51 protein-coding genes, 1 tRNA gene and 2 riboswitches (2 of these 54 cut by a window edge) are annotated in these 56,819 nt (G+C 64.4%); of the genes, 22 read left to right on the plus strand and 30 right to left on the minus strand.

What is annotated here, in order from left to right:
• Positions 1-592 carry the 3' portion of a DUF6602 domain-containing protein gene (locus tag RP6297_RS14505; RefSeq protein ID WP_009239623.1) on the plus strand. It extends 764 nt beyond the left edge of the window, so only the last 592 of its 1,356 coding nucleotides appear in the window; its start codon lies beyond the left edge, outside the window; it ends in the stop codon at positions 590-592.
• 180 nt (positions 593-772) lie between these two features.
• Here the strand turns inward: RP6297_RS14505 and RP6297_RS14510 are convergent, their stop codons facing one another.
• The 17 genes from RP6297_RS14510 to RP6297_RS14590 form a co-directional block, all read right to left on the minus strand.
• Positions 773-1,441, minus strand: coding sequence for a DUF4276 family protein (locus RP6297_RS14510; RefSeq protein WP_009239622.1), 669 nt, complete (start codon positions 1,439-1,441; stop codon positions 773-775).
• Positions 1,438-2,538, minus strand: coding sequence for an AAA family ATPase (locus RP6297_RS14515; RefSeq protein WP_009239621.1), 1,101 nt, complete (start codon positions 2,536-2,538; stop codon positions 1,438-1,440). Before RP6297_RS14515 ends, RP6297_RS14510 begins: the two co-directional genes overlap by 4 nt.
• 253 nt (positions 2,539-2,791) lie before the next feature.
• Complete coding sequence (locus RP6297_RS14520) at positions 2,792-2,959, minus strand: Arm DNA-binding domain-containing protein (protein ID WP_317624088.1); 168 nt, start codon at positions 2,957-2,959, stop codon at positions 2,792-2,794.
• Between the two features lie 181 nt (positions 2,960-3,140).
• Positions 3,141-3,216: transfer RNA gene (locus RP6297_RS14525), tRNA-Ala, on the minus strand.
• A 48-nt stretch (positions 3,217-3,264) separates the two neighbouring features.
• On the minus strand, positions 3,265-4,986 hold the full coding sequence (gene soxB / locus RP6297_RS14530; protein WP_009239619.1) for a thiosulfohydrolase SoxB: 1,722 nt from the start codon (positions 4,984-4,986) through the stop codon (positions 3,265-3,267).
• Positions 4,983-5,483 carry a TlpA family protein disulfide reductase gene (locus RP6297_RS14535; RefSeq protein ID WP_009239618.1) on the minus strand — a complete coding sequence of 167 codons (501 nt, stop codon included), beginning with the start codon at positions 5,481-5,483 and terminating at the stop codon, positions 4,983-4,985. The genes soxB and RP6297_RS14535 overlap by 4 nt, the downstream gene beginning before the upstream one ends.
• A 12-nt stretch (positions 5,484-5,495) precedes the next feature.
• On the minus strand, positions 5,496-6,155 hold the full coding sequence (soxX, locus tag RP6297_RS14540) for a sulfur oxidation c-type cytochrome SoxX (RefSeq protein WP_009239617.1): 660 nt from the start codon (positions 6,153-6,155) through the stop codon (positions 5,496-5,498).
• 16 nt (positions 6,156-6,171) lie between these two features.
• On the minus strand, positions 6,172-6,972 hold the full coding sequence (soxA, locus tag RP6297_RS14545) for a sulfur oxidation c-type cytochrome SoxA (RefSeq protein WP_009277238.1): 801 nt from the start codon (positions 6,970-6,972) through the stop codon (positions 6,172-6,174).
• 40 nt (positions 6,973-7,012) lie between these two features.
• Positions 7,013-7,468, minus strand: a complete 456-nt coding sequence (locus RP6297_RS14550; protein WP_004628735.1) for a DsrE family protein — start codon at positions 7,466-7,468, stop codon at positions 7,013-7,015.
• A 16-nt stretch (positions 7,469-7,484) separates the two neighbouring features.
• Positions 7,485-7,796 (minus strand): thiosulfate oxidation carrier complex protein SoxZ, encoded by a 312-nt coding sequence (gene soxZ / locus RP6297_RS14555; protein WP_009239615.1) that lies wholly within the window; start codon positions 7,794-7,796, stop codon positions 7,485-7,487.
• Between the two features lie 19 nt (positions 7,797-7,815).
• The gene (gene soxY, locus RP6297_RS14560) at positions 7,816-8,286 is read right to left on the minus strand and encodes a thiosulfate oxidation carrier protein SoxY (protein WP_009239614.1); all 471 of its coding nucleotides are present in this window, start codon (positions 8,284-8,286) and stop codon (positions 7,816-7,818) included.
• A gap of 10 nt (positions 8,287-8,296) precedes the next feature.
• Entirely contained in the window at positions 8,297-8,644 is a 348-nt protein-coding gene (locus RP6297_RS14565; protein ID WP_009239613.1) for a c-type cytochrome, read from the minus strand.
• A 176-nt stretch (positions 8,645-8,820) separates the two neighbouring features.
• Positions 8,821-9,708 carry an O-acetylserine/cysteine exporter gene (locus tag RP6297_RS14570; protein WP_009239612.1) on the minus strand — a complete coding sequence of 296 codons (888 nt, stop codon included), beginning with the start codon at positions 9,706-9,708 and terminating at the stop codon, positions 8,821-8,823.
• Positions 9,709-9,833: 125 nt separating this feature from the next.
• Positions 9,834-11,126, minus strand: a complete 1,293-nt coding sequence (locus RP6297_RS14575; RefSeq protein WP_009239611.1) for an NAD(P)/FAD-dependent oxidoreductase — start codon at positions 11,124-11,126, stop codon at positions 9,834-9,836.
• Complete coding sequence (locus tag RP6297_RS14580; RefSeq protein ID WP_009239610.1) at positions 11,123-11,479, minus strand: c-type cytochrome; 357 nt, start codon at positions 11,477-11,479, stop codon at positions 11,123-11,125. Before RP6297_RS14580 ends, RP6297_RS14575 begins: the two co-directional genes overlap by 4 nt.
• Before the next feature lie 133 nt (positions 11,480-11,612).
• Positions 11,613-12,431, minus strand: coding sequence for a BON domain-containing protein (locus RP6297_RS14585; RefSeq protein WP_009239609.1), 819 nt, complete (start codon positions 12,429-12,431; stop codon positions 11,613-11,615).
• 51 nt (positions 12,432-12,482) lie between these two features.
• Positions 12,483-12,860, minus strand: a complete 378-nt coding sequence (locus RP6297_RS14590; protein WP_009239608.1) for a YraN family protein — start codon at positions 12,858-12,860, stop codon at positions 12,483-12,485.
• A 35-nt stretch (positions 12,861-12,895) separates the two neighbouring features.
• On the opposite strand from RP6297_RS14590, the gene rsmI reads away from it, so the two are divergent.
• The gene (rsmI, locus tag RP6297_RS14595) at positions 12,896-13,798 is read left to right on the plus strand and encodes a 16S rRNA (cytidine(1402)-2'-O)-methyltransferase (protein ID WP_009239607.1); all 903 of its coding nucleotides are present in this window, start codon (positions 12,896-12,898) and stop codon (positions 13,796-13,798) included.
• A 26-nt stretch (positions 13,799-13,824) separates the two neighbouring features.
• Here rsmI and RP6297_RS14600 read toward each other — a convergent pair whose 3' ends face one another.
• Positions 13,825-14,556 (minus strand): septal ring lytic transglycosylase RlpA family protein, encoded by a 732-nt coding sequence (locus RP6297_RS14600; RefSeq protein ID WP_009277237.1) that lies wholly within the window; start codon positions 14,554-14,556, stop codon positions 13,825-13,827.
• 201 nt (positions 14,557-14,757) lie between these two features.
• Between RP6297_RS14600 and RP6297_RS14605 the strand changes: the two genes are divergently transcribed.
• The 3 genes from RP6297_RS14605 (at position 14,758) to RP6297_RS22775 (ending at position 16,679) form a co-directional block, all read left to right on the plus strand.
• The gene (locus RP6297_RS14605; protein WP_009239605.1) at positions 14,758-15,414 is read left to right on the plus strand and encodes an MBL fold metallo-hydrolase; all 657 of its coding nucleotides are present in this window, start codon (positions 14,758-14,760) and stop codon (positions 15,412-15,414) included.
• Positions 15,411-16,130 carry a 3'-5' exonuclease family protein gene (locus RP6297_RS14610; RefSeq protein ID WP_009239604.1) on the plus strand — a complete coding sequence of 240 codons (720 nt, stop codon included), beginning with the start codon at positions 15,411-15,413 and terminating at the stop codon, positions 16,128-16,130. Before RP6297_RS14605 ends, RP6297_RS14610 begins: the two co-directional genes overlap by 4 nt.
• 273 nt (positions 16,131-16,403) lie before the next feature.
• The gene (locus RP6297_RS22775) at positions 16,404-16,679 is read left to right on the plus strand and encodes a hypothetical protein (RefSeq protein ID WP_009239603.1); all 276 of its coding nucleotides are present in this window, start codon (positions 16,404-16,406) and stop codon (positions 16,677-16,679) included.
• 125 nt (positions 16,680-16,804) lie between these two features.
• Here the strand turns inward: RP6297_RS22775 and RP6297_RS14620 are convergent, their stop codons facing one another.
• From RP6297_RS14620 to alc, 4 genes are all read right to left on the minus strand, one after another.
• Complete coding sequence (locus tag RP6297_RS14620; RefSeq protein ID WP_009239602.1) at positions 16,805-17,155, minus strand: arsenate reductase family protein; 351 nt, start codon at positions 17,153-17,155, stop codon at positions 16,805-16,807.
• Positions 17,156-17,338: 183 nt separating this feature from the next.
• A complete protein-coding gene (locus RP6297_RS14625; protein WP_009239601.1) occupies positions 17,339-18,613 on the minus strand; it encodes a M20/M25/M40 family metallo-hydrolase in 1,275 nt (424 codons plus the stop codon).
• 93 nt (positions 18,614-18,706) lie between these two features.
• The gene (locus RP6297_RS14630; protein WP_009239600.1) at positions 18,707-19,234 is read right to left on the minus strand and encodes an ureidoglycolate lyase; all 528 of its coding nucleotides are present in this window, start codon (positions 19,232-19,234) and stop codon (positions 18,707-18,709) included.
• On the minus strand, positions 19,231-20,241 hold the full coding sequence (alc, locus tag RP6297_RS14635) for an allantoicase (protein ID WP_009239599.1): 1,011 nt from the start codon (positions 20,239-20,241) through the stop codon (positions 19,231-19,233). The genes RP6297_RS14630 and alc overlap by 4 nt, the downstream gene beginning before the upstream one ends.
• Before the next feature lie 344 nt (positions 20,242-20,585).
• Between alc and RP6297_RS14640 the strand changes: the two genes are divergently transcribed.
• The 3 genes from RP6297_RS14640 to RP6297_RS14650 are packed head-to-tail and all read left to right on the plus strand — an operon-like array spanning position 20,586 to position 23,250.
• On the plus strand, positions 20,586-21,926 hold the full coding sequence (locus RP6297_RS14640; protein ID WP_009239598.1) for a C4-dicarboxylate transporter DctA: 1,341 nt from the start codon (positions 20,586-20,588) through the stop codon (positions 21,924-21,926).
• Positions 21,927-21,963: 37 nt separating this feature from the next.
• Entirely contained in the window at positions 21,964-22,659 is a 696-nt protein-coding gene (locus RP6297_RS14645; protein ID WP_037028788.1) for a GntR family transcriptional regulator, read from the plus strand.
• 6 nt (positions 22,660-22,665) lie between these two features.
• Positions 22,666-23,250 carry an IMPACT family protein gene (locus RP6297_RS14650; RefSeq protein WP_009239596.1) on the plus strand — a complete coding sequence of 195 codons (585 nt, stop codon included), beginning with the start codon at positions 22,666-22,668 and terminating at the stop codon, positions 23,248-23,250.
• A 3-nt stretch (positions 23,251-23,253) separates the two neighbouring features.
• Here the strand turns inward: RP6297_RS14650 and RP6297_RS14655 are convergent, their stop codons facing one another.
• On the minus strand, positions 23,254-23,679 hold the full coding sequence (locus RP6297_RS14655) for a hypothetical protein (RefSeq protein ID WP_223293242.1): 426 nt from the start codon (positions 23,677-23,679) through the stop codon (positions 23,254-23,256).
• A 111-nt stretch (positions 23,680-23,790) separates the two neighbouring features.
• On the minus strand, positions 23,791-24,702 hold the full coding sequence (locus RP6297_RS14660) for a LysR family transcriptional regulator (protein ID WP_009239594.1): 912 nt from the start codon (positions 24,700-24,702) through the stop codon (positions 23,791-23,793).
• A 347-nt stretch (positions 24,703-25,049) separates the two neighbouring features.
• Here RP6297_RS14660 and gcl point away from each other — a divergent pair, with 347 nt between their 5' ends.
• From gcl to pyk, 5 genes are all read left to right on the plus strand, one after another.
• Entirely contained in the window at positions 25,050-26,837 is a 1,788-nt protein-coding gene (gene gcl, locus RP6297_RS14665) for a glyoxylate carboligase (RefSeq protein ID WP_009239593.1), read from the plus strand.
• Positions 26,838-26,880: 43 nt separating this feature from the next.
• A complete protein-coding gene (gene hyi, locus RP6297_RS14670) occupies positions 26,881-27,663 on the plus strand; it encodes a hydroxypyruvate isomerase (protein WP_009239592.1) in 783 nt (260 codons plus the stop codon).
• A 634-nt stretch (positions 27,664-28,297) separates the two neighbouring features.
• Positions 28,298-29,212, plus strand: coding sequence for a 2-hydroxy-3-oxopropionate reductase (glxR, locus tag RP6297_RS14675; protein ID WP_009239591.1), 915 nt, complete (start codon positions 28,298-28,300; stop codon positions 29,210-29,212).
• Positions 29,213-29,288: 76 nt separating this feature from the next.
• Positions 29,289-30,608 (plus strand): glycerate kinase type-2 family protein, encoded by a 1,320-nt coding sequence (locus tag RP6297_RS14680; protein ID WP_009239590.1) that lies wholly within the window; start codon positions 29,289-29,291, stop codon positions 30,606-30,608.
• A 633-nt stretch (positions 30,609-31,241) separates the two neighbouring features.
• The gene (pyk, locus tag RP6297_RS14685) at positions 31,242-32,720 is read left to right on the plus strand and encodes a pyruvate kinase (RefSeq protein ID WP_009239589.1); all 1,479 of its coding nucleotides are present in this window, start codon (positions 31,242-31,244) and stop codon (positions 32,718-32,720) included.
• 24 nt (positions 32,721-32,744) lie between these two features.
• Here the strand turns inward: pyk and hemN are convergent, their stop codons facing one another.
• The gene (hemN, locus tag RP6297_RS14690; RefSeq protein ID WP_009239588.1) at positions 32,745-34,229 is read right to left on the minus strand and encodes an oxygen-independent coproporphyrinogen III oxidase; all 1,485 of its coding nucleotides are present in this window, start codon (positions 34,227-34,229) and stop codon (positions 32,745-32,747) included.
• A gap of 254 nt (positions 34,230-34,483) precedes the next feature.
• Here hemN and RP6297_RS14695 point away from each other — a divergent pair, with 254 nt between their 5' ends.
• A complete protein-coding gene (locus RP6297_RS14695) occupies positions 34,484-35,572 on the plus strand; it encodes an ABC transporter substrate-binding protein (protein ID WP_009239587.1) in 1,089 nt (362 codons plus the stop codon).
• 564 nt (positions 35,573-36,136) lie between these two features.
• On the opposite strand, the gene RP6297_RS14700 is transcribed toward RP6297_RS14695, so the two are convergent.
• Positions 36,137-38,257 carry a UvrD-helicase domain-containing protein gene (locus RP6297_RS14700; RefSeq protein WP_009239586.1) on the minus strand — a complete coding sequence of 707 codons (2,121 nt, stop codon included), beginning with the start codon at positions 38,255-38,257 and terminating at the stop codon, positions 36,137-36,139.
• A 273-nt stretch (positions 38,258-38,530) separates the two neighbouring features.
• Between RP6297_RS14700 and RP6297_RS14705 the strand changes: the two genes are divergently transcribed.
• The 7 genes from RP6297_RS14705 (at position 38,531) to RP6297_RS14735 (ending at position 48,408) form a co-directional block, all read left to right on the plus strand.
• Complete coding sequence (locus RP6297_RS14705; protein ID WP_009239585.1) at positions 38,531-38,857, plus strand: hypothetical protein; 327 nt, start codon at positions 38,531-38,533, stop codon at positions 38,855-38,857.
• Between the two features lie 401 nt (positions 38,858-39,258).
• Positions 39,259-39,356: riboswitch (glycine riboswitch) on the plus strand.
• Between the two features lie 12 nt (positions 39,357-39,368).
• Positions 39,369-39,496: riboswitch (glycine riboswitch) on the plus strand.
• A 129-nt stretch (positions 39,497-39,625) separates the two neighbouring features.
• Positions 39,626-40,753, plus strand: a complete 1,128-nt coding sequence (gene gcvT / locus RP6297_RS14710; RefSeq protein ID WP_009239584.1) for a glycine cleavage system aminomethyltransferase GcvT — start codon at positions 39,626-39,628, stop codon at positions 40,751-40,753.
• 47 nt (positions 40,754-40,800) lie between these two features.
• Positions 40,801-41,181: a glycine cleavage system protein GcvH gene (gcvH, locus tag RP6297_RS14715; protein ID WP_009239583.1), complete on the plus strand. Its 381-nt coding sequence runs from the start codon at positions 40,801-40,803 to the stop codon at positions 41,179-41,181.
• An 84-nt stretch (positions 41,182-41,265) separates the two neighbouring features.
• Complete coding sequence (gcvP, locus tag RP6297_RS14720; protein WP_009239582.1) at positions 41,266-44,205, plus strand: aminomethyl-transferring glycine dehydrogenase; 2,940 nt, start codon at positions 41,266-41,268, stop codon at positions 44,203-44,205.
• Between the two features lie 148 nt (positions 44,206-44,353).
• Positions 44,354-45,730 carry an L-serine ammonia-lyase gene (locus tag RP6297_RS14725; protein ID WP_009239581.1) on the plus strand — a complete coding sequence of 459 codons (1,377 nt, stop codon included), beginning with the start codon at positions 44,354-44,356 and terminating at the stop codon, positions 45,728-45,730.
• 93 nt (positions 45,731-45,823) lie between these two features.
• On the plus strand, positions 45,824-47,878 hold the full coding sequence (locus tag RP6297_RS14730) for an OPT family oligopeptide transporter (protein WP_009239580.1): 2,055 nt from the start codon (positions 45,824-45,826) through the stop codon (positions 47,876-47,878).
• A 14-nt stretch (positions 47,879-47,892) separates the two neighbouring features.
• Positions 47,893-48,408 carry a GNAT family N-acetyltransferase gene (locus RP6297_RS14735; RefSeq protein WP_009239579.1) on the plus strand — a complete coding sequence of 172 codons (516 nt, stop codon included), beginning with the start codon at positions 47,893-47,895 and terminating at the stop codon, positions 48,406-48,408.
• A gap of 18 nt (positions 48,409-48,426) precedes the next feature.
• On the opposite strand, the gene RP6297_RS14740 is transcribed toward RP6297_RS14735, so the two are convergent.
• The 4 genes from RP6297_RS14740 to putA form a co-directional block, all read right to left on the minus strand.
• Positions 48,427-49,563 carry a YbdK family carboxylate-amine ligase gene (locus RP6297_RS14740; protein ID WP_009239578.1) on the minus strand — a complete coding sequence of 379 codons (1,137 nt, stop codon included), beginning with the start codon at positions 49,561-49,563 and terminating at the stop codon, positions 48,427-48,429.
• Between the two features lie 5 nt (positions 49,564-49,568).
• Positions 49,569-50,792: a cation:proton antiporter gene (locus RP6297_RS14745; RefSeq protein ID WP_009239577.1), complete on the minus strand. Its 1,224-nt coding sequence runs from the start codon at positions 50,790-50,792 to the stop codon at positions 49,569-49,571.
• A 198-nt stretch (positions 50,793-50,990) separates the two neighbouring features.
• Positions 50,991-52,136 carry a branched-chain amino acid ABC transporter substrate-binding protein gene (locus RP6297_RS14750; protein ID WP_009239576.1) on the minus strand — a complete coding sequence of 382 codons (1,146 nt, stop codon included), beginning with the start codon at positions 52,134-52,136 and terminating at the stop codon, positions 50,991-50,993.
• Positions 52,137-52,266: 130 nt separating this feature from the next.
• Entirely contained in the window at positions 52,267-56,247 is a 3,981-nt protein-coding gene (putA, locus tag RP6297_RS14755) for a trifunctional transcriptional regulator/proline dehydrogenase/L-glutamate gamma-semialdehyde dehydrogenase (protein WP_009239575.1), read from the minus strand.
• Between the two features lie 331 nt (positions 56,248-56,578).
• Here putA and RP6297_RS14760 point away from each other — a divergent pair, with 331 nt between their 5' ends.
• On the plus strand, positions 56,579-56,819 hold the beginning of the coding sequence (locus RP6297_RS14760) for an IS481 family transposase (RefSeq protein WP_009239574.1). 905 nt of this gene lie beyond the right edge of the window; the window shows 241 of its 1,146 coding nt (coding positions 1-241); the start codon lies at positions 56,579-56,581; its stop codon lies off the right edge, out of view.

The following is a 56,819-nucleotide window of genomic DNA, read 5'->3' on the forward strand; positions in this document are numbered from 1 at the left end:
GTCGCTGACAGCCCTAACTGAGCCCTTGGTCCATGAAAGGCCTGATCGTGATGATACGTGCCTATATGGCTTTTACAGCATTCTGATGGAGCTTTTGGCCGGAACGGCTGTTGAACCCGCCCCCATCCAACAATATTTCCGACTTCCTTTGACCGCAGGTCCGTACTCCTACGAGTATGAATTCGGCAGTCTTGTTGAATATGACGTATGTGAGAAGCATGGAGATTTTCAGAGAAAATTCACTGAGCAAAAATTAGAGTCCGTCATTAACTGGTGCAAAGAAAAATCAAAGCCGACAAATTGGATTCGCGCGATAGATATAGCCTATGGTCGACCCGGAGACAATGAGGAGGCATATAAGCGTCAGCCAGGGGAGGTTCTAATCTACAACCCTAACGATTTGCCACTCAGCGACGTTTTGGTCATGGATCAGAAAATGAACAGCGAATCCGGCGTAGTGGCCATAAAACGCAATGCTTTTGACGCCATCAGATCAGACGGGCTGACATTTTGGATCCCCTACTACTATCAAATCTCTGAGGATTTGATTTCTACCTGTCCTAAGTGTGCGCGGGAAGAAGAAAAAAGTTGAACGCGTCCCGAATAGACCTTTCGGTTCTGCTTTTTGCCCACTAAGTGCGCTGCACGGGGGCAAGGGGGCATATGGCTATGCCTCCAATAACACCCCACCGCTGAGCCTCGCGGAACAACTACGCCCCTGTCGCTTACAGCATAAATAGCGCAGTCAATGGCACGGCGACCGCTACGACCTCTAGGAAAGGGGAGCCACCACGCGAAGCGCTTCTAGCTTCTGCAGCCACCCATCAAAATGCGGGCAAGCCGCACGCATGGTGTCCAGCCCAATGTCGCACGCAATCAATGGTCCATGGAACGTCTTTTGATAACCCTGCCAAGCCGACAGGATGCGTTTGGAAGGAGCTGTAAGGGGACTGTCATTGATGTCCTCCGGCAAAGTTGTCCTCCGCACTGCACGCAACGGTTCCAGAACGGAATCATCATCGGTCCACTGCTCAAAGGTTTCAATCTGGACGAACAGTAACGCCTCGAACTCGTGAACGAGCAGGTTGGGGATGAAGTTGCGTTGCCCGATGCTCTTGGCAAGTTCTGTTTCCAAAAACTCTGCCTTGCGCTGTCCACTCATCCCAGCAGGATAGGCCGCACTGCTCTTACCGGGAAAATCGTCCGGTAGCGCGTATAAGTCAAACAGCGTGGTGACGTGCGCACCATTGTCTTGCTTACAGAGTTTTTCGATCTGGGGCTTTATCTTGGCAAAGCTGACCACACCACCGCGATAGCCAGGGCTGGTGCTAACAATGATGGGCGTAAGGTAGAGCCCCATCCGCGCATAGTGAGGCACTAGCAATTCGTTAACGAAGGCCTCTTCCGTTTGGCCCTCTACGAGCAGATAGACGCGACTCATCGCCCAGGCCTGCCACCGAGGAGGTTCTTCTTCCACAAGTCCCCAAGGCTGTATTCAGCCAGCCATTCAGACAGCGCCTGGGCATCCGGTCGCGCAAAGCTGGACGCCCCACCTCGCTTGTCGACCACTATCAGATCTTCTGCGTCAAACTCGTTGACCAACTCCACGGATTGGGTCGAGACGATCAATTGATGCTTCTGCGATGCAGATTTCATCAACCCGGCTAGTACGCTGACTGCAAACGGATGTAGCCCCAGTTCCGGCTCGTCGATCAAGATGGCTGCCGGCATGAAGTCTTCCGGCTGAAGCAACACAGTGGCTAGGCAAATGAACCGCAGTGTGCCGTCGGACAAAGCACTGGCAGTGAACGGCTCGTCTTGGCCCTGCTCCGTCCATTCGAGTTGAATCTTTTCCTTGTTGTCGACAGTAGGCCTTAGATGAAAGTCGCCGAAGAAAGGCGCAACCAAGCGAATCGCCTTGACGATACGCTGGTAGTGTTCGTCGTGATGGTTCTTCAACCGCAGGAGAAAGGCCGCCAGATTACGAGCATCATCACGCAGATACTCGTTGTCGTTAACGTTATGGATCTGTTTGACAAGAGCACTGCCGCTGGTGTCATGGAAGTGGTACAGGCGCCAACTGCGCATAGCAGGGACGACGAAATCCCAGATCATTCCATGGTGGCGCCGCTCCTTGTAATGAGTTTCAAAATGACCTGAGGCGGGATGCCAGTCTCCACGCATGTTCCACCATAGCGCCTCATGAGCAAACATCATCCGATTATCTTGAGTGGGCCGTAGCGTGAACTGGTATCCGTTGTTACCGAAGTACAGCTCAGCCCGCAGTTCTTCTGTCTTCTTGCGCCCATAGTGCAGCAAAGCATCCGGACCACCAGCCAATCCGACGGCGGTTTGCAACTGCTGATCCAGGATGCGGTTTATCAGACGAAAGAACCCGATGAAATTGGATTTGCCCGCGCCGTTGGCGCCAATCAGTACGTTGAGTCGCCCCAGTTCCAGATCGCATTCAGCGATGGATTTGTATCCATGCAAAACAAGTCGCGAGATTTGATCCGAGTCGTTAACGTACTTCATCATTGTCGATGCCTTTCTCGTTCCGCCCAACACTCATTGCGACAACCGCCACGGCTCGCCGAGGTTGAAAAGCCGCAAGACTTCAATTTCAGGTCGCTCATTTGCGCTATTGCTGCCTATGGCAGCTCACGTGCAGGGAACCGAGCGATTTTAGCTCGCCGATGCTACGTGCAACCAAAGATGCACCGCCCAGCATCCGTTCGCCCCGACCAGCCCCACCCTCTGCAGACCGCATCACTCAACGCGCTCCATGTACCTAGACGCAAAGCGCCAGCCGCTTCTCCTTGCCAGTAAACCGGTCCTTGAGCTGCCCATATTTGGCGCCTGCCCGGGAGACTTCCAAGTACATGCCCGCCACGTCAGCCAGCTGGTAGGTCTTATCGCTCGGCCGCGCACCACGGATTTCAACATCGGTCAGGGGCATTCCGGTCTTCATGGTGGCATCAATCTGCGCGGCTTCCAAAGTGCCCCCAACAATGCCCCACATGCCCCCGGGTGCCCCCGGATGTCAATGGATCAAGCCAGACGCGCAGGAACAAAAAACCCCGCAAACCTTGATGTTTGCGGGGTCTTCAGACCATCCCAGGTGCTGCTGGAAGTGTTTTTGGTGGACCGAAGGAGGATCGAACTCCCGACCTCCGCATTGCGAACGCGGCGCTCTCCCAGCTGAGCTATCGGCCCGTGGAAGATGAGTCTACCCGAACTCCCCGGGCGCTTTCAATCGGGGGGTCAACCCGCGTTTTCCATGCCCGGATTGCCTTCCATGCCGATAATGCGCGGCGTGTTCAGCGGCCTTGCGGTCACTTCGCGCTGGTCGCGCAGCCAGTCGGCCAGCACGTCCCACACGGGGCGGCCGCCCGCCTTGCGGGCTTCGGGCGATACGGCGGCCCAGCCGGCCACTTTGTAGCGGCGGTCGGCGTCGATGGGCTTGCCGTCACCCGGCCCCAGGCGCATGTCGGTAATGCGCTGGCCCATGGGCTTCATCGGGTCGATGGTGTAGCGCAGGCCGCCGGTGCGCACCATGTCGCCGCCCTGCTGGTAGTACGGGTCTGGGTTGAACAGGTTGTCGGCCACGTCTTCCAGCACGGTCTTGATGGTGGCGCCGGTCATCTCGGTCAGCGTGGTGGCCGGGTACGTGATGGCAGTCTGGGCCATCAGCGCTTCCATGGTCAGGGCCTCGCCGGGCAGCAGCGTGGTGCCCCAGCGGAAGCCGGGCGAGAAGGCAATCTCGGCGCCCTGCGCGTGCATCAGCCCATCGACGATGAGCTGGTCGAACGTGCCGTTGAAGTTGCCGCGCCGGTACAGCAGGCCGCGGTTGGTGGCGAGCGTTTCGCCCAGCTTGTCTTTGTACGGCGCGCGCACGCGGTCAATCAGCGCCGTCATGGCCGGGTCGGGCGGCAGCAGATCGGCAAACACGGGCAGCAACGTGTAGCGGATGTCGCGCACGGTGCCGCCGCGCACATCCAGATCGAGCACACCGACAAACTTGCCGTTGGCGCCCGCGTTGGTCACGAGCGTCACGCCGCCCGGGTTGCTGACCTTGACAGGCGCGGGCACGGCATCGTGCGTATGCCCGCCCAGGATGGCGTCCAACCCGCGCACGCGCGAGGCGAGCTTGAGGTCGACATCCATGCCGTTGTGCGAGAGCAGCACGACCACCTTGGCGCCCTTGCCGCGCGCCTCGTCAATCATCTTCTGCAGCCGTTCTTCCTGAATGCCGAAGGTCCAGTCAGGCGTGAAATCCGCCGGGTGCGCAATGGGCGTGTACGGAAACGCCTGCCCAGTGATGGCGACCGGCACGCCGTTCAGCTCGCGCAGCACGTACGGGTCGAACACCGGGTCACCAAAGTCGGCGGTCTGGATGTTTTGCGCGACAAAGGCGACCTTGTTCTTGAAGTCGTGATCGACCACGTGGCGCACGCGGTCGGCGCCGTAGGTCATCTCCCAATGCGGGGTCATGACGTCCACGCCCAGCGCGAGGGCGGCGTCGACCATGTCCTGGCCGTTGGTCCACAACGCGGTGGCGGAGCCCTGCCAGGTGTCGCCGCCGTCCAGCAGCAGCGCATTGGGGCGCGTGGCCCGCAGGCGCTTGATGAGCGTGGCCAGATGCGCGAAGCCGCCCATGCGGCCGTAGCGGCGCGCGGCCTCGGTAAAGTCGAGTGACGTAAGCGCGTGCGCGGCGCGCGAGCCCGGCGCGATGCCGTACCGCTTGAGCAACGCGTGCCCCACCAGATGCGGCGGCTGCCCGGCCCATTGCGCCACGCCCAGGTTGACGCTGGGCTCGCGGTATTCGATGGGCAGCAACTGCGCGTGGCAGTCGGTGAAGTGCAGCAGGTGGACGTTGCCGAAAGGGGGTACGTCGTAGCTGAACGTATCGGCGTGCGCGTCGGTCAGGCGCAGGCCGGCGGCTGCGGCAATCGCCAGGGCTTGAACGAATTCGCGGCGGTTCATTGCTTGGGGCTGTGCGCGTAGCGTGCGAGGTCGGCCACGTCGTCTTCCAGCATCTCGCCGACTTCCTTGCGCGCCACGCGGCCCTCGGCGTCGAGCACGAGCAGTTCGGGCAGGCCCTTGCGCGGGCCGGTGGCGGCGCACAGCGCGTCGGTTTCCATCGTCACCGGGAAGGTGAAGCCGCGCTTGGCGACGTAGTCCTTCGCAAGCTGCGGGTTGGCATCGATGCTGATGGTGAGGATGCGCAGGTCCGTGCCGCGCGTGGCGTCGTAGAGCTTTTGCAGACGCGGGTTCTGCAGCGCGCAGAACGGGCACCACGACGCCCACGTGGCGATGATGACGGGGTGCCCCCGCCATGCATCGCCCGGCACGCGCGTGCCGTCGAGCAACTGAACCTCGGGCAGCGCCACCACATCGCCCACTTCGACGGCCTGCACGGTGCTTGCGGCAAACACCATCGCCGCTGCCGTCCACATCAGGAACCGTCGAAGCGTGTGCATGGCGTTATGAGGTCACTGGTTGACGGGAGATGCCGGATCGAACAACAGCGCCATCACGTCGCGAATCTGCTGCTCGGTCAGGATGCCCTTGTGCCCGAAGCGCGGCATGTTGGAGCACGCCGCATACGCGTTGGAGTTGTAGATCTTGCCCCACGTGTAGCGCAGGATCGCCTCCGAATCGCCGCGCAGCTTGCCGTACTGGTACAGCGAGGGGCCGATGGTGCCGTACGACAGTTCGTCTTTCGACAGGCGGTGGCAGGCGTAGCAATTGGCGCCGTTCACAGTGCCAGCCGGGTCGGAGAACTGCATGCCGCGGCCGCTCTGCGCGGTCTTCTCGCCTTCCTTCCAGTCGCCCAGCCAGGTGTTGTCTGCCGGGTAGTGGATGGTCTTGAATTGCGCGTCTTCCAGCTTCTTTGCCACGGCGGCGGGCACGGCGTTACGGTCGGCAAACTGGCTGCAGACCTTTTGCACGTCGTCGCGCTCGGTCACGCCTTCCACGGTGGCCGGGCCCTTGGAGACAAAGCTCTCCTGGATGACCTTGGCGAGGGCCGCGTCGGCCTTGGCTTCGGGCTTGGGTGCGGTGACGGCCTTGGCGGCGTCGGCTGCCTGCGCGGTGCCGGCGGCCAGCGCCAATGTGAGCGCCGTCAGAACGATGGGGGTCAGTCGGGTCATGCGTGGCCTCATCGTGTCAGCGTTTGATGGACGGCGCGTCCATCTTGCCGCCGTTGGCGTTTCGGGCGAGGAACATCTCCAGCGCGGTAATCACCTCGCTGCCGTAGAGCGGTTCCGGAAAGCGCTGCTGGCGCAGGCAGTCATACAGGCGGTGCTGCATCGTGCGTACCTCGCCCTGCGAGACGCGATACCCCGGCCAGGTGGAATACGCAAAGCGCGCGCCGTCGGCGGTCAGCAGATCGGGCAGCTCCTGCAGGCGGATGCGCAAACCCGGCTGGGCATGGCACGTGGCACAGGCAAAGTCATACGCGCCGCCGCGGTAGAAGAACATGCGGCGGCCCAGTTCGTACACGCGCTTTTCTTCAGGATGGGCGAGCGGAATGTCGATGGCCGCGCCGCGCGATTCCGATGCGACGTAGGCCATCAGCCGTTCAATGTCCGACGCCTTGCCGGGCGACGAGAACGGGCGGGCCGACGCCTCTTCCTTGGTCAGCCCCTGCAGCGTCATGCGGCAGTACATAAGGCGCTGTTCGGCGTCCATCACGCGGCCGGTGTCTTTGAAGAAGCGCGGCAGCTTGGCGTAGGCGCCCTTCACCACGCCGGGGCCCAGGCCCAGGTCGCACGCTTCAAGCGAGGCCTGCTTGGGGCCGGCGGGCTTCTTCCAGAGTTCTTCGCCGGCGGCTTCCCAGAGTTCGGCCGGGTTGCCGTCGGCCAGCATCTCGCGGTACTGCGCGATGCCGGCGGCGGTGCTGTCCTTGGCGTCCTGGGCGGATGCCATTACGGCGCCGCCGGCTGCCAACGCCGCAGCCAGCACCATCGTCCATGTCTTGTGTTTCACGGTCCCCTCCGTGGGTCGCCTACGGCTTGATATAGGCGAAACCTTCTTCCTGCTGCAGGCGGGTGATTTCCACCACGCCGGCCGGCACCACCTTGGCTTCGAGCAGCAGCTTGTCTTCCGGCACCTTGAAGGCCATCAGCGAGTTGTGGCACACGCGAAACTCCACGCCCATGCTGGCCAGCGCGGCCACGGGCGCATCGAACGGGCGCCCCTGCGCATCCTTGGCGCCTTCAACGAGGAAGTCGATGCCGTGGCCCAGCGCCACCACCACGATCTTCGTGCCGGGCGCGCCGTTCAGGTGGTTGCGCAGGTTCCCGATGGCGCGCACGGCCTGGTCGATCCCTTCGCTCAACTGGTAGACCACCTTGTAGCGGGCACCGGCACCGCCTGCGCGCGGGGCGTTCTGGGCAGCGGCCTTGCCGGCCACACCCAATGCCGCCAGCGCGGCGGTCACACGAAAGAAGCTGCGTCGCATTTGAGCCTCCGGGGGCTTACTGGATAGACGTTTCGTCGGTGCGCTTGTCGCCGTGGTTGTCGACCCAGGTGACCGTCACCTTGTCGCCCTTGGCGCCGCCCTTGAACTTGAGGTTCAGGAACGGATCTTTCGACACGGCCGGGCCGAACTGGGCGTCGAGCACCGTCTTGCCGCTGTGCTGCACCGTTACGTTGGTGATGTGCCAGGCGGGCACGACCTTGCCGGACGCGTCTTTGCGCTGGCCGGTTTCCATGTCGTGCTTCATCAGGATCTTCACGTCGGTGGTGCCGCCGTTTTCCATTGCGCGAATGCGCATCGGGTCTGCCATGGTGTGTTTCTCCCGATGTTTAACCGCCGCAGCCACCCAGGGTGACCTTCACTTCCTTGCTCGCCAGCACCCATTTGCCGTTGGCGCGCACGGCGGCGTAGACCGTTGACGTCTCGCCCATCTTCACGCGCGTGCTCACAAACGGTTCGGTGCCGGCGGGAATGGCGAACGTGGCGGCCAGCGTGTTCGGGTTCTTTTCGACCAGGATGGCGATGAGGTCGGTGCCCGGCAGCGTGCTGGTCACGACCAGCGGCACGACGGCGCCGTTTTCAGCAATGTCCGGTGCGGTGAGCTGGATGCCGGCGCCGCCCTTCTCCACCGCGCCACCGCCCAGTTGCTTGAGCACGTCGTTCACGCCTTTCACGGCAAAGGCGGCCTTGTTCCATTCGGCCGCCTGGGCCGGCGTGGCAATGCCGGCAGACACCAGCAGCGCCATCATGGCGCCGGCACGCAGTACGTCACGGCGGCCCAGATTGATTGCGTCGTTCATCGTCCGTTCCTCACTTGGCCGGGGCGCCCGCGAGCACCCAGTCGATCACGGTTTTCAGATCGGTATCGGCAATCTTCGGATTGGCCGGCATCGGGATCTGGCCCCAATTGCCCATGCCGCCTTCGCGCACCTTCTTGATGAGCTTGGCTTGCGCGCCGGCATCGCCCTTGTACTTGGCGGCAACGTCCTGGTAGGCCGGGCCGACGAGCTTGCGGTCGACGGCGTGGCAGCCCATGCAGGCGTTCTGGTTGGCGATGGACAAGGCGCGGGCAGCATCAACGGCGGCCAGCGCGGGCGTGGCGGACAGTGCCAAGCCGGCCAGCACCGCCGCTGAGGCGAGCGTGGGGGCGAACTTCATGTGGTCTCCAGAAGACGAGGCTGCCCGCATGCGTGTGCGGGCGAAATGGCGGGAATTGGACCCGGTATTGTGCCCGAAACGGGCCAAATCCTATGTCGCCCGCAAATGTCGTCCGCAAAGCAAAACGCCCGGTACCTTTCGGCCCCGGGCGCTTGTTTCTGATGGGGATGCGGCGATCAAGCCATCGCCCGCCGCGCGGCCAGCCGGCCGCCAAACACGTTGAGCAGCAGCCCGGCCATCACCACCGCGCCGCCCAGCCATTGGGCAGGCACCAGGCGCTCGCCCAGCAGCACGGCGGCCGACACCAGCCCCACCACCGGCACCAGCAGCGTGAGCGGCGCGACCTGGCTGGCGGCGTAGCGCGCCAGCAGGCGGCTCCACAGGCTGTAGCCGAAGATGGTGGCGCCAAAAGACAGGTAGACGATCGCGCCGATGCTTGACCAGCTGATGTTCGCCAGGCTGTGTGCGATCTGCTGCGGCCCCTCCAGCCAGTACGACAGCAGGAAGAACGGAACTGGTGGGATGACGGCGCCCCACACCACCAGGCTCACCACATTCACCGGCCCGATCCGCTTGGTGACGATATTGCCGCTGGCCCACGAAAACGCAGCGCACAGCGTCAGCAGGAAGCCGGCGGTGGTCATGCCCGTGACCGAGCCGCCACCCGCCATACCGATGACGGCCAGGCCGCTCGCGGCCACCGCCATGCCGGCCAGGTGGAACCAGCGGATCGGCTCGCGCAGCACGATGGCGGCAATCGTCAGCGTAAAGAACGCCTGCGACTGCAGCACCAGCGAGGCCAGCCCCGCCGGCATGCCCACATACATGGCGGAGAACAGGAACGCGAACTGCCCGAAGCTGATGGTGGCGCCGTAAGCCACCAGCCACTTGAGCGCAATCTTCGGGCGCGGCACGAACAGCACAGCCGGGAACGCGACCAGCGCAAAGCGCAGCGCACCTAGCAGCATGGGCGGCACGCCGTGCAGGCCCACCTTGATGACGACAAAGTTGACGCCCCACACCAGCACAACGGTCAGGGCCAGCAGCAGATCCTTGGGAGACATGATGATCGGAAGGTTCGGACGGCCGCCCGTGCGGCCACATGACGCACTGTAGGCGCCGGCCGCTTAGGCGACTTGCACAATCTTGCGCATTGTTTGTGCCCGGGGCCGCACCTTCCGCCTGACATTCAACCCAGCATGTCCGACCAGATGGCGCGGCTCCAGCCTTGCGCCAGCTTGCCCTCCGCTGGGGAAGGCACGTCGGAAAGCCCGCCGGCGCCGGGCACCGTCACCATGGTGTGCTCGGTCGCGTCGTAACGGTGGACGGTTGCCACGTGCATGGCCTCGTCGGGCGTGGCAAAGCTGTAGCAGGTGTTGGTGTACAGCGGTGACGCATCGGGCGCGTGCCCGGCCAGCATCGCCACCACGGCGGCGGCGGCCACCTTGCCGTGCTGATTGGCCATGTGGCCCGACTTCGGCATCAGCGGCGCGGTCTGGATGGCATCGCCAATCACATGCACGCCCGGCGCCACCTTCGACTCAAACGACAGGAAATCCACTTCGCACCAGCGCCCATTGGCCGTCGCCAGGCCGGCCTGCACGGCAATCGCCCCGGCACGCTGCGGCGGGATCAGGTTGACGACATCGGCCTGCACGTCGTCCTGCACATCGAACTTGAGGACGCGGCCCGTGGCATCGATGTCGACGGCGTTGTATTGCGGGCGATATTCGATGTGCTGCGGATAGCGCTCTGCCCAGACGCGCTTGAACAACGCGCCTTTGGAGGTGACGTCATCGTTGGCATCGAGAATGAGCACGCGCGAATCGGGCTTGGCGCGCTGCAGCCAGTGGGCGATCAGGCACGCGCGCTCGTACGGCGCGGGCGGGCAGCGGTACGGCGCCAGCGGAATGCTGATCGCCACCGTGCCGCCGTTGGGCATGGCTTCGAGCCGATGGCGCAGCGCCAGCGTCTGCGTGCCGGCTTTCCAGGCGTGCGGCGCTTGCGCGGCGGTGGCCGCATTGGCGAGACCGGGAATCGCCCCCGGCACGAAGTCGATGCCGGGCGAGAGGATCAGCCGGTCGTAATCAAGCGTGCCGCCGCCTGCCAGCCGCACCTGCTTGGCGCCAGGGTCGATGGCCGATGCGCGGTCGCGCACCCACCGCACGCCGTGGCGCTCGACCAGCGCGTCATACGGCACGGTGATCGACGCCAGGTCACGGTCGCCCGACAGGACGAGGTTCGACAGCGGGCACGAGACGAACGCGGCGTTCGGCTCCACCAGCGTGACGTCGACACGGCCACCGGAAAACACGCGCACGTATTTGGCCGCCGTTGCGCCGCCATAGCCGCCGCCCACCACCACCACGCGTGCATTGCGCACGCCCGACAGCGATGCGCAGGCGGCCAGCGGCCCGGCCAGCGCGGTTGCCCCGAGCGCGCGCAGAAGTGCGCGTCGGTCCTTGCGCAGCCATTCGCTCATGGCGCCTCCTGAGGTTGGCGTGACAGCCAGCCGGCAATGGCGGCGATCTGCGCACCGTCATAACCGCGGGCGATCTGGCCCATCACCGTGGAAGGGCGCGCGCCGCTGCGAAAGGCTTGCATGGTGTCGATCAGCTCGGCCTGCGAGCGACCGGCGAGCGGCGGCAACGTCTGTGCGGGAAGCTTGGCACCGGGCGCGGTATCGGCGTGATGGCAGCTGGCGCACGTGGCAGCCCAGGTGCGGGCCTGCAGATTGGTGGGGGGATGATCGGCCGCATGGGCCACAGTGGGCGCAGGGGCCGTCAGCAGCGCCGCAAGCAGTGCTGCGGCGGCAGGGCGGTGGACGACGGGCATCGGGGGGCTGCGAAGTCGCGGGAGCGTCATACGCTAACACGCACGGCCGGCCATGTGCCCTGTGATGCGTGCAGCCAACAAAAAACGCAGCACGGTGGCTGCGTTTCTTGCGATGCGGTGTTGCCGCGCTGGCTTACGGCAGTTGCTTGCCCGGCGGCAGCGCGGGCGAGGTGGTGGGCGACACGGTCACGCCCGGCGCGGCCGACGTGACCGGGGCCGGTGCCTGCGTGGCCGTCGGCGTACCCTGCGTGCGCGTTGGCGTGCCTTGCGACGCGTCGGGCGCGGTCGACGGGTTGGTCGACGTGGCATTCGCATCCAGGCGCTTGCGCTCTTCGTCGGTCACGTAATCGAACACCTTCACGACCTTATTGACGCCGCCCACGGTGCGCACGGCTTCGGTGGCCTTGTTGCCCTCGGCCTCGGTCACCACGCCGAGCAGGAAGACGGTCTGCGCTTCGGTCGTCACCTTGATGGAGTTCCAGGGCACGCCTTCCGTGCCGGCCAGCACGCTCTTCACCTTGGTGGTGATGTACGTATCGTTTGTGCGCGAGCCGAACGTGCTCGACTCCGGCGTCACCACGATCTCGTTGACGACCTCACGCGCGTTCTGCAGCTTCTGCGCGTATTGGCCGATCTCCTGCTTGGTCTGCTCGGTGCCGGCTTCGCCGGTCAGCAGGACCTTGCGGTTGTAGACCGTCACGTTGACGTGGGCACGGCCGTCGTAGCGCGAGATCAGCGTGTTCTCGGCTTCCATCTGCAGGCCGCGGTCGATGGTCTGGGTGGCGGTCGGGCGACGGTCGGTGGCAAGCGCCACGCCGCCGGCCACGGCGCCCGCAAACAGCGGGAAGCAGGCAGTCAACTGCGTTGCGGTCATGCCGGCCAGGGCGGCCAGCACGGCGGTGCGCGTGACCGTGCGACGGAAACGGGCAAACGTAGGCGACGAGAGTTTCATGCTGTCCTTGAATGAAGTGCAGAAGAAAGAAGAGCGAGGTTGATGCGAGGTTCAGGCATCAACGCCGAAGGCATCGCGCATCCATTCGATACGCGCACCGTCAATGGCGATGACGTCAAATCGGCAGGCCGGTACATCTTCAACCTGCCGCGCGAGAAAATCTTCGGCTGCGGCAATCAGGCGGCGCTGCTTGGCGGGCGTGACACTCGCCGCCGCCCCGCCGAAGCGCTGCGTGGAGCGGGCCACACGGGCACGTAATTCAACGAATACCAGGGCGCCGGCCGCATCGCGCATCACCAGATCGATTTCACCGCCCTTGCAGCGATAATTGCGGCTGACCACGGCCAGCCCGCGCGCCTGCAAGTAGCGCAGCGCACGGTCTTCACCGGCTTCACCGGTGGCGGCTGTGATGGGCTGCGGCGCATGCATTCGCGGTTTGAACCAAGTAACAGAGAGAAGTTCTCGTGAGTGATCCTGACTGGACCCTGCTGGCGTACGACCAGCACTATCCCGCCGGCGCATTATATGTGGTGGCCACCCCCATCGGGAACGCGGCCGACGTGTCGCTGCGGGCGCGCTACGTGCTGGGCCTTGTCAACGCGGTGGCCTGCGAAGACACGCGCAACACAGGGCAACTGCTCCATCGGCTGGGGCTGTCGCGGCCGATGCTCGCGGCGCACGAACACAACGAGCGCGAGGCCGCCGCGCGCATCGTGGCGCGGCTGGCGCAGGGCGAGCGCATCGCCTATGTGTCCGATGCGGGCACGCCGGGCGTGTCGGACCCGGGCTCGCGGATTGTCGAGGCGGTGCGTGCGGCGGGCCAGCGCGTGATTCCGCTGCCGGGCGCGAGCGCGGTGGTGACGGCGCTTTCTGCCGCCGGGGAGTTGCTCGACACGTCTGGTGGGCAGTTCACCTTCGTCGGCTTCCTGCCGCCCAAGGCCGGGCAACGCGAGGCGGCCATCCGCCAATGGGCGGCGCACGGGCCGGCATGGGTCCTGTACGAGGCGCCGCATCGCATCGAGGCCACACTCGCCGCGTTGGCGGAACACTTGCCCGCGCGACGCATCCTGATCGGCCGGGAATTGACCAAGCTGTTCGAGCAGATCGTCGTGCTGCCTGCCGCCGAAGCACCGGCCTGGCTTGCCGCCGATGTCTCACATGGCAAGGGCGAATTCGTTCTGGTGGTGGAGGGCGCAGGCGCGCAGGACGCCGCGCCGACGGCGATGGCGGCAGACCACGTCTTGCGTCTGCTGTTGGCCGAGTTGCCTGCCAAGCGCGCAGCCAAGCTGGCCGGCGCAATTACGGGTGCGTCGGTCGACGCGCTGTATCAAAGCGCGCTGGCGCTGAAAAACGAAGGGAAGGACTGAGGCAGGAAGGCGGCCGGATCAGCGGTTCAACGACGCTTGGCGCGACGCTTGACCGCTTTCTTCTTCACCGGTGCGGGTTCATCGGCACCCACATCGGCGTCGCCATCGTTGCTGGCGACATCGGTCTGCGTCAGCTCAGGGCGCAGCGCTTCAACTTCAGCGCGGGACAGTCGGCGGATTTCCACCTGCGTTGAACCGCGTTTGACGAAGTCGAGCCGCTTGGCGGCGGCATACGACATGTCGACGATGCGCTTGCCGTGGTACGGACCGCGATCCGTCACCTTGGCCACGACCACGCGGTCGTTGGAGAGGTTGCGCACGAGAACCCAGCTCTGCAGCGGCAGCGACGGATGCGCCACCGTGAAGGCGTTCATATCGAAACGCTCGCCGCTGGCGGTGCGGCGGCCGTGGAAGCCGCGGCCGTACCACGAAGCCAGGCCGCGTTGTTCGAACGTGCCGAGGTCGGCGCGCAGGCCGGGGCTGGTGTCGGTGTTCTCGTCCAGCTTGAGGCTGGTCGAATCCGGCACCCCGCGGAACGACAGCGTGCCCCAGGCATCGGGGTTGTCGCGCGGGTCGGCCAGCTTCAACGTGGGCGCTGCGGGCTTGCTGGCCTGGAGACCGGATTGCCCACCCGCGGGCGGTTCGCCGGGGACGGCGGCACAGCCCGCCAGCACCAGCAGCGCGGTGCCGTGCGTGAGCCAGGCACGCAGCGTGCGGCCGGCCGGAAGGCAGGAAATCGAATGGGTCAACTTGAGCATGGCCGCGAGTCTAACATGCATGCTTTGATCGCTTATTTACATTTCCTATTAAAACGATCACATCATGCTGTCATCTCCCACCAATTTTGTAATATTTTCTTTCGGATGTAACAGCGCACCCCGCAAGCCCAGTGCTGGCGCGGGCTCGGCCCGATACAATCGGGTTATCCCTGCCATGTGCAAATGCGCACATAAGATCACATGAAAGTCGTTGTCGTCCCCGTTACGCCGTTTGAACAGAACTGCACGCTGCTGATTGGCGACGATGGCGCTGCCGCCGTCACCGATCCCGGCGGCGATATCGACCGCATCCTGGCCGCCGCACAGCAGCACGGCGCACGCATCGAAAAAATCCTGCTCACGCACGGCCATGTCGACCACTGCGCCGCCGCCGACGCCCTGCGCACGCAGCTCGGCGTGCCGATCGAAGGGCCGCAGAAGGACGAGGCGTTCTGGATCGACCAACTGCCCATGCAGAGCCAGCGCTTTGGTTTTCCGCCCGCCAAGGCGTTCGTGCCCGACCGCTGGCTCGAAGACGGCGACACCGTGGAAGCCGCCGGCCGCACGCTGCAGGTGTTTCACTGCCCGGGTCACACGCCCGGCCACGTGGTGTTCTTCAGCGCCGAAGACCGCGTGGCCATCGTCGGCGATGTGCTGTTTGCGGGGTCGATCGGTCGCACGGATTTTCCGCGTGGCAACCATGCGGACCTGATCAACGCGATCCGCACGAAGCTATGGCCGCTGGGCGACGACGTCACGTTTGTGCCGGGTCATGGGCCAGTCTCGACCTTTGGCGATGAGCGTGCCAGCAACCCGTACGTCGCCGATCGCCTGTTTGCCAACGAAGGCTCGGCATGAGCGCAAACACCAACGACAGCGCCAACGAGAGCGACGACCCGTTCGCCGACTCCTCACCCGCTGCGCCGGCGGATAAGCCCCGCCGCAAGCGCGGCAACCAGCCGCCCGACACGCGGCCCGAAATCTACGTCAGCACCGACATCGAGGCTGACGGCCCTATCCCCGGTCCGCATTCGATGCTGAGCTTCGCCAGCGCGGCGTACCTGGCCGACAAGACGCTCGTCGGCACGTTCGAAGCCAACCTGGAAACGCTGGCAGGCGCCGAGGGCCATCCGGTCCAGATGCAATGGTGGAAGACGCAGCCCGAGGCGTGGGCCGCATGCCGCGCCAACCTTGAGGCGCCCGAGGTGGCCCTGCCGCGTTACGTGGAGTGGGTCGAGAGTCTGCCGGGCAAGCCGGTGTTCGTGGCGTTTCCGGCGGGCTTCGATTTCACGTTCATGTTCTGGTACATGATGCGTTTTGCCGGGCGCTCGCCGTTTGGGTGGGCCGCACTCGACATCAAGACGCTGGCTTTTGCGCTCACGGGCATGCCGTATCGGCGCAACGTCAAAGCGGCCTTTCCCGAGCACTGGCACGACCCGCTGCCGCACACGCATATCGCGCTGGATGACGCGAAAGAGCAAGGCGCCCTCTTCTGCAACATGCTCGCCGAGTTGCGCAAACGCGAAGGCGAACGCGCCGCCGCACAAGTGACCCAGCAATCTGCGCAGGATTGAGCGCCGGACGCGTCACGCATTTCACGAAGACCCGCACGCGGTTTGCCTTTTGCCCGCGTGATGCGCGCACCATGCCGCAACGCAACTTGCGGGCTCGCAAACCCGCGTCTACGCTGGGCTTGTGCGAGCGACCAGACGACTGCGCCACCCGGCGCCGACAAGCAAAGCCACTCGCATACGCCATTTGCTTGCCGTATCGTTTTCGGGCCGCACGTGCCCCCGACGCCGGTGCGTGCCGGCGTCGGCTATCAGCCAACAACGGGAGGTACCGCGGTGCGATTTTCCCGTGACGCGTTTGACACGCAACACTTGCGAGCGATGACGGAGCGCTTGCATTGGCATCGCAAATCCTCTGCGAAAGCGGTCCCGCTGAGCATGCGTGCGCAGCATCTGCAGCACTTGCATCACACGCACAGCAGCGCGCACCACGACGCAGAAGTCATGAAGGTCGCCATGGTCTCGACCGCGGCGGCGCTGGCAGTGGTGCTTGCCGCCCTGCTGGCAGTTGGTTTCGGGTCAGAAATGGCCCGATGGATGGGCCTGGAATAAACCGGTGCCCTTGCGCGTCTTGACGGACGCAGCCCCGGCCCTCGCGCAAAGCGAGATACGGCCACCCCTGAACGGCCTGTCCGATGGAAATCGGCAGGCCGTTCAACTTTGTGGGGCGCGGTGAATTACTTCAGGAACGCCGCAAGCGCTTCAGGCGTGCGGCCGATGATGGCGCGGCCGTTGCGAACCAGCACCGGGCGCTGCAGCAGCTTCGGATGCGCTGCGACGGCTTTGAGCAGCGCGTCGTCGGAGGCATCGGCCAGATTGAGCTGCGCGTATTCGTCTTCGTTTTCGCGGATCAGGCTGCGCAGCGGTGTGTCGAGTTGCGCGGCGAGCTTCTTAAGGTCAGCCAGCGTGGGCGGCGTGGTCAGGTATTCGATGACCTCGAGCTGTTCGCCGTTCTTTGCTGTGAAGGATTGGGCTTGTTCGAGGGCGGTGCGGGATTTAGAGCAGCGGGGGTTGTGGTAGATCTGCATGGGCTCTGGTTTTGGCTTGATGGAACGTGCAGCAATCTTAAGGGCTGGCGAGTGGTTGCTGGTTTCGTGGTTGATTGTGAGGGGGTTCGTGATTTTTGAGCTTGTTGGTGCACCCCTGTTTCATCCCCTGCCGGGAACGAAAGGGAGGTGGACCACCAAGGCAAAAACCCAAACAACCCCTAATCACCCGCCCAACAACTCCCCCACAGCACACCCCACCACCACAGTCGCGCCCCGCAGATCATTCAACCGCAGGTTTTCATCCGTGTTGTGCCCACGCGCTTCCATCAACGTCCGCGGGCCCGCGCCATACAGCACCGTCGGCACGCCATGCGCCGTGTAATGCCGCGCATCGGTATACAGCGGCACGCCATGCACCGGCACATCGCCACCGAACACCGCCAACGCATTCCGCCGTAGCGCGCCAATCAGCGCGTCCACGCCCGGCAATTCGGCAAGCGGCTGTGCCAAGAGAATGCGTTCCACTGCAACCTCGATCCCCGGCCGTTCTGCAGCCGCGTGCTCGATCACGGCGCGCAGTTCGCCTTCTGCATCGCGCCCGGCTTCTTCGGGAATCATCCGTCGGTCAACACGGAACGTCACCAGATCGGGCACGACGTTGGTGTTGATGCCGCCCTGGATCAACCCGACGTTGAGCGTTGCGTGGTCAATGCCCGGCACGGAGGATGTGCGCGTGGCGAGTTCCGCGCGATAGGCATACACGGCTTGCAGGATATGCGTGGCCGCTTCGATGGCGTCGATGCCCGTATGCGGCATGGCGGCGTGCGCCTGCTTGCCGCGCACCGTCACCTCCACGTGCAGGCACCCGTTGTGCGCCGAGGTGATGCCATAGGCAAAGCCGGCGGAGATCGCGTAATCGGGCTTGCTCAGGCCTTGATCGAGCAGCCACTTCGGGCCGATATCGCCGCCGGTTTCTTCGTCGTAGGTGAAATGGAGTTCGACCGTGCCATTGAGCTTCGCGCCGCGCTTTTCCGCTTCGATCAGTGCAAGCAGCGCCCACGTGTAGGTGGCGAAGTCCGACTTGGACACCGCCACGCCGCGGCCGAACATGGTGGGGCCGTGTTCGGTCTCGACGATCTCGCCGCCGTATGGGTCGTGCGTCCAGCCGAGGCCAGGCGGGACGACGTCGCCGTGCGCGTTCATGGCGACCGTGGGGCCGCCGTTGCCGAACGTGTGGCGCACGATCAGGTTGGTGGCGCTGACCATGCCGACGGCACGCACCTGCGCCTGCGGCACGGCATGCGCCTCGACCGTCAGGCCCAGTGCCTCAAGCAGTGCCTTGGCGCGTGCGGCATGCGGGGCGCAATCGCCGGACGGGTTATCCGACGGCACTTTCACCAGCTCGCGCAGGAAATCAATCTGCTGCGCGTGTGCCGATTCGACAAACGCGCGGATGTCCGCATCGATGCCGGGATTCGCAAGTTGGGCCTGGGTCATGTCGATGTCTTCCTGCTTGTGGTGGGACGGAGATTGAAAGTGACTGAGCCCCCGTTGTGCGGGGGCTCAGTATGGATGCCGATGAAGCGAGGTTTACAGCGCGGCCTGCATGGCCTCGGCGGTCAACCATACCGACTCAGCCAGGTCCTGCTCGTCGCAGTTGTGGCCTTCGCCACCGCGGTCGACGACAAGGAAATCGCTCACCTCGCCCAGCGCCAGCAACGGGTGATGCCACACGCCGCGCGCGTAGTTCACGCCTTGCCAGCCGCGCGAGACGAACGCGCGCAATTTGGATGGGTCCAGCTCGCCGGCCGGCGCCACGACCACCAGATACGGCTTGTCGTTCTGCGGGATGAAGGCCTGGCTGCCACGCGGGTGGCGCTCCAGCATCTTGACCTCGAACGGCAGCGTGCGCGGCTGACCACGGAACAGGCTGATCAGCGCGCGGCCGCCCTCGCCCACATCCACGTTGGCGAGGTCATGAAAGCGGATGGTCGTGCCCTGGTTGATGGGGAATTGCTTGGCCCCTTCCAGCTCGATCACATCGCCAAACGGCGCGAAGGCTTCGCGCGTGAGCGGCTCGATGGTCAGTGCAACGCGTGCAGCGGTCTCTTGGCTCATTCGAGCACCCCCCACAGGCGTAGACGCGACACGCCGCCGTCCGGGAACATGTTGAAGCGCACGTGCGTGACGATGCCGAGGTCGGCGATTTCCGCTTCGTAGTAGTGCTGCAGATCCATCTGCAGCTTCTGCTCGGGCAGCAGCGTTTGCCAGAACATCGCTTGCGTCTTCAGCGAACTGTCGGTGCCCCCCACCACGCGCGCGGCCTGGATGGAAACGCGGTCAGCAAAGTTGCCCTTGAAGTGCGCGGTGTCGACTTCGATCTTGCGGATGCGGCCGGGGTTGGCCAGGGCGATCACGCACCAGTCGTTGCCCGGCTCGCGGCGGCGGCGCGTTTCCCAGCCGTCGCCCATGTTCACGCCACGGCCCGGCATCAGCATGCGCGAGGCCGGCCCGAAGTGCTCGTTGTTGGCTTCGACCACATAGGCGCCGTTTTCCATGGCGGCCAGGTCGATCAGCTTGGTGCGGTCCGCACCCTTCCAGTCGACCTGCGGCTGGCCATACACCCGCAGGCGTGCGATGCCGCCGTCCGGGAAGATGTTCAGTCGCAGATGCGTGAAGGCCTGCGGGCTGGTCACGGCCACATAGGCGTGGCTGTTGCCTTGCAGCGTGGTCGACGGAACGATCTCAGTCCACTGCGTGGCATCGGTCGGCTCGCCATCCGGCAGATAGGCGGCTTCGATGGAAGCGGCCGGTGGGAAGTTGCCCGTGAAGTGGCTCGTGTCGATATCCACACCCTTCACGACGCCCGGGCGGGCCAGGCGGACGATGCAATGGTCATAGCCGCCGTTGCGGCGACGGCGCGTTTCCCAGCCATCCATCCACTTGCCGTGGTCGTCGTACTTGCCGGGGATGAACACCGCCGGCTCGGGATTGAGCATGCGATCTTTCGGCGCGAAGAATTCGTCGGTCGCGAACGTGGCCTCGGCGCCAAGGCGGGGGTCCGCCAGGTTCGGATATCGGCGCGTGAAATCCGGCGCGTTCGGATCGAGCGTAGGCATCGCCATGTGGAACTCCTTGGTGTTTGTCTCTGGATGTTATACGGCCAGCCCATCGAACAAAAACGGCGAGTAAGAACACTCGAAACCGTGATGATGGGAACGCCGGAAGTGCAGCGTAGATGGCGGAAGCACAAGGCTTCGCGGGACTGCATGGGTCGATCCTAGCATGTGAATTCAAAAATTGCATACAAAAATTGGATGGCCTATGATGCCGTCAACGCTCGACAATTCCTCGCAACAATTCGTTGCAATGCAGTGAGCGAAACAAAGCCGTGACAACAATCGCAGCAACCCGAACTAGACGATTGGGCGCGGCTTGAGACACCCCGTAATCCAAAGGAGGATTCACCATGCAACGCTTTACGCGCCCGTTGTTCGGGCAGGTTTTGATTGCCCTGGCGGTGGGCATCGCGCTGGGCATCTGGGCGCCCGAATTTGCGCAGAAGCTGCAGCCGCTCGGTGATGGTTTTCTGAAGCTGATCAAGATGCTGATCGCGCCGATCGTCTTCTCTGTCGTGGTGGTGGGGATCTGCGGCGCCGGCGAGCTGAAGAAGGTTGGGCGCGTAGGCGGCAAGGCCGTCATCTACTTTGAAATCGTCACGACGATTGCGTTGGCGCTGGGCATTGCACTGGCCTATCTGTTCGGGCCCGGCCACGGCATGAATGTGGATCCGAAATCGCTCGATCCGGCGGCCATGGCGTCGTACATGACGACCGCCAAGCAGGTGGAATCGACTGGCGTTGCAGCGTTCTTCCTCAAGCTGATTCCCGATACGTTCGTCAGCGGCTTCGTGAAGGGCGACATCCTGCAGGTGCTGCTGGTGTCGATCCTGTTCGGCTGCTCCCTCTCGCTGCTGGGAGAGCGGACCAAGCCGCTGGTCAACCTGATCGATCAGCTCTCCCATGTGCTGTTCCGCATGATGGCCGTGATCATCCGCCTGGCGCCGCTGGGCGTGCTGGGCGCGGTGGCCTTTACCGTCGGCAAGTACGGCGCAGGTTCGCTCAAGCAACTGGGCTTCCTGGTGCTGCTGTTCTATGCAGCCGTGGCGATCTTCGTGGTGGTGGTGCTCGGCACGATCCTGCGCATGGCGGGTTTCAACATCTTCAAGCTGATCCGGTTCCTGCGCGCGGAACTGCTGGTGGTGCTGGGCACGGCATCGTCCGACGCGGTGCTGCCGTCCATCATGAACAAGCTTGAAAAGATGGGCATCAAGCGGTCGGTGGTCGGCCTTGTCATCCCGACCGGCTATTCGTTCAACCTCGATGCGTTTTCGATCTATCTGACGCTGGCCGCCGTATTCATCGCACAGGCGACCAACACGCCGCTGGCCCTGCAGGACCTGCTGTTGATCCTGGGCGTGGCGCTCGTCACCTCGAAGGGCGCGCACGGCATCCCGGGTTCTGCCATCGTCATTCTGGCGGCCACGCTGTCGGTCATTCCGGCCATTCCGGCCATCGGCCTGGTGCTGGTGCTCTCCGTCGACTGGTTCATCGGCATTGCCCGTGCGCTGGGCAACCTGATCGGCAACTGCGTCGCCACGGTGGTCATCGCCGCGTGGGAAAAAGACATCGACCGCGTGCGCGCCAATGCGGTGCTCGACGGCAAGATCGACATCACCGAGGAAGGCGAAGCGATTCCGCACGGCCTTGGTGTGGCGGCGCCGGCTGCGCACACACTGCCGCATGCCTGAAGCGGCTCGACTGCCGGACGGCGGTAAAATCGGCGCCATGACTGAAACCACCGCCGCCGACATCTCCTCCGAAGGCATTGCCGACGACATCGCCCAGGCGATCGTCGCGCATCGGCTGCCGCCGGGCACCAAGCTGCGCGAAGAGGCGCTGGCGCGGGTCTACAACGTCAGCCGCACGAAGATTCGCGCGGCGCTGCTGATGCTGGCCAAGGACAAGCTGATCCGCATGGAGCCGGACCGCGGCGCCTTCGTCGCCAAACCCGACGAGACCGAGGCGCGCGAGGTCTTTGCCGTGCGCCGCGTGCTGGAAGTGGCGCTGGTGCGCGAGTTCATCGCGAAGGCGACGCCGGCCGATTACAAGCGGTTGGAAAAGCACCTGGCCGAAGAGCACAAGGTGGCGGCCAGCGGCGACTTGTCTGACGTCCCGCGCCGCAATCGCCTGATGGCCGACTTTCACCTGCTGATGGCCGACGTGGTCGGCAACAGCGTGCTCAAGGAAATGCTGTACGAGCTTTCCGCCCGCAGCTCAGTGATCACGATGATGTACCAGTCCACGTACGATGCCGTGCGTTCGTCCGATGAACACACCGCTTTCCTGGAAGCCGCCAAGCGCGGTGATGTGGAAGGCGCCATCGCCCTGATGGAAGAGCACATGGCGCACACCGAGGCGTCACTCAAGTTCGAATCGCCGGGCGGCCGGGCGACGGATCTCGTAGCCGCCCTCCTCGCCTGACCGCGCGTGCCGACGTACACGCTGCGCGCGCCGGTTTCGGCCGAGCTGGACATCAAGAAAAGCCGCTTTATCGGATTGGCCGTGCCGGTGGAAGACCGGGCTGCCGCCATGGACGTGATCGCGCGCCTGCGCGCCGAGCACCCCGCTGCCACGCACGTCTGCTGGGCGCTCCTGGCGGGCGGCCAGTCCGGCATGTCCGATGACGGCGAGCCCTCCGGCACCGCCGGTCGCCCCATCCTGGAAGTGCTGCGCCATCACGATCTGGACGCCACGCTGGGCGCCGTGGTGCGCTACTTCGGCGGGGTCAAGCTCGGCGCGGGCGGCCTCGTACGCGCCTACACCGATGCCATCGCTACCGCGCTCATGCAGGCCGAACGCGTCGAGCGCATCGCCAGCACCACGCTGACCCTCGCCACCGATTACGCCGATGAGGCGCGCATCCGCCGCTGGATCGATGATCGCGGGTATGTGCTGCTGGATGCTGCCTACGATGCGGGCGTCACACTCACTGTGCGATTGCCGGTGACGGACGAGGCGGCCGCGCGGGTCGCGTTGCGGGATTTGACGCAGGGGCGTGTGGTGATTACCTAGCGCTTATCGCTTGGGAGCGAGCGGAGCGGCCGGCGCGGCGCCCGGGCAACACGGGTTCTGGCAGTCCGGTTGGAAAACGACGTAGGCGGCTGTCGGCATGTGGGGAGCGGCCCCCTCGCGCTCCACGGCACGCAGATGTGTATCGGCTTCGGACGACTCGACTTTGTCGCCCTCGATTCCGACGGCGTCCAGCACGGCCTGGAGGCTTTTGAGGCGCAGCACAGCCAGCTCTGGGTCGGGAGCAGGCTCGGACGCCTCCTGCAGGCGCACCCGGTACTTGCCGCCGCTGCGAAAATCGTCTTTGAGCTGCGAATCCCATTCCGCCAGTTTCAGGATTTCGGTGGTCGGCAGCGCAGACTCGCCAGGCGAGAACACCAGCGGATGCTCAAGCCCGGTCAGATCGCAGGCCACGGCCGAGGTGCTGAGCATGAGCGCGCCGACAACTGCAGTTCTGGGTAGCATCTTCAGTCTCCGGCATTGAGCGCGCCACCGCGATGCGCCTGATGACAAGTGTAGGAACCGTCATCCATTTCCGCACGCTCAAGCCGTTCGCGACCAATACCCCGCCTGCCCGTACACGGTCTTCAGATGCTCGATAAAGAACCGGATCTTTGCCGGTACCGGCCGCTGCTGCGGGTACACGGCGAGGATGTCGTAGTCGGGCAGCGCGTAGTCGTCCAGCACCGTCATCAGCGCGCCGGATTCCAGCTCAGGCTGGATCTCCCACGTTGAGCGCCAGCCCAGGCCCAGGCCTTCGCCCATCCAGCGGTGCAGCAGTTCACCGTCGTTGCAGTCGAGGTTGCCGTTCACCTTCACGGTGACGGCCTTGCCGTTCTGCTGGAAATACCAGCCGCGCTGCTGACCGCCCTGCAGGTTGAAGGCGAGGCAGTTGTGGCGCGCGAGGTCATCGAGCGTGCGCGGCACGCCGTGCTTGGCGAAGTACGCAGGCGTGCCGCACACCACGCGCTTGTTCGACGCCAGGCGAATCGCCACGAAGTTCGGATCGATCGCGCCGCCAATGCGGATGCCCACGTCGTAGCCTTCGCGCACGAGGTCGACCACGCGGTCGGTCAGGTTGAACGAGATGCGCACGTCGGGGTTGGCACGCAGGAAGTCCGGCGCGTGCGGTGCAACGTGCTTGCGGCCAAAGGCGGCCGGCGCCGAAACGATCAGGTGCCCGGTCGCCTTGTGGCGGCCTTCCGCAACGAGCAGCTCCGCGCGGTCCAGCTCCCCCAGCGCCTTCTTGCACTGTTCCATGAAGACCGCGCCTTGCTCCGTCACCGCAATGCGGCGCGTCGACCGGTGCAGCAGCTTCACGCCCAGGCGGGCTTCCAGCGCGTTGATGCGGCGTCCGATCATGACCGGCGTCACGTCCTGCGTGAGGGCGGCAGCGGCCATGCTGCCGTGTTCCACCACGGCGATGAACGCTTCGATCTGCTTGAGCTTGTCCATTCCATCATTCCAGTTCGCAATGTCTGACCATTTTAGTGAGCATTGCGTACCTGGATTGCGACTTTCTGGCGCATATCACCTGTGACGAATGGCAAAAATGGCGGACGGCCATGTGATCGATGCAAGCCCGTCAAACCAGTTTTTTGCGTCGCACAAAAACAGCTTCAAATGGCTGCAGCGTGCGCCTTTTCGGCAGTTGGCGTGCCTCCATATTGGTGCAGCACGCAAAACCATTCGGTATTTTGGGTTAGCAATCAACTGACGAAATCTGCGTTTATCCATATCGGCATGCGGGAATAGGATCAGTTCCAACTGATTCCCACCTTCCCCTTCCTGGAGACACCCCCATGCCGAAGATGAGAGCGATTGATGCCGCAGTTGCGGTGATGGAAAAAGAAGGCATCACCACCGCCTTCGGCGTGCCCGGTGCCGCCATCAACCCGTTGTACTCGGCCCTGCGCAAGGCTGGCAACATTGACCACGTGCTGGCCCGCCACGTTGAAGGCGCCTCGCACATGGCCGAGGGCTACACCCGTGCCGAACCCGGCAACATCGGTGTATGCATCGGCACGTCGGGCCCTGCAGGCACCGACATGATCACCGGCCTGTACTCGGCCTGGGCAGACTCGATTCCCATCCTGTGCATCACCGGCCAGGCCCCCCGCGCCCGCCTGTACAAGGAAGACTTCCAGGCCGTCGACATCGAGTCGATCGCCAAGCCGGTCACCAAGTGGGCCGTCACCGTGCGTGAGCCGGCGCTGGTGCCGCGCGTGTTCCAGCAGGCGTTCCATCTGATGCGCTCGGGTCGTCCGGGCCCGGTGCTGATCGACCTGCCGTTCGACGTGCAAGTCGCCGAGATTGAATTTGACCCCGACACGTACAGCCCGCTGCCGGTCTACAAGCCCGCGGCCACGCGTGCCCAAGCCGAGCGTGCCATCGAGATGCTGTGCCAGGCCGAGCGCCCGCTGCTGGTGTGCGGCGGCGGCGTGATCAACGCCGATGCGGCCAAGCTGATGGTCGAGTTTGCCGAGCTGGTGAACGTGCCCGTCGTCCCGACCCTGATGGGCTGGGGCGTGCTCGCCGACGACCACCCGCTCAACGCCGGCATGGTCGGCCTGCAGACGTCGCACCGCTACGGCAACGCCACGCTGCTGGCTTCGGACTTCGTGTTCGGCATCGGCAACCGCTGGGCCAATCGTCACACGGGCAGCGTCGACGTCTACACCAAGGGCCGCAAGTTCATTCACGTCGATATCGAACCGACCCAGATCGGCCGCGTGTTCGGCCCGGACCTGGGCATCGTCTCGGACGCCAAGGCGGCACTGGAGAAGTTCATTGAAGTCGCGCGTGAGCTGAAGGCTGCCGGCAAGCTGCCGTGCCGCAAGAGTTGGAACGCCGACGTGCAGAAGCGCAAGCGCACGATGCTGCGTCGTTCGGACTTCGACAACGTGCCCATCAAGCCGCAGCGCGTGTACCGCGAGATGAACCAGTACTTCCCGCAGAAGGGGGAAAACTCGGTGCGTTACGTGAGCACGATCGGCCTGTCGCAGATCGCTGCCGCGCAGTTCCTGTCGGTCAACCAGCCGCGCCACTGGATCAACTGCGGGCAGGCAGGCCCGCTGGGCTGGACCATTCCCGCCGCCATCGGCGTGAAGGTGGCATCGCCCAACAGCGACGTGGTCGCCATCTCGGGTGACTACGACTTCCAATTCATGATCGAAGAGATGGCGGTGGCCGCGCAGTTCAAGGTGCCGTACATCCACGTGGTGGTGAATAACTCGTACCTGGGCCTGATCCGCCAGGCGCAGCGCAACTTCGACATGGACTACTGCGTCCAGCTCGCCTTCGACAACGTCAACGCGCCCGAGCTGAACGGCTACGGCGTCGACCACGTGAAGGTGGTCGAAGGCCTGGGTTGCAAGGCGATCCGCGTGTTCAAGCCCGAAGACATCGAACCCGCCTTTGCGCAGGCCCGCCTGCTGATGGCCGAGTTCTCGGTGCCGGTGATGGTGGAGGTGATTCTCGAGCGCGTGACCAACATCGCGATGGGCACCGAGATCGACAACGTGGTCGAGTTTGAAGACGTGCTCGACCTGGAAGACACCCTCACGGAAGCCGAAGGCGTCACCGCATAAAGACGGCGCGCCCCTCCCTCACCGTCCGATACAAGGAGAAACCATGACAAAGCTGGCAGCCAACCTGACCATGCTCTTCAACGAGCAGGCCTTCCTTGACCGCTTCGAAGCCGCCGCCCGTGCGGGCTTCCGCGGCGTGGAGTTCCTGTTTCCCTACGCGTTCCACGCCGACCAGATTGCCGATCGCCTGAACCGCTTCCAGCTCGACCTGGTCCTGCACAACCTGCCGGCCGGCAACTGGGACGGCGGCGAGCGCGGCATCGCCATCCTGCCGGACCGCGTGAGCGAGTTTCAAGACGGCGTGGGCGAAGCCATCAAGTACGCCAAGGTGCTCGGCGTGAAACAGCTCAATTGCCTGGTGGGCATTCGCCCCGAAAGTGTGAGCGAAGACGCGGCACGCAAGACGCTGGTGGACAACCTCAAGTTTGCGGCGAAGGCACTGAAGGCCGAGAAGATCGATCTGCTGATCGAACCGATCAACACGTTCGATATTCCGGGCTTTTATCTGAACCGCACGCAGCAGGCGCTGGACCTGATCAACGACGTGGATGCGTCCAACCTGTATGTGCAGTACGACATCTATCACATGCAGCGGATGGAAGGCGAAGTGGCTAGCACGCTGAAGCGCCATCTGGACAAGATCAAGCATGTGCAGCTGGCGGACAACCCTGGGCGCAATGAGCCGGGGACTGGGGAGATCAACTATCAGTTCCTGTTCCGTTGGTTGGATGAGATTGGCTACAAGGGCTGGGTTGGCTGTGAGTACAAGCCCAAGGCAGGGACCGTTGAAGGCCTTGGCTGGCGGGCTGCTCACAACGTTGCTTGATTTTTTGTTTGCCTTGTTCCGGCGGGGCGGTTCATCCCTTGTTTCATCCCCTGCCGGGGCTGACTCACTTTTCTTTGTCTTGCCAAAGAAAAGTAAGCAAAAGAAAGGCGCGCCCGAGATGGCGACTTCCCCTTGAATTTATGTCGCAGAGAGGGGAAGGGAAAAACTCGCTTCGCTCAGACAGTTTCCCTTCCTTTTTCCTCTCTGCAACAGAAATTCAAGGCGCCATCTAGGGCAGGAACGTCAACGGCCAAACCATCGGCCACGACTGCAGCAGGAACCAGCAGCACAACGCGAAGCAAAGCGAGCAACACCGCAACAAACAAGAGCCACCCAGGACAGCACACAGATTGTGTGGCCGTACCCTGCCCTAGATGGCGCCTTGAATTTGTGTAAGCGGGCGGAAAATGGAAGGAGGCTGTTTGAGCGCAGCGAGTTTGCCTCCTTCCCCGCCCGGTTACACAAATTCAAGGAAGGGGTCGCCATCTCGGGCGCGCCTTTCTTTGCTTACTTTCTTTGGCAAGACAAAGAAAGTGAGTCGCCCCCGGCAGGGGGTGAAAAGGGAGTGGACCACCAAGGCCCAAACCACGAACCGCGAACCACCAACACATCCAAACCAAGGAGATCCCTCACCATGGCAACCGCAACTCTGAACCTCGGTTTCATCGGCCTCGGCATCATGGGCGCCCCCATGGCAGGTCACCTGCGCGCAGCAGGCCACACGCTCTTCGTGCACGACGTCAACCCGGCACCCGCCGCGCTGGTGGAAGCCGGCGTGACGGTCTGCACGAGCGCGGAAGAAGTCGCCAAGCGCGCCGACATCATCTTCATCATGGTGCCGGACACCCCGCACGTTGAAGCCGTGCTGTTCAGCGAGAAGGGCGTCGCCAAGGCACTGAAGGATGCCGGCAAGGACGCTGCTGCCAACAAGATCGTCGTCGACATGAGCTCGATCTCGCCGATTGCGACGAAGGACTTCGCATCGCGCATCAACAAGACCGGCGCGCAATACCTGGACGCTCCGGTGTCGGGCGGTGAAGTGGGCGCGAAGGCTGCGTCGCTGACGATCATGGTGGGCGGTGAGCAGGCTGCGTTCGACCGCGTTGCTCCGCTGTTCAACCTGATGGGCAAGAACATCACGCTGGTCGGCGGCAACGGTGACGGCCAGACCACCAAGGTGGCCAACCAGATCATCGTGGCGCTGAACATCCAGGCCGTGTCCGAAGCGCTGCTGTTTGCATCGAAGGCGGGTGCCGATCCCGCAAAGGTACGTCAGGCACTGATGGGCGGCTTCGCTGCGTCGCGCATTCTTGAAGTGCACGGCGAGCGCATGGTGAAGCGCACGTTCGACCCGGGCTTCCGCATCGAGCTGCACCAGAAGGACTTGAACCTGGCCCTGCAGGGCGCCAAGACGCTGGGCGTGGCCCTGCCGAACACGGCCACCGCGCAGGAGCTGTTCAACACCTGCGCCGCCAACGGCATGGGCAAGCAAGATCATTCGGCCCTGTGCCGCGCGATCGAGATCATGTCGAACCACGACATCGCCTGAATGCGCGTGTAAGTTGTGTGCACTGTCGCGGCCCTCGGGCGGCGGCAGTCTTTTTGCTGTCTCCCCGCTTTCTGCCATGCACCACGACCAGTCTGCCCAGGCCGCCCTGCGCGCTGCCCTGCCCAATCCGTCGCCGCGCGCGTTGCTGCACGGCCTGTTTGATACTGCGGTGGCTGCGGTCAGCGCTGCGCAATGCTTGCCGGCATTTCTGCCTGAACCGCCGCGTGGCCGCACCATCGTCATCGGCGCCGGCAAGGGCGCAGCGGCGATGGCCGAGGCGGTGGAGCAGCACTGGAAGGGCGAGCTGTCTGGCCTGGTCGTCACGCGTTACGGGCACGGCCGCGCGCCTGGTACGCAAGGCCGTATCGAAGTGGTGGAAGCCTCGCACCCGGTGCCCGATGCAGCCGGCCAACGCGCTGCGCAACGCATGGTCAGCCTGCTCGAAGGTTTGACGGAAGACGACCTCGTGCTGTGCCTGATCTCGGGCGGTGGCTCGGCCCTTCTGGCTGCACCGGCGGAGGGCCTGACGCTGGCCGACAAGCAGTCCGTCAACCGCGCGCTGCTCAAAAGCGGCGCGAGCATCGGCGAGATGAACTGCGTGCGCAAGCACCTGTCGTCAATCAAAGGCGGGCGCCTGGCACTGGCGTGCGCACCGGCGCGCGTCGAGACGCTGCTGATCTCCGATATTCCAGGCGACGACCCGACGCTCATCGCCAGCGGCCCGACGCTGCCCGACGCCACCACCTGCGCGGATGCGCTGGCCGTGATCGACAAGTACGGCATCGACGTGCCCGAAGCGGTGCGCCGTCATCTGAAAACCGGCGCGGGCGAGACGCCCAAACCCGGCGATGCACGTTTCGAAGGCCATCGCAGTCACGTCATCGCGACGGCTCAGCACGCACTGGAGGCGGCGGCCGCACAGGCACGCGCACTCGGTTATGAGGCCCACATCCTGTCGGACAGCATTGAAGGCGAAGCACGCGATGTGGCAGAAGTCCACGCCGGCATCGTGCGGCAGATCGTGGCGCGCAATCAGCCGTTCACCAAGCCGTGCGTGATTCTGTCGGGCGGTGAGACGACCGTGACGGTGCGCGGTAGCGGCCGCGGCGGGCGCAATGCCGAGTTCCTGCTGGCGCTGGGCGTGGCGTTGGATGGTTTGCCGGGTGTGCATGCGATTGCTTGCGATACCGATGGCATCGATGGGTCTGAAGACAACGCTGGTGCGATCTTGACGCCGGATAGTCTGGCGCGTGCTGAAGCGCTTGGGTTGAAGCCGAAGCAATTGCTCGACAACAACGACGGGTATGGGTTCTTTGATGCGTTGGGGGATTTGATTGTGACTGGGCCTACGCGGACTAATGTGAATGATTTTCGGGCGATTTTGATTACCGGGTGAGGTTGGATGAGGGATGGATTGAGGTTGTTGGTTCATCCCTTGTTTCATCCCCTGCCGGGGCTGACTCACTTTTCTTTGTCTTGCCAAAGAAAAGTAAGCAAAAGAAAGGCGCGCCCGAGATGGCGACCCACCCCTTGAATTTATGTCGCAGAGAGGGGAAGGGAAAAACTCGCTTCGCTCAGACAGTTTCCCTTCCTTTTTCCTCTGTGCAACAGAAATTCAAGGCGCCATCTAGGGCTCCAACGGCCAAACAATCGGAGCACGACTGCAGCAGGAATCAGCAGCACAACGCGAAGCAGAGCGAGCAGCAACAGCAACAGCAACAGCAACAAACAAGAGCCTCCAGGTCAGCACACAGATTGTGTGGCCGTACCCTGCCCTAGATGGCGCCTTGAATTTGTGTAAGCGGGCGGAAAAAAGAACGGGAACTGTCTGAGCGAAGCGAGTTTTCCCGTTCTCCGCCCGGTTACACAAATTCAAGGAAGGGGTCGCCATCTCGGGCGCGCCTTTCTTTGCTTACTTTCTTTGGCAAGACAAAGAAAGTGAGTCGCCCCCGGCAGGGGGTGAAAGGGAGATGGACCACCAAGGTCCGCAAACGCAGCAAGCAATAGCCAGCCACCGGAGCCATCAACGATGCGCCGCTTCCGCAACACCAAAATCCTCGCCACCCTAGGCCCCGCCAGCAGCGACAAAGACACCATCCGCGCCCTCTTCGACGCCGGCGCAGACGTCTTCCGCCTGAACTTCAGCCACGGCTCGCACGAAGACCACCGCAAGCGCTACGACACCGTGCGCGCGGTGGAGGCCGAGACCGGCCGCCCGATCGGCATCCTCGCTGACATGCAAGGCCCGAAGCTGCGCATTGGCACCTTTGCCGACGGACGCGTCGTGCTCAAGAACGGTGATCGCTTTGTGCTCGATCGCGATCCGACGCCGGGTGATGTCACGCGTGTGCACTTGCCGCACCCCGAGCTGTACGCCGCGACCGCGCCGGGCCAGTCGCTGTTGCTGGACGACGGCAAGATCCGCCTGGCAGTCGAAGCGGCTGATCCGACGGCCATCGTCACGCGCGTGGTCGATGGCGGCCCGCTGTCGGACCGCAAGGGCGTGAATGTGCCGGATGCCGTGATTCCCATTCCCGCGCTTACTGAGAAGGATCTGCGCGACTTGGACTTCGCCTTGTCGCTGGGCGTCGATTGGATCGCCCTGTCGTTCGTGCAGCGCGCCGAAGACGTGATCGCCGCGCGCGAGATCATTGGCGACCGCGCGGGCCTGCTCTCCAAGATCGAGAAGCCCGCAGCGCTGCTGCATCTGGAAGACATCGTGCAGGCGTCCGACGCCCTGATGGTGGCGCGTGGTGATCTGGGCGTGGAACTGCCGCCCGAACGCGTGCCCGGCGTGCAGAAGCGCATCCTGCGCATGGCGCGCCAGCATGGCAAGCCGGTGGTGGTGGCCACGCAGATGCTGGAATCGATGATCGAAGCGCCGGTGCCGACGCGTGCCGAAGCCTCCGACGTGGCCAGCGCCGTGTACGACGGCACCGATGCCGTGATGCTGTCGGCCGAGTCGGCCAGCGGCAAGCATCCGGTGGCGGCGGTCAGCATCATGAACCGCATCATCGCCGAGACCGAACGCGACCCGCTCTACCGCAACCTGATCGACGCGCAGCACCAACCGCCGCTGCCCACGCGCCAGGACGCAATCTGCGCGGCCCTGCGTGACGTGACGCACATCCTGGGCGCAGTGGCTACCGTCACCTACACGTCCAGCGGCAAGACCAGCCTGCGCGCCGCACGCGAGCGGCCACTGGCGCCCATCGTGAGCATCACGCCGCGCCTGGATACGGCGCGCCGTCTGGCGATCACGTGGGGTGTACACAGCACGGTCAGCCTCGATGTGAGCAATGTCGACGAGATGGTGGATGCGGCGTGCCGAGCTGCCGCGCGTGAAGGCTTTGCCGTGTCGGGCGACCAGATCGCCATCACGGCGGGCATGCCGTTCGGTCAGGCCGGGTCAACCAACCTGCTGCGCCTGGCGGAAATCTGGCCGCAGACGTTGGTCAGCGCCCAGACGCAAACCACTGCACTGCAGCCCGAACCGGCAACGGTCTGACGTGGCTTCGGGCCAGCAGGAAGGTCAGACCACCTTGGAGTAGCGCGGGACGAAGGTGACGGGCTTGCCCTCGGCTTCCATCGCGCGCTCCGTGCCCGCCTCGCGCAGGTGCGCATCGAACACCATCGCGATGCGGCGCACGAGCAGCCGCCCTTGCGGTGTGATGACGATGCGCTCGTCCCCGACCTTCACCAGCCCGGCTTCTTCCAGCGGCGCCAGCGCCTGCAACTCGTCCGCAAAACTGCGCTTGAAGTCCAGCCCGTGGCGCGCGCCGAATGCGCGCATGTTCAATTCAAATCCGCACATCAGCTCGCCGATCAGCGCGCGGCGCACGTGATCGTCCGGCGTGAGCGACATGCCGCGCAGCACGGCCAGCTCGCCTGCGTCGATGCGAGCGTAGTAAGCGTCGAGATCCTTTTCGTTCTGCGCATACACATCGCCCACGCGGCTGATGGCGGACACGCCAAACGCCAGCATGTCGCAATCGGCGTGCGTGGAATAGCCCTGGAAATTGCGCTGCAGCCGCCCTTCACGCTGCGCAATGGCAAGTGCATCGTCAGGCCGCGCGAAGTGATCCATGCCGATGTAGACATAGCCTTCGGCGACGAGCCGCTCGACCGTCATGGCGAGTAAGTCGAGCTTCTCGTCGGCGGTAGGCAGCGTGAACATGTCGATGCGGCGCTGCGCCTTGAACAGGTGCGGCAGATGCGCATAGCTGTAAACGGACAGCCGATCGGGCGCCATCTCCAGCACGCGATCCAGCGTGGCGTTGAAGGTTTCCGTGCGCTGATATGGCAAGCCGTAGATCAGGTCGAAGCTGATCGACTCGAAGCCCAGCCGGCGCGCGGTATCGACCACACGGCGTGTCTCTTCCACACTTTGGATGCGGTGGACGGCGCGCTGGACGTCGGGGTCGAAGTCTTGGATGCCCAGGCTTGCGCGGTTGAAGCCGATTTCAGCCAAGACTTCGAGCGTGGCGTCGTCGGCATGGCGCGGGTCGAGTTCGACGGAGATCTCGCCATCGGTGGCCAAGTCGAAATGCTCGCGCGTGGCGGCCATCACGGCACGCATTTCGTCGTGCGCAAGAAAAGTCGGCGTGCCGCCGCCCCAATGCAACTGCGTCACGCGGCGCAGTGGGCCAATCTGGCTGGCCACCATCGCCATCTCGCGCGCGAGCGTTTCAACGTAGCGTGCGCTGCGCGAGCGGTCCTTTGTGATGACCTTGTTGCAGCCGCAGTAGTAGCAAAGGTTCGCGCAGAACGGCAGGTGCATGTACAGCGACAGCGGCGCATGCAGCGCGGGCGCGATCGCGGCGCGGCGGTGCAAGGCGTCGAGATAGTCGGAGTTGCCGAACCCGTTGTGGAAGCGGTCGGCCGTTGGGTACGAGGTGTAGCGCGGGCCGTGCGTATCAAAGCGCTGCGCGAGCGCGCGCACCTGCGGCGCCGACCAGCGGAAGGCGGTGTCATTTTCGGCAGACGGAGTGTCAGCCATTTTCGCGAACGGAAACATGGGGGCGATCGTCGTGGGGGCGATGGCTCATCCTAAAACTGCCAGGTGAGCGCCGCGTTGATGTGTGTCAACGTCGGTCCACACCTGTTCAAACGCGCCTCACCCTCCGTTGGGAGGGCCCCAACTTCACCGATCTGTCATGTTATGCCCCCTAACATCGGCGATCGGCGCCAAGGGCTCGTCGCCCGTCGTACGCAGGCCGTCAAAACAACACAACAGCACAGGCCGTCGACTCGTCTTTTGGGGGAAGCACCATGTGGCAGAGACTGGCACGCCGCGGCGCGTGCGCACTGGCCTGGGCGGCCGTCACGCTGACGGCGCATGCGCAAGGCACGTCGTTCGTCGTGGGGCAACTGATCGAGCGCGGCGCAGACCAGGCCGACTATGCGCGCGACTTCATGGCGGGCGCCAAGGTGGCTTTCGATGCTGCCAACCAGAGCGGCGGCATCAAGGGCCGGCGCATCAGCCTCGTCCGGCGCGAGGCGGCGCTCAACGAAGCCATTCCGCAGGCCGTTGACATGATCGAACACGACCATGTCGAGTTGCTCTTTGGCGTAAGCGAACGCTTGCTGCCGGTGCTGGCAGCGTCTCCCGAGATCGCACGGCGCAATGTGCCGTTGCTCGCCCCGCTCTCAGGTGCGACGTCGACCGCCGACAACGTTTTGTTCATCCGCCCCGATTACGACCACGAAATCGTCGCCGCGCACAACCGGCTGCGGCAGTTCGGCATGCGGCGAATTGCACTCGTCACGGCAGCGGGCTTCGATCCGCAACTCGGGGTGCGCCTGCGTGGCTCGATCGCCAAGGGAAATGCTGCCGAACCGCTGGACCTTTACACACTTACCGGAGACCCGGCCGAGCTTGCGGCCCGCATCGCGCCGACAAAGCCAACAGCGGTGATCATCGCCGGCGACACGCTCACCTACGCCACCGTCGGACGTGCGCTGGCGCAGCAGGGCTGGTATGGCTTTCTGGTCGGGCTGTCGTCCGTCAACCCTCAAGTGGCGCGCGAAATCCTGGGCTCCGGCTACAGCGGCGGCATGCTGCTCGCCCAGACGGTGCCAAACCCGGCCAGCGGCGTCACCAAGGTCGCGCGCGAGCATATGGCGCGGATGAAGCAGTTTCTGGATGAGCCGCCTTCCGCCGCGACGCTATCGGGGTATATCGCCGCGGTGTATTTGGTTCAGGCGATGAATGCCGCGGGCGGCAAGGTGACCGGCGTGGAACTGCGGCGCGCGTTGCAGACGCGCGTTGATGTAGGCGGGTTCACGCTGGATTTCACGCGTGGGAATCGGGGGAGCGAGTTTGTTGATCTGAATTACATTCAGGGAGCGGGGAATTGATTCTGGCTTGGGGGTCCACCCTCCTTTCGTTCCCTGCCGGGACCGACTCACTTTTCTTTGTCTTGCCAAAGAAAAGTAAGCAAAAGAAAGGCGCGCCCGAGATGGCGACTTCCCCTTGAAATTGTGTGACCGGGCGGGGAAGGAGGCAAACTCGCTTCGCTCAGACAGCCTCCTTCCTTGATCCGCCCGCTCACAAAAATTCAAGGCGCCATCAAGGGCTCAACGTCAAAAGAGAAAGGCCAACCCATCGCGCGGTTGGCCTTTTCATTTGGGCTTGCGCCCCGAGGGTGTGGCTTTCTCCTTTGACTTTCCTGCCCTAGATGGCGCCTTCAATTTTTGTAAGCGGGCGGAAAAAAGGCGGGGAACTGTCTGAGCGTAGCGAGTTTTCCCCGCCTCCGCACGGTTACGGAAATTGAAGGAATCTTTCGCCATCTCGGGCGCGCATTTCTTTGCTTACTTTCTTTGGGCAAGACCAAAGAAAGTGAGTCAGCCCCGGCAGGGGCTGAAACAAGGGATGCACCAAAACCAAAAACAAAAAACAAAAACCCAAAACCCAAAACCGACTCACGAAGCCACAGGTTTCTTAGCCGCCAACAACCCCTTCAACGCCCCCAGCCGATCCTTCGGCGACATCGCCGGCATGGTGTCCTCCGGCGTCGGCCCGGCATCCTCTCCAAGCTTCATCTCAGCGATATAGCGTGACGGCTCGCACACCACCGTCTCCCGCGCCCGCTTGCGCTTCTTGCACCAGCTGATATGCAGGCTGCGCTGCGCCCGCGTGATCCCCACATACATCAACCGCCGTTCTTCTTCGATCTTCTCGTCGGTCAACTCATCGTCTTCGCGGCAGTGCGGCAAGATGCCCTCTTCCACGCCGACCAGGAACACATGCGGATACTCCAGCCCCTTGCTCGCGTGCAGCGTGGACAGGCGCACCGCATCCGGATCCTCTTCCTTGCCTTCGAGCATGCTGATCAGCGCGATGGTCTGCGTGAGTTCCAGCAGGTTCTTGCCGGTGTCCATCAAGCCATCGGCATTGTCGAAGCCCGTGGCTTCTTCGTCGTCATCCTTTTCGGGCTTGGTGCCCTTGCGCTTGAGCCAGTCCAGAAACTCCAGCACGTTGGTCCACTTGTTCTGGGCCTGGCGCTCGTCGTAGGTGTCGTACAGGTAGGCCTCGTAATGGATGCCTTCCATCATCTCGTCGAGCAGCGTGGCGGCGGGCTCCTTGGCGGCGCGGTCCGAGAGCCGCACGATGAATTCGCAGAACACGCGCAGCGGCTCGAGCTGGCGCGGCGCGAGTTGCGCTTCGATGCCGCCCATCATCGCCGCCTCGAACAGCGACACCTTGGCCTGCCCCGCAAACGAACCCAGCACTTCGAGCGTCGCATTGCCCACACCGCGCTTGGGCGTGGTGATGGCGCGAATGAAGGCGGGGTCGTCATCCGCGTTGGCAATCAGCCGCAGGTACGCGCACAGATCCTTGATCTCGGCCTTGTCGAAAAAGCTTTGCCCGCCCGAGAGCACATACGGAATGCGCTCGCGGCGCAGGATCTGCTCGAACAGGCGCGCCTGAAAGTTGCCGCGATACAGGATCGCGTAATCGCGAAACTGCGCACGACGCTCGAACTTGTGGGCAGAGAGCTTGAAGACGACGCTTTCGGCTTCGTGCTCCTCGTCATTGGCGCTGGTGACGTTGATCGCGTCGCCCATGCCGTGCTCGCTCCACAGCGTCTTCTCGAACAGTTTCGGGTTCTGTGCGATGACCGCGTTGGCGGCATTCAGAATGCGCACCGTGGAGCGGTAGTTCTGCTCCAGCTTGATGACTTTCAGGTTCGGGAAATCCGTCTGCAACAGCTTGAGGTTGTCGAGCGTGGCGCCACGCCAGCCGTAGATGGCCTGATCGTCGTCGCCCACGGCCGTAAAGGCCGGCGCACGCAGGTGCGAGCCGCCCGCCAGCAGCTTCAGCAACTGATACTGGCAGGCGTTGGTGTCCTGGTATTCATCGACGAGGAAGTAGCGCAGACGGTTCTGCCACTTCAGGCGCACCTCTTCATTGCGCGCGAACAGCTCGGCGGGAATGCGGATCAGGTCGTCGAAGTCCACCGCCTGATACGCGTGCAGCGTCGCCACGTAGTTGCGATAGACGAGCGCCGCCTGGTGGTCATCGACGTTGTTGTTGACGAGCGCCTCGGCAATCGCCGTGTCCGGGTCGACGAGACCGTTCTTCCATAGCGAGATCGTGCTCTGCACGCGGCGGATCAACTGCTTGTCGGTGGTTGCGAGCTGCTCCTGGATCATGCCGAAGCAATCGTCCGAATCCATGATCGAGAAACGTGGCTTGAGGCCGACATGCTCGGCTTCCGCCCGCAGGATCTGCACGCCCAGCGAGTGAAACGTACAGACCGTCAACTGCTTGATGGGAATGCGCTTGCCATCTTCGCGCGTCTTGCCGTCCATCAACTTGGCCACGCGCTCCTGCATTTCCTTGGCCGCCTTGTTGGTGAACGTCACCGCGGCGATGTGCTTGGGCTCGAAGCCCTTGTCGAGAATCAGGTGCGCGATCTTCTGCGTGATCACGCGCGTCTTGCCCGAGCCCGCCCCGGCCAGCACCAGGCAAGGGCCGTCGAGGTAGTGCACACCTTCGGATTGGGCAGCATTGAGCCCGTGGGCGAGACCGGAAGACATCGGAACAGGCGGAAGAAAAAGCAGGCGGGAACGACAGCGGAGGGCGATGGTAGCACGGCGCCTTTGCATCGATTGAGCCGATGAAAAGCCGTTTGCCGGGGGCGCCGTCGGAGGTGCCAATACCGCACCGCACGCGTTTGCGCCCCTCGCTTTTCGCAGGGGCGTTACACCGCTTACGCGCCGTTACACGAACGGCGTAGTCGACCCCGCACGGCCCGCCGTTATGGACAGGACAGCGGCTGAATCGGTCGGCCGCCCACCGGAGAACGCACCATGAACCGCATCCTCAAAGCCCTGGCCATCGGCGCCGTCGCCGTGTCGGCAACCACCGGCGCCTTCGCCCAGACCCAATGGCAAAAGGACCACCCGCGCCGTGCCGAGGTCAACCACCGTCTCGCCAACCAGAACAAGCGCATCCACAACGAAGTGAAGGAAGGCGAAATCACCAAGGGCCAGGCGCGCCAGCTGCACAAGGAAGACCGCCAGATTCGCCAGGAAGAGCGCGACATGGCGGCCCAAAACGGTGGGCACATCACCAAACAGGAACAGCGCACGCTGAACCAGCAGGAAAACCAGGTCAGCCGCCAAATCGGCAAGTAAGTCAAAGCAAGACGACCAACACCCGCACGTCGGCCACACCCGAACAAGGCGCTCCCGCCCGCGCCCCGACGGTGTGGCCGTTGTCTTTGGCCTTTGACGGTCCTGCCCTAGATGGCGCCTTCAATTTTCGTAAGCGGGCGGAAAAAAGACGGGGAACTGTCTGAGCGCAGCGAGTTTTCCCCGTCTCCGCCCGGTTACGGAAATTGAAGGAGTCTTTCGCCATCTCGGGCGCGCATTTCTTTGCTTACTTTCTTTGGGCAAGACCAAAGAAAGTGAGTCAGCCCCGGCAGGGGATGAAACAAGGGATGCACCACAAGCACAAAAAATCCAGCCCTCCCCCCCAACCCGAAACCGCCAAGTCCACCCCAATTGACAATCCCATCCCCCTTCCGTAAATTCCGGCCATCCATCCGGGAGAGCGTGCCCGCCGTACACGGCAAGGCGCCGCCGAAGGGGTAGCACCCGAAAACTCTCAGGCATCCAGGACCGGGCGGATCGGCGGACATGCGTCCGACCGCACTCTGGAGAGCTGGCGCCGCACGACCACTGCGGGCGCCCACCGAAGGGGCTCACGAACGGCGCGCACCGCTATGCGCCCCGCTTCGCAATCTCTCAGGTACCAAGGACAGAGGGGCCATCTGCGCAGCTTGTTGATCTTCATGGCGTCACCATGAGGCATCAGGCTGCGCGGGTGGCCTTTTTGCTTTTCTGGTCCCGAATAACGCGCCGCGCCCGGCCACAGTGGCGGCGCCTCTGCCGAGAGATTCCATGACGCTCCAACACACGCCGCTCAATGCCATCCACCGCTCGCTGGGCGCCCGCATGGTCGACTTTGGCGGCTGGGACATGCCCGTCAACTACGGCTCCCAGATCGAAGAACATCACGCGGTGCGCCAGGACGCCGGCGTCTTCGACGTCTCGCACATGTGCGTGGTCGACCTCACCGGTGCGCGTGTGCGCGACTTCCTGCGAGGGCTGCTCGCCAACAACGTCGACAAGCTGCAGACCCCCGGCAAGGCGCTCTACAGTTGCATGCTGAACCCCAAGGGCGGCGTGATCGACGACCTGATCGTCTACTTCTTCCGCGAAGACTGGTTCCGCCTGGTGGTCAACGCCGGCACCGCCCCGACGGACCTGGAGTGGATCGTCGCGCAGAACGCCGCCGCCGGCACCGACGTGACCATCACGCCGCGCCGCTCCGACAACAACGCGGGCGCCGAGCCGCTGGGCATCCTGGCGGTGCAAGGCCCGAACGCGCGTGCCAAGACCTACGCCGCGCTGCCCGGCTCGCAGGCCGTGGGCGACGCGCTCAAGCCGTTCAACGCGGGCTTTGTCACCGTGGAAAACGTGGGCGAGATCATGGTGGCCCGCACCGGCTACACCGGTGAAGACGGTTTCGAACTGGTCGTGCCGGCCGCGCAGATTGCGGGCGTCTGGGAGCGCCTGCTGCAGGCCGGCGTGCGCCCGGCAGGCCTGGGCGCGCGCGACACGCTGCGCCTGGAAGCCGGCATGAACCTCTACGGCCAGGATATGGACGAGCACGTCTCGCCGCTCGACGCCGGCCTCGCCTGGACGGTCGACCTGCAAAGCGAACGCGACTTCACCGGCAAGGCCGCGCTGCAAGCCGGTGGACAACGCGAACAGTTCGTCGGCCTGATCCTGCGCGACAAGGGCGGCGTGCTGCGCGCCCACCAGAAAGTCATCACCGCCGCCGGTGACGGCGAGATCACCAGCGGCACGTTCAGCCCGAGCCTGTCGCTCTCCATCGCACTGGCGCGCCTGCCCAAGGACGTGGCCATCGGCACCGACGTACAGGTCGAAATTCGCGACCGCAAGTTGACCGCGACTGTGGTTAAACTGCCGTTCGTGCGCAATGGCAAGGCGCTGGTCAGCTGAACACCGAATTTGCATCCCCCAATACCCATTTTCCGGAGAACCCTTTCATGAGCAACGTCCCCGCCGATCTGAAGTACACCGAACACGACGAGTGGATCCGCGTTGAAGCCGACGGCACGCTGACCATCGGCATTACCGACTTCGCGCAGGAACAGCTCGGCGACATCGTCTTTCTGGAGCTGCCGGAAGCCGGCCGCGCCGTCGCCAAGGACGAAGCGATTGCGGTGGTGGAGTCGGTCAAGGCCGCTTCCGACATCTTCGCCCCGGTGGCCGGCGAGATCGTCGCCAACAACGCTGACGCCGCCGGCGCGCCGGAATCCGTGAACGCCGGCGCCTACGAGGCCTGGCTGTTCAAGATCAAGCCGACCAACGCCGACGACGTGAACGCCCTGATGTCGGCTGCTGATTACGAAGCCAAGATCGGCTAATCCGGTCCTCCGGCCGGTGCGCGCGCCCTGACCTGCGCTGCGCATCGGCCATTGCTTGCATCGCCTGAATTTCGAGCCCTTGCCATGAACGCTCCGCACCCCGCTTCCTCGGCGCTTGCCGCCGAACGCCCGACGTTGGCTGACCTGGAGGCGCGCGACGCCTTCGCGCACCGCCACATCGGCCCGTCTGCCGACGAGCAGACCGCCATGCTCGGCACGCTCGGCTATACCAGCCGCGCCGCGCTGATCGACGCCGTGATCCCGCCGGCCATCCGCCGCCAGGACGGCATGCCGCTGGGCGAATTCACGCAGCCGCTGACCGAAGAAGCGGCGCTCGCCAAGCTGCGCGGCATCGCCGGGCAGAACCGCGTGGTCAAGAGCCTGATCGGCCAGGGCTATTACGGCACGCATACGCCGGGCGTCATCCTGCGCAACATTCTCGAGAACCCCGCCTGGTACACGGCGTACACGCCATATCAGCCGGAAATCTCGCAGGGCCGCCTGGAGGCGATGCTGAATTTCCAGCAGATGGTGATCGACCTCACGGCGATGGACATCGCCAATGCGTCGATGCTGGACGAAGCGACCGCCGCTGCCGAAGCCATGACGCTGCTGCAGCGCATTGGCAAATCGAAGTCGACCGTGTTCTTCGTGGCCGACGACGTGCTGCCGCAAACGCTGGAAGTCGTGCGCACGCGCGCCGAGCCGATCGGCGTGCAAGTGGTGACCGGCCCGGCGGCCGACGCGGCCAAGCACGACGCGTTCGGCGTGCTGCTGCAATACCCGGGCGCCAACGGTGCGCTGCTGGGCGATCTGGCGACGTACCAGGCCCTGACCGATGCCGTGCACGCCGCCGGCGGTCTGGTCGTGGCCGCCGCCGATCTGCTGGCACTCACGCTGCTGGCCGCGCCGGGCGAATGGGGTGCCGACGTCGTGATCGGCAACACGCAGCGTTTTGGCGTGCCGTTCGGTTTCGGCGGCCCGCACGCCGGCTACATGGCCGTGCGCGACGCGTTCAAGCGCTCGATGCCCGGCCGACTGGTCGGCGTGACGATCGATGCGCAAGGCAATCCGGCCTACCGCCTCGCTCTGCAAACGCGCGAACAGCACATCCGCCGCGAGAAGGCCACCTCGAACATCTGTACCGCGCAGGTGCTGCTGGGCGTGATGGCGTCGATGTACGCCGTCTACCACGGCCCGCAAGGCCTGAAGCGCATCGCCCAGCGCGTGCATCGCCTGACCGCCACGCTGGCAGCCGGCCTGCGTGCGATCGGCTACACGCTGGAATCCGACGCGTTCTTCGACACGCTGACCGTCGCCACCGGCCCGCGCACCGCGAACCTGCACATCGCAGCACAGGCGCACGGCATCAACCTGCGCCAGATCGACGATGCGCGACTGGGCATCTCGCTGGACGAGACGGTCACACGCGCGGACGTCGTTGCGCTGTGGGAAGTCTTCGCGCATGCCGCCCACGCCGCCGCACCGGACTTCGACCAGACCGAAGCGGGCGTGGCCGATGCGTATCCGGCCTCGCTCATCCGCCAGAGCGCGTACCTGACGCACCCGGTGTTCAACGCACACCATTCCGAGCACGAAATGCTGCGCTACCTGCGCAGCCTGGCCGACAAGGACCTCGCGCTCGACCGCACGATGATCCCGCTGGGCTCGTGCACCATGAAGCTCAATGCCACCGCAGAAATGCTGCCGGTGACGTGGCCCGAGTTCTCGAACATCCACCCGTTCGCGCCGGCCGACCAGACCGTCGGCTACCGCGAGATGATCGACCAGCTCGAGCAGATGCTGTGCGCCGCCACCGGCTACGCGGCCGTGAGCCTGCAGCCGAACGCAGGTTCGCAAGGTGAGTACGCCGGTCTGCTGATCATTCACGCCTACCACGCCAGCCGCGGTGAAGCGCACCGCAACGTGTGCCTGATCCCATCGTCGGCGCACGGTACGAACCCCGCATCGGCGCAGATGGCCGGCATGCAGGTCGTTGTCGTGGCGTGCGATGAGTGCGGCAACGTCGATCTGGCCGACCTGGAGAAGAAGGCGGCCGAGCACAGCAAGAACCTCGCGGCGATCATGATCACCTACCCGTCCACGCACGGCGTGTTCGAGGAAGGCGTGAAGCGCGTCTGCGAGATCGTGCACAGCCACGGCGGTCAGGTCTACGTGGACGGCGCGAACATGAACGCCATGGTCGGCACGGCCGCGCCGGGCCACTTCGGCGGCGACGTCTCGCACCTGAACCTGCACAAGACGTTCTGCATTCCGCACGGCGGCGGCGGCCCGGGCGTTGGTCCGGTGGCCGTGGGCGCACACCTCGCGCCGTTCCTGCCCGGCCGCGCGGCGTCGGGTGAAGATGCCAGCCAGAACATCGGCAACGTGTCGGCGTCGGCGTTCGGCTCTGCGTCGATCCTGCCGATCTCGTGGATGTACATCGCGATGATGGGCGCCGCGGGCCTGACCGCCGCCACCGAGACGGCTATCCTGACGGCCAACTACGTGGCCAAGCGTCTTGCGCCGTACTACCCGGTGCTCTACACGGGCGCGCACGGCCTGGTGGCGCACGAGTGCATTCTCGACATCCGCCCGCTGCAGAAGGAATCGGGCATCAGCAACGAAGACATCGCCAAGCGCCTGATGGACTTCGGCTTCCACGCGCCGACGATGAGCTTCCCGGTGCCGGGCACGCTGATGATCGAGCCCACCGAAAGCGAGCCGAAGGTGGAACTCGACCGCTTCATCGACGCGATGATCGCCATCCGCGGCGAAGTCGACAAGGTGATCTCGGGCGAATTCGACCGCGAAGACAATCCGCTCAAGCACGCACCGCACACCGCAGCCGTGGTGATGGCCGATGACTGGTCGCACAAGTACACGCGTGAGCAGGCCGCCTACCCGGTGGCATCGCTGCGCGCGCGCAAGTACTGGCCGCCGGTCGGCCGCGCCGACAACGTCTACGGCGACCGCAACCTGTTCTGCGCCTGCGTACCGATGAGCGAGTACGCGCAGGACTAAGCCGGCGACCCGGTGCGCGATTGCCATCGCGCTACGCCACAGGCGGCCGCCTCGCACCACGGGGCGGCCGTTTGCATCTGAACAACCCGTGCGCGGGCGGCCACAAGCCGACTCGCCCCTTTTGCAAAACGCCCCCGGAGCCTTACCCATGGCTGTTTCTGTTTTCGACCTCTTCAAGATCGGCATCGGTCCGTCCAGCTCGCACACCGTCGGGCCGATGCGCGCCGCGCTGATGTTCGCCTCGGGCCTCGAAGCCGATGGACTGATGCCGCAAGTCGCCAGTGTCCGCGTCGAGCTGTACGGTTCGCTCGGCGCCACTGGCAAGGGCCACGGCACCGATCGCGGCGTCATCCTCGGTCTGATGGGCGAGGCGCCGGACACGATCGACCCTGACACCATCGACGCCAAGCTCGCGGCGCTGCGGGCGTCACAGTCGCTGTCGCTGCTGGGCCGTCACGCGGTGCGCTTTACCGAGAAGGAGCACATCGCCTTCTATCGCCGCGAGGCGATGGCCGAGCATCCGAACGGCATGAAGTTCCACGCCTTCGATGCAGCAGGCGAGCGGCTGCGCGAAGCGCGCTATCTGTCGGTCGGCGGCGGCTTTGTCGTCACCGCTGGCGCACCGAACACGCAGGTGCTGGCCGCACATGACCAATTGCCGCATCCGTTCCGCAGCGGCAAAGAACTGCTGGCGATGTGCGAATCGACGGGCAAATCCATCGCCCGGTTGATGCTCGAAAACGAACTGACGTGGCGCAGCGAAGCCGAAGTGCGCGCCGGCCTGCTCAACATCTGGCACGTGATGCAGGCGTGTGTCGCGCGCGGCTGCCGCACGGAAGGCGAACTGCCGGGCCCGTTCCATGTGCGCCGCCGCGCGGCCGAGTTGTATTCGCGGCTCACGGTGCAGGCAGAACGCACACTGTCCGACCCGCTGTCGGTGATCGACTGGGTGAACCTGTATGCGATTGCCGTGAACGAAGAGAACGCCGCAGGCGGGCGCGTCGTCACGGCGCCGACCAACGGCGCAGCCGGGATCATCCCGGCCGTGATGCATTACTACGACCGCTTCGTGCCCGGCGCGAACGACAATGGCGTGGTGGATTTCCTGCTCACCGCTGGCGCGATCGGCATGCTTTACAAGATGAATGCGTCGATCTCGGGCGCGGAAGTCGGCTGCCAGGGCGAAGTCGGTGTGGCGTGTTCCATGGCGGCGGGCGCACTCGCTGCGGTGCTCGGCGGCACGCCAGCGCAGGTGGAAAACGCTGCTGAGATTGGCATGGAGCACAACCTGGGGCTGACATGCGACCCGGTCGGCGGGCTGGTGCAGATTCCGTGTATCGAGCGCAATGCGATGGCGTCTGTGAAGGCGGTGAATGCGGCGCGCATGGCGTTGCGGGGGGATGGCACGCATTATGTTTCGCTCGACTCCGTGATCAAGACGATGCGCGAGACGGGGGCGGATATGAAGACGAAGTACAAGGAGACGGCGCGCGGGGGGTTGGCGGTGAATATTGTGGAGTGCTGATATTTGGTTTGGGTTTTGGTTTTTGCGTTGGTGGTCCGCCCCCGTCCACTCCTATAATCCGCGCCACAAGAACCTTCTTTGGAGACCCGCAGGATGCAATCCCTCCATCCTCCCAAGCACCTTACGGCAGCGACCCTGCCTGAGCTAACGCTGCGCGGCATGATCCTCGGCGCGATCATCACCGTGATCTTTACCGCTTCAAACGTGTACCTCGGCCTGAAGGTCGGCCTGACGTTCTCTTCGGCGATTCCGGCAGCGGTCATTTCGATGGCCGTGCTGCGCATGCTCGGCGGCACGAACATCCTTGAGAACAACATGGTGCAGACGCAGGCGTCTGCGGCCGGGACGCTGTCTTCGATCATCTTCATTCTGCCCGGGCTGGTGATGATCGGGCACTGGCAAGGTTTCCCATTTTGGCAAACGTTTGGAGTCTGCATGGCGGGCGGCATGCTCGGCGTGGTGTTTACGATTCCGCTGCGCCACGCGATGGTGGTGCAAAGCGACCTGCCCTATCCCGAAGGCGTGGCGGCGGCAGAAATTCTGCGCGTGGGCAGTGGCGAGCCAGCGGACGGTGAAGCCGCTGCCGATGACGACGCTGTTCCCGCCGCCACCGGCATGCGCGATCTGGCAGCGGGTGGCATCGTCGCGGCCATCGTGGCGTTTGCCACCAGCGGCCTGCGCTTGCTCGGAGAAGGTGCGAGCTGGTGGTTCGCTGCGGGCGCCGCGGTGGTGCGCTTGCCCATGGGTTTTTCGACTGCGCTGCTGGGCGCGGGCTATCTGATCGGCCTGGTGGCGGGGCTGGCCATGCTGGTGGGCCTGGTGATCGCCTGGGGCATCGCCGTGCCGTATCTGACGTCCATCACGCCGATGCCGGCGGGCAAGGCGCTCTCGGCGTTTGGCACGGATGTGTGGCGCACGCAGGTGCGTTTTATCGGCGCTGGCGTGATTGCGGTGGCGGCCGTGTGGACGCTGGGCACACTGATCGGCCCGGTGGTGCACGGCGTGAAGCGCTCGTTTGGCAGCTTGCGCCCGAAGGCTGATGGCGCGCTGCGCACCGAGCAGGACATGGCGCCGCGCTGGATTCTGCTGGTCACGCTGGCGATGGTCGTGGTACTGGTGATCACCTTCGCTGCATTTCTGGCGCCGACCATGCTGTCGGCCGGCTCGCGCTGGACGCTGATCACCTTCGCGGTGATCTTTGCGGTGGTGTTCGGCTTTCTGGTGGCGGCGGCGTGCGGCTACATGGCCGGGCTGATCGGTTCGTCGTCGAGCCCGATTTCGGGCATCGGCATCATCGCCATCACCTTGGTGTCGCTGCTGCTGTTGGCCATCGGCGCGGACAACGGTATCGTGGGTTCGCCCGAAGCGAGCAAGCTGGGCATTGCGCTGGCGATCTTCACAACGTCGGCCGTGGTGGCCGTGGCGACCATCTCCAACGACAACCTGCAGGACCTGAAGACCGGCTGGCTGGTCGGGGCCACGCCGTGGCGCCAGCAGGTGGCACTGCTGATCGGCTGCGTGGCGGGCGCGGCAGTCATCTCGCCGGTGCTGGAGCTGCTGTATAACGCGTATGGCTTTCCGGGTGCGCTCCCACGTGCCGGCATGGATGCGGCGCAGGCGCTGTCGGCTCCGCAGGCGACGCTCATGACGGCCATCGCCACCGGCATCTTCACGCACCAGCTGCAGTGGAACATGGTGATTGCGGGCATCGTGATCGGCGTGCTGCTGATCGCGGTCGACTGGGCGCTCAAGCAACGCGGCGGCGTTGCGCGGCTGCCGGTCCTGGCAGTGGGCATCGGCATCTATCTGCCGCCGACGGTCAGCACGGTGCTGGTGGCCGGTGCGGTGCTGGCGTGGATCATCGAAAAGATTCTTGCCAAGCGCGCGCAGGCGGCCGGCGTGCCGTACGAGCGCTATGCCGAGGTGCCGAACCGCCACGGCGTGCTACTGGCGTCGGGCCTGATCGTGGGCGAAAGTCTGGTGGGTGTGCTGATGGCGGCAGTGATCGGCAGCACGGGCAAGGATGCGCCGCTGGCCATCGTGGGGGCGTCGTTTGAAGGCACGGCGCAATGGCTTGGGCTGATCGTCTTCGCCTTGGTATGCTGGGCCTTCGCGCGCCGCGTACTGGCGGTGCGTCCGACTCATTGACCCCATCACGCATCATGCTGCTCCGCGACGCAACGCAGGCTGACCTGCCGGCCATCCTCGCCATCTACAACGACGTGATCGCCAACTCCAATGCGATCTACACCGAAACACCGGTCACGCTGGAAGACCGCACCACGTGGCTGGCCTTGCGTGCCACGCAGGGGTATCCGGTGCTGGTCGCCGACGATGATGGGCAGGTGGCAGGCGTTGCATCGTTTGGGGATTTCCGGCCCTACCCGGGCTTTCGCACCACCGTCGAGCACTCGGTGCACATACACCGCGACTGGCGTGGCAAGGGGCTGGGCAGTCGGCTGGTCGAGGCGCTGTGCGAACGTGCCGCTGCCCTGGGCAAGCACCTGATGGTGGGCGCCATCGACGGTGCCAATGCGGGCTCGATTCGCCTGCATGAAAAGCTCGGCTTCAAGGAAGTGGGCCGCATGCCCGAGGCGGCCATCAAGCACGGTCAGTGGCTCGACCTCGTGTTCATGCAGCGCTGGCTGGAAGCGCCGGGAACGGTCCGAAGCGACTGATCGTTCTTCGATGATGCGTCAGGCGGGCTGCGTTGCCGCCTGCTGCGTCCAGCGCCCGCAACCGCGTCGCACGGTCTCGTGCAGGTTGCGGGTTTCACGTTGCGCCGCGCGGATCCATTCCGCATCGGCGTCGCACGCCTCCACCACCTCCCGCACCATGTCGAGCGCGCCTTCGGACGACAGCGCTTCGGCGTGTGCCGACAGTACCTTGCTCGTCTCCAGGATGTGGTCGGCCAGCGCACCGCGATTGCCCGTGGCCGGGTCGACGTATTCGCCAGCCAGCCCGAAGCGGCACGCCTGGAAGCGGTTGAAGGTGTAGACCAGGTAATCGTCTTCCACGGGCATGAACGGGCGATCGAGCAGCAGCCAGCGCCCCAGCGCCTGGATATAGGCGGCGATGGCGGCGGCGCGTTCGACGGTCAGCGGTGTGTCCATCACGCGGACTTCGATCGTGCCGAATTCGGGCTTGGGGCGGATGTCCCAATAGAAGTCCTTCATGCTTTCGATCACGCCGGTGGCGTGCATCTTGTCGAAGTATGCGATGAAGGCATCCCACGTCAGCACGAACGGCGCGCGGCCCGACATCGGAAAGGCGCTGACCGAGTTCATGCGCGCGGATGCAAACCCCGTATCCACGCCCTGCACGAATGGCGACGACGCTGCCAGCGCAATGAAGTGCGGCACGTAGCGCGACATGGCGTGCAGCAGATACAGCGCATCGTCCGGATTCGGGCAGCCAATATGCACGTGCTGCCCGAACACGGTGAACTGCTTGGCGAGGTAACCGTACAGATCCGAGATGTACTGATAGCGCGGCGATTGTGAAATCTGGCGCTGGCTCCACTGCTGGAACGGATGGGTGCCGCCGCCGCAGATGCCGATGTTCAGCGCAGTGGCGGCTTCAGCCATGCGGTCGCGCATCTCGCGCAACTGCCAGAGTGCCTCGTCATGGCTGTGGCAGATGCCGGTGGAGATCTCGATCATCGAATCGGTGATCTCGGGCTTGATGTCGCCGGGGTATTCCTTGCCCTTGAGCATGCGCAGCAGGTCGGGCGACGCCGAGGCAAGGTCGTAGTCGTGACGATTGACGAGCTGCAGTTCCAGCTCGACGCCAAACGTGAGTGCTTCGGATTTCGAGAATGGTTCGAGGGACATGGGGCTCAGTGCCTCCCTTCGTCTTGTCGCACCTCACCTGCCCAGCGCAGCGAACGCGCGGTCAGGATCGGCGCAGCAATCTGCTGGATCGCCAGCGTGCACAGGATGATGGCCGCCAGCGGACCACCGGTTTGCGGATACAAAGCCGCCGTATCGTGCATCAGCAACCATGACAGTCCGGACATGGGCCCAAGGGCCAGGCCCAGCGCGATGCTCTGCCGCATCGACAGGCCCGTGAACGAGCCCAGCGCCGTCGTGGCCGCCAGTTTGGCGATAAAGCGCGACAGCACCAACGCCACCGCCGCCACACCGCCGATCACCCAGTCCGACGCCTTGAGCGGCAAGCCGAGCGACACGATCATCACCACAATCAGGATGCTGCCCGCGCTGCCGAAGTGCGAGGGCCACACGCGCGGGTGATCGTCTTGGTGCTTGAACACCACGCCTGCCAACAGCAGCGTGAGCGGTACCGACAGCTTGAGCAGCTTGGCCATCGCCAGTGCAAACAGCACCAGGCCGACGAGCACCAGGAACGCATAGTGATCGTCACCCGCCATGCGGTGATACAGCGCATGGCCCACCTTGCCGACCACCCAGGCCAGAAGCACGGAACCTGCCAGCAGGTACAGCGGGTGGATGAGCGCCGCCGCCCAGTGGCCGTATTCACTGTGCAGCCAGCCGGCGGTCAGCGGCACCAGCACGCTTGCGTAGATGCTGTTGAGCGCGCCCAGCGAGAGCAGTCGCTCCGTCACCTGGCCTTCGGCGCGCAGTTCGTTCTTGAGTTGCAGGAGCACCGTCGGGGACGTGGCCACCGCGATGGCGCCTGCGGCCACCGCCACCGACGACGTCACGCCAAACAGCTGCAGCACCCAGGTGACCAGGCCCCAGGTCAGCAGACTTTCAAAGCCGCTTGTGAGCAACAGCCAACGATTGGCGCGCAGCCACTCGAACGACAAGCGGTGCCCCAGCTCGAACAGCGCCAACGCCAGCGCCATCTCGATCAGGATGTGGGTCTGCTCGAGCATGTCGGCGTCGATGAGCGGGCGGCCGAGCACGCCGGCCACCAAGCCCGCCACCGCGTAGCCGACGATGCGCGGCAGCTTGAGCGCCGCGCGCGCAAACTCGCCGCACAACGCCGCGCCAACCAGCGCCAGCCCGATCCAGAAAAGGCCGCCGGGAGCGGGCGGCCACGAAGGGAAGAGATCGTGAAGTCCTGTCATGGGCGACATGGTACCCGAAGCCCCCATCCGGGAAAGTCAGCCAAGCACTGACACGCGTTAGAGCCGCGTTACACGATATTTAATAATAGATCGGTGATTTTCGACACAAAAAGCGACAACTCTGTGTTTGGAACCTGAGACCGCCGGCAAAGAAAAACCGCCCCGGAGGGCGGTTTTCATACTGCAAATGGCTGAGAGCCGGTCGGATTACTTGCCGCCGACGCTCTCCAGCGGCGTCCACTTGCCGCCGGTGACCTTGTAGACGGTGATGCCGCCGTCCTTCAGGTCGCCCTTGTCGTCATAGGCGTAGTGCTTGGCGGTGACGCCTTGCGTGTTGGTGGCAGCCAGGATCGGCAGGTACTTGGCCGGGTCGGACGAACCGGCAGCCACCATCGCCTTCATCAGGGCCATCGCGCCGTCGTAGGCGTACGGCGAGTACGTCTGCACCGGCGTGCCGAAACGCTTCTCATAGCGGGCCTTGTAGCCAGCGCCGCCCGGCATCTGCTCCAGCGGCAGACCGGCCAGCGATGCCACCATGCCTTCCGCCGCTTGCGGGCCGGCCAGCTTGATGAAGTCGTCGGTCTTGGACATTTCGCCCGACATCAGCGTGGACTTCATGCCCAGCTCGCGCATCTGCTTGAGCAGCGGGGCCGATTGGCCTTCGGCGCCACCGTAGAACACGGCGTCCGGGTTCTTGCTCTTGATCTGCGTGAGGATGGCCTTGAAGTCGCTGGCCTTGTCGTTGGTGAATTCGCGACGCACGATGGTGGCGCCGGCAGCCTTGGCAGCCTTCTCGAACTCGTCGGCCAGACCTTGGCCGTAGGCCGTGCGGTCATCCACGATGGCGATGTTCTTGTAGCCCAGCTTCTTGACGGCGAACGTGCCGACCACCGAGCCCTGCTGGGTGTCGGAAGTCATCATGCGGAACGTCGTCTTGTAGCCCTGCTTGGTGTATTCCGGCGCGGTTGCCATGGCGATCTGCGCGATGCCGGCCTGGTTGTACACGCGCGACGCCGGGATGCTGGTACCCGAATTGAAGTGGCCGAGCATGCCCTTGATGCCGCTGTCCACCAGCTTCTGGGCGACTGCCGTACCGGTCTTCGGGTCAGCCTGGTCGTCTTCCGCCATGAGCTGGAACTTGACTTCCTTGCCGGCGATCTTCGGGTGCGTGGCATTGAACTCTTCAACGGCCAGGGTCGCGCCGTTCTTCATGTCCGTGCCGTATTGCGCTTGCGGACCCGACATCGGGGCAGCAAAGCCCAGCTTGATGACTTCCTGGGCCGATGCGGCCGTCATTGCACCACCCGCCAGCGCGCACAGTGCTGCCGCCAGACACAGTTGCTTCAATTTCATTTGTGCGTCTCCTAGTTCAAACGCAATTTGGATCAATAGCGCGACGGGATCACCGTCGCCCTCCTCCCGCTTCGCATCCCATCCGCACCCGTCGTGCGCATGGAACCGCGAATCCTGCTCGTGCTCCCCGTCAGCCGATGGTCATCAGGCTGGCGTTGCCACCCGCGGCGGCCGTATTGACCGACAGCGAACGCTCGATCAGCAGGCGCTCCAGCGCCAGCCCTTCCCCGCCATGCGGCAGGCCTTGCACCCCCACGATCGGGCCGGCACGCCGTGCCAGTCCTTCGCAGATGGCGCGCAGATGGTCCGAATCGCCGTGATGCAGCACCGCATCAAACGCCGCTTCGTCGGTCGAGCCGACCACGCGGACGCGCGATTGTACTGCCGCCGGCAAGCCCCGAAGTACTGCTTCGATGGCAGGGTTTTCCTGCACAACGGCCAGGCTGCCGACAGCCAGGATGGCGGCGAGCTGGCGCAGCCAATCCGCCGGATCGGCCGCCACGCATAGCACGGCTTCGCGCGGCAACAGCGTGTAGGTGTTGCGCTCGCCGGTCGGGCCGGGCAGCGTGGCGGTGGCGCCCGTGGCCGAGGCTGCAGCCAGGCGCTCGCACAGCGAGGCCAGTTCCGGCGATTGCTTGCGAGCCCATTCCGTCAGCGCATCGAACGGCGCCAGCAGCGCGCGGCGCGCATCGGTATCGACCTCCGTACCCGCGCCTGCGGTCAGTTGCAGCGCGGTGCGCATTGCGTCCTGCGGGCACGTCGACAGCAGACGCAGCAGATACAGCGGGCCGCCGGCCTTCGGGCCCGTGCCCGACAGGCCTTCGCCACCGAACGGCTGCACGCCAACCACGGCGCCGACGATATTGCGGTTCACATACAGGTTACCCACGTGCGCGCGGTCTACCACGTGCGCGATGGTCTCGTCGATACGCGTGTGGATGCCCAGCGTCAGCCCGTAGCCCGTACCGTTGATCTGCTCGATCAGCTTCGTCAAACCGGTGTTGTCCGCCGAACGCTTCCACCGCACCACGTGCAGCACGGGGCCAAAGATCTCGCGCGTCAGGTCCGACAGGCTGTCGAGTTCGATCACCGTCGGCGGCACGAACGTGCCGTGCGCGCATGCGGCCGGCACCGGTGCCTGATGCACACGGCGGCCCTTGGCGCGCATCGCTTCGATGTGGCCGACGATGTTGTCGCGCGCTTCGGCGTCGATCACCGGGCCGACATCGGTGGCGAGACGATCCGGATTGCCCATCGCCAGCTCGGCCATGCCACCTTTGAGCATCGCGAGCACGCGGTCGGCGACGTCATCCTGCAGGCACAGCACGCGCAGCGCCGAGCAACGCTGGCCTGCCGAATCAAACGCAGACGACAGCACATCGGCCACCACCTGCTCAGCCAGCGCCGACGAATCGACGATCATCGCGTTCTGGCCACCGGTCTCGGCAATCAGCGGGATCGGCGCCCCGTTGGCATCGAGGCGCCCGGCCAGGGTGCGCTGCAGGATGCGCGCGACTTCGGTGGAGCCGGTAAACATCACGCCCTTGGTGCGCACGTCCTTCACCAACGCGGCGCCGACGGTCTCGCCGCGGCCCGGCAGCAGTTGCACGGCACCGGCCGGCACGCCGGCTTCGCGCAGGATGCGCACAGCCTGGGCGGCGATCAGCGGGGTCTGCTCAGCGGGCTTGGCGAGGACCGGGTTGCCTGCAGCCAGCGCAGCGCTCACCTGGCCGGTGAAGATCGCCAGCGGGAAGTTCCACGGGCTGATGCAGACCACCGGGCCCAGCGGGCGATGCGTGTCGTTCGAGAACCCGCCGCGCACCTGCGCCGCGTAATAGCGCAGGAAATCGACGGCTTCGCGCACTTCGGCAATCGCATTGGACAGCGTCTTGCCCGCCTCGCGAATGATCAGCCCCATCAGGTGCTGCATCTCGCCTTCCATGAGGTCTGCTGCGCGATCGAGCAGTGCGGCCCGTGCCTCGGGCGGCGTGGCTTGCCAGATCGGGGCGGCAGCGGCGGCGGCCGACAACGCGGCATCCACATCGGCTTCGGTGGCTTCGGTCACGTGGCCGACCACGTCACGCAGGTCCGACGGATTGCGCACCGGCTGCCGAAGTTGCGATGGGCCCCCCACGTAAGGCGCATCGCCGATGGTCGGCTCGGCCGTCCAGACGGTGCTGGTGCCGGCAAGAAGGGCGGACGACAACGACGCCAGGCGCTGCTCGTTCGCCAGGTCGATGCCCGACGAGTTTGCGCGAACGTCACCGTAAAGGGCGCGCGGCAGCGGAATCTTCGGATGCGGCAGGCCGAGCGTCCCTTCATCGGCGTGCATCTTTTCCACCACCGCCACCGGGTCGGCGACGAGGTCGTCCAGAGGAATCGACTCGTCCGCGATGCGGTTCACGAACGAGGTGTTGGCGCCGTTTTCCAGCAGACGGCGCACGAGGTAGGCCAGCAGCGTTTCATGCGTACCGACCGGCGCGTAGATGCGGCACGGGCGGTTCAGCTTGCCCGGCTTGTTTCCGACGACCTGCTCGTACAGCGGCTCGCCCATGCCGTGCAGGCACTGGAATTCATATTGGCCGGGGTAGTAGTTCTGGCCGGCCATGTGGTAGATGGCCGCGAGCGTGTGCGCATTGTGCGTGGCGAACTGCGGGAAGATCGCTTCCGGCGCGGCCAGCAGCTTGCGCGCGCAGGCCAGGTACGACACGTCGGTGTAGACCTTGCGCGTGTAGACGGGGTAGCCCTCCAGGCCGTCGACCTGGGCGCGCTTGATCTCGCTGTCCCAATACGCGCCCTTCACCAGGCGGATCATCAGGCGATGCTTGCTGCGACGGGCTAGGTCGATGATGTAGTCGAGCACGAACGGGCAGCGCTTCTGGTACCCCTGCACCACGAAGCCGATGCCATTCCAGCCAGCTAGCTCGGGCGCAAAGCACAGGCGCTCCAGCAGGTCGAGCGACAGCTCCAGGCGGTCGGCCTCTTCCGCATCGATGTTGATGCCGATGTCGTATTCGCGGGCCAGCATCGCCAGCGCCTTCACGCGCGGATACAGCTCGTTGATGGTGCGGTCGTATTGCGCGCGGCTGTAGCGCGGGTGCAGCGCCGACAGCTTGATCGAGATGCCCGGCCCTTCGTAGATGCCGCGCCCGCCCGAGGCTTGTCCGATCGCGCGGATCGCCTGCTCGTACGACGCGAGGTAGCGCTGTGCGTCTTCCTCCGTCATCGCGGCCTCGCCGAGCATGTCGTAGGAATAGCGGAAGCCCTCGGCCTCGAACTTGCGCGCGTTGGCCAGTGCTTCAGAGATGGTTTCGCCGGTGACGAACTGCTCGCCCATCAGGCGCATCGCCATATCCACACCCTTGCGGATCAGCGGCTCGCCGCTCTTGCCGATGATGCGCGTGAGCGCCTTCGACAGCCCGGCTTCGTTATGCGTGGCGACCAGCTTGCCCGTCAGCAGCAGGCCCCAGGTGGCGGCGTTCACGAACAGCGACGGGCTCTGGCCCAGGTGCGAATGCCAGTTGCCGTTGCTGATCTTGTCGCGGATGAGCGCGTCGCGCGTGGCCTTGTCGGGAATGCGCAGCAGCGCCTCAGCCAGGCACATCAGCGCCACGCCTTCCTGGCTCGACAGCGAGAATTCCTGGATGAGACCCTGCACCAGACCTTCGCGGCCGGTGCCGACTTTTTGCGTGCGGAGCTTGCCGGCGAGGTCTCGTGCGAGTTGCTTGGCTTCCGAGGCGAGCGCGCCCGGCAGGCGGGCCTGCTCCAGCAGCATCGGAATGGCTTCGGTTTCCGGCCGACGGTAGGCGGCGGTAATGGCAGCGCGCAGGACCGACTGCGGTTGCACGCTTTGCGCAAATTCGAGGAACGGTTGCACCGCAGGCTCGTCACCCTCGTGCACGTCCGAGACGGCTGCGGCGGCGGACGGGAGGCCATCCGCCGCCGTGCCGTTTGCATCAGTTGGCAGCTGCCCCCGCTCCACTTGGTCCAGATACGTGAAGATCGCCTGCTTGATCAGCCAGTGCGGCGTGCGGTCAATGGACTGCGCAACGCGCTTGAGGCGTTCACGCGAAGCATCGTCCAGTTTGACCCCGAGGGTGGTTGTAGCCATGTGGGTTCCTATCCAGAGCTGCCATTGCCTGGCTTGTGGCCGGCAAATTGGGCGGATCATACGCCCGGGAGTCTTGAAGGTGCAACCTAGTGAAACCCCTTGGTTCGAAATGGGTAGATGGTGGTGCAACCGCAGAGGCGGTTGGGGGACTTTTGGGCGACTTTTATTGTTGGGTGGGCGGTTTTTTTTGCTTTTGGTGCATCTCTTGTTTCATCCCCTGCCGGGGCTGACTCACTTTCTTTGGTCTTGTGTATGGACCGGGGACATAGGTGACAGGTGTGCGAGGACATGGTTGACACTTTGAGCGGCACATTCGCTCGGAGGTCAGGCCATGCCCTGGAGCACACGAGACACCATGAGCCTTCGTCAGGAATTCGTTCTATTGGCCCGGCAGGAAGGCTGTAACCGGCGCGAGCTGTGTCGGCGGTTCGGCATCAGCCCGCAAACCGGCTACAAGTGGCTGGCTCGTTACGTTGAGTCGGGGGACGCCGGACTGGCTGACCGGACGCGCCGTCCCTCGCACAGCCCGATGCGTACCGAGGCCGAGCTTGAACAGGCCGTCATCGCGTTAC

Origin of the sequence: Ralstonia pickettii (genome assembly GCF_016466415.2) — a bacterium.
GTDB lineage: Bacteria > Pseudomonadota > Gammaproteobacteria > Burkholderiales > Burkholderiaceae > Ralstonia > Ralstonia pickettii.

Excerpts from the sequence above, each read along its gene's own strand:
- RP6297_RS14510 (WP_009239622.1), bottom strand. The coding sequence starts at position 1,441 with ATGAGTCGCGTCTATCTGCTCGTAGAGGGCCAAACGGAAGAGGCCTTC.
- RP6297_RS14515 (WP_009239621.1), bottom strand. The coding sequence starts at position 2,538 with ATGATGAAGTACGTTAACGACTCGGATCAAATCTCGCGACTTGTTTTG.
- RP6297_RS14520 (WP_317624088.1), bottom strand. The coding sequence starts at position 2,959 with ATGCCCCTGACCGATGTTGAAATCCGTGGTGCGCGGCCGAGCGATAAG.
- soxB (WP_009239619.1), bottom strand. The coding sequence starts at position 4,986 with ATGAACCGCCGCGAATTCGTTCAAGCCCTGGCGATTGCCGCAGCCGCC.
- RP6297_RS14535 (WP_009239618.1), bottom strand. The coding sequence starts at position 5,483 with ATGCACACGCTTCGACGGTTCCTGATGTGGACGGCAGCGGCGATGGTG.
- soxX (WP_009239617.1), bottom strand. The coding sequence starts at position 6,155 with ATGACCCGACTGACCCCCATCGTTCTGACGGCGCTCACATTGGCGCTG.
- soxA (WP_009277238.1), bottom strand. The coding sequence starts at position 6,972 with ATGGTGCTGGCTGCGGCGTTGGCAGCCGGCGGCGCCGTAATGGCATCC.
- RP6297_RS14550 (WP_004628735.1), bottom strand. The coding sequence starts at position 7,468 with ATGCGACGCAGCTTCTTTCGTGTGACCGCCGCGCTGGCGGCATTGGGT.
- soxZ (WP_009239615.1), bottom strand. The coding sequence starts at position 7,796 with ATGGCAGACCCGATGCGCATTCGCGCAATGGAAAACGGCGGCACCACC.
- soxY (WP_009239614.1), bottom strand. The coding sequence starts at position 8,286 with ATGAACGACGCAATCAATCTGGGCCGCCGTGACGTACTGCGTGCCGGC.
- RP6297_RS14565 (WP_009239613.1), bottom strand. The coding sequence starts at position 8,644 with ATGAAGTTCGCCCCCACGCTCGCCTCAGCGGCGGTGCTGGCCGGCTTG.
- RP6297_RS14570 (WP_009239612.1), bottom strand. The coding sequence starts at position 9,708 with ATGTCTCCCAAGGATCTGCTGCTGGCCCTGACCGTTGTGCTGGTGTGG.
- RP6297_RS14575 (WP_009239611.1), bottom strand. The coding sequence starts at position 11,126 with ATGAGCGAATGGCTGCGCAAGGACCGACGCGCACTTCTGCGCGCGCTC.
- RP6297_RS14580 (WP_009239610.1), bottom strand. The coding sequence starts at position 11,479 with ATGCCCGTCGTCCACCGCCCTGCCGCCGCAGCACTGCTTGCGGCGCTG.
- RP6297_RS14585 (WP_009239609.1), bottom strand. The coding sequence starts at position 12,431 with ATGAAACTCTCGTCGCCTACGTTTGCCCGTTTCCGTCGCACGGTCACG.
- RP6297_RS14590 (WP_009239608.1), bottom strand. The coding sequence starts at position 12,860 with ATGCATGCGCCGCAGCCCATCACAGCCGCCACCGGTGAAGCCGGTGAA.
- RP6297_RS14600 (WP_009277237.1), bottom strand. The coding sequence starts at position 14,556 with ATGCTCAAGTTGACCCATTCGATTTCCTGCCTTCCGGCCGGCCGCACG.
- RP6297_RS14605 (WP_009239605.1), top strand. The coding sequence starts at position 14,758 with ATGAAAGTCGTTGTCGTCCCCGTTACGCCGTTTGAACAGAACTGCACG.
- RP6297_RS14610 (WP_009239604.1), top strand. The coding sequence starts at position 15,411 with ATGAGCGCAAACACCAACGACAGCGCCAACGAGAGCGACGACCCGTTC.
- RP6297_RS14620 (WP_009239602.1), bottom strand. The coding sequence starts at position 17,155 with ATGCAGATCTACCACAACCCCCGCTGCTCTAAATCCCGCACCGCCCTC.
- RP6297_RS14625 (WP_009239601.1), bottom strand. The coding sequence starts at position 18,613 with ATGACCCAGGCCCAACTTGCGAATCCCGGCATCGATGCGGACATCCGC.
- RP6297_RS14630 (WP_009239600.1), bottom strand. The coding sequence starts at position 19,234 with ATGAGCCAAGAGACCGCTGCACGCGTTGCACTGACCATCGAGCCGCTC.
- alc (WP_009239599.1), bottom strand. The coding sequence starts at position 20,241 with ATGGCGATGCCTACGCTCGATCCGAACGCGCCGGATTTCACGCGCCGA.
- RP6297_RS14640 (WP_009239598.1), top strand. The coding sequence starts at position 20,586 with ATGCAACGCTTTACGCGCCCGTTGTTCGGGCAGGTTTTGATTGCCCTG.
- RP6297_RS14645 (WP_037028788.1), top strand. The coding sequence starts at position 21,964 with ATGACTGAAACCACCGCCGCCGACATCTCCTCCGAAGGCATTGCCGAC.
- RP6297_RS14655 (WP_223293242.1), bottom strand. The coding sequence starts at position 23,679 with ATGCTCAGCACCTCGGCCGTGGCCTGCGATCTGACCGGGCTTGAGCAT.
- RP6297_RS14660 (WP_009239594.1), bottom strand. The coding sequence starts at position 24,702 with ATGGACAAGCTCAAGCAGATCGAAGCGTTCATCGCCGTGGTGGAACAC.
- gcl (WP_009239593.1), top strand. The coding sequence starts at position 25,050 with ATGCCGAAGATGAGAGCGATTGATGCCGCAGTTGCGGTGATGGAAAAA.
- hyi (WP_009239592.1), top strand. The coding sequence starts at position 26,881 with ATGACAAAGCTGGCAGCCAACCTGACCATGCTCTTCAACGAGCAGGCC.
- glxR (WP_009239591.1), top strand. The coding sequence starts at position 28,298 with ATGGCAACCGCAACTCTGAACCTCGGTTTCATCGGCCTCGGCATCATG.
- RP6297_RS14680 (WP_009239590.1), top strand. The coding sequence starts at position 29,289 with ATGCACCACGACCAGTCTGCCCAGGCCGCCCTGCGCGCTGCCCTGCCC.
- pyk (WP_009239589.1), top strand. The coding sequence starts at position 31,242 with ATGCGCCGCTTCCGCAACACCAAAATCCTCGCCACCCTAGGCCCCGCC.
- hemN (WP_009239588.1), bottom strand. The coding sequence starts at position 34,229 with ATGTTTCCGTTCGCGAAAATGGCTGACACTCCGTCTGCCGAAAATGAC.
- RP6297_RS14695 (WP_009239587.1), top strand. The coding sequence starts at position 34,484 with ATGTGGCAGAGACTGGCACGCCGCGGCGCGTGCGCACTGGCCTGGGCG.
- RP6297_RS14700 (WP_009239586.1), bottom strand. The coding sequence starts at position 38,257 with ATGTCTTCCGGTCTCGCCCACGGGCTCAATGCTGCCCAATCCGAAGGT.
- RP6297_RS14705 (WP_009239585.1), top strand. The coding sequence starts at position 38,531 with ATGAACCGCATCCTCAAAGCCCTGGCCATCGGCGCCGTCGCCGTGTCG.
- gcvT (WP_009239584.1), top strand. The coding sequence starts at position 39,626 with ATGACGCTCCAACACACGCCGCTCAATGCCATCCACCGCTCGCTGGGC.
- gcvH (WP_009239583.1), top strand. The coding sequence starts at position 40,801 with ATGAGCAACGTCCCCGCCGATCTGAAGTACACCGAACACGACGAGTGG.
- gcvP (WP_009239582.1), top strand. The coding sequence starts at position 41,266 with ATGAACGCTCCGCACCCCGCTTCCTCGGCGCTTGCCGCCGAACGCCCG.
- RP6297_RS14725 (WP_009239581.1), top strand. The coding sequence starts at position 44,354 with ATGGCTGTTTCTGTTTTCGACCTCTTCAAGATCGGCATCGGTCCGTCC.
- RP6297_RS14730 (WP_009239580.1), top strand. The coding sequence starts at position 45,824 with ATGCAATCCCTCCATCCTCCCAAGCACCTTACGGCAGCGACCCTGCCT.
- RP6297_RS14735 (WP_009239579.1), top strand. The coding sequence starts at position 47,893 with ATGCTGCTCCGCGACGCAACGCAGGCTGACCTGCCGGCCATCCTCGCC.
- RP6297_RS14740 (WP_009239578.1), bottom strand. The coding sequence starts at position 49,563 with ATGTCCCTCGAACCATTCTCGAAATCCGAAGCACTCACGTTTGGCGTC.
- RP6297_RS14745 (WP_009239577.1), bottom strand. The coding sequence starts at position 50,792 with ATGTCGCCCATGACAGGACTTCACGATCTCTTCCCTTCGTGGCCGCCC.
- RP6297_RS14750 (WP_009239576.1), bottom strand. The coding sequence starts at position 52,136 with ATGAAATTGAAGCAACTGTGTCTGGCGGCAGCACTGTGCGCGCTGGCG.
- putA (WP_009239575.1), bottom strand. The coding sequence starts at position 56,247 with ATGGCTACAACCACCCTCGGGGTCAAACTGGACGATGCTTCGCGTGAA.